The following is a 55,309-nucleotide window of genomic DNA, read 5'->3' as shown; positions in this document are numbered from 1 at the left end:
GGAGAGCCGTCTTGATACCCGCCTCTTTAACCGCACCACCCGCAGCGTGGCGCTTACCGACGCCGGGCAGCGCTATGTGGCGCGCATTGGCCCGGCATTGCAGGAAATTCGCCAGGCCAGCGAGGAGATCCACAGCGATACCGGAGAACCTGCCGGCACGCTGCGCCTGAACGTACCGAGCCATATCGGCACGCTGTTTCTGGATCGGTTGCTGATCGACTTTATGATCCGCTACCCGAAGATGCGGGTGGAGACGGTGAGCGAAGCGCGAATGATCGACATCGTCGCCGAAGGCTATGACGCCGGGATCCGCCTCCAGGAGTCCGTGCCGCAGGACATGATCGCCGTGCCCCTGACGGCCGATATCCGCCAGCTCGTTATCGCCACGCCGGGCTATTTCGCGCAGCACGGGATCCCCCAAACGCCGGACGATCTTCTGCAACATCAGGGGATTGGCATGCGTATGTCCCACGGGGGGATCTACCGGTGGGAGCTGGCACGTCGCGGTGAGACCTGCACTCTGGCGGTGCCGCCGCGCTTTGCGACGTCGGATCTTTTTGCGTCGATCGCGGCGGTAAAAGCCGGGCTTGGCGTCGGCTTTTTACCGGAACTTTATATTCAGGATGAGCTAAAAAGCGGGGAACTGGTGAGCGTTTTAAACGACTGGACGCAGCCGTTTGCCGGGCTGCGCCTTTACTATCCTGGTCATCGCCACGTCCCGCCAGGGTTACGGGCGCTGGTGGCGATGATCCGCGAGCGCGGGGTTATTCCAGGTTAGCTTTATTCAGCCCGTAGGCCACATCCAGCGAGCCTGGTTCCATGCGGGAGGTGATACCCAGACGGTTCCAGGCGTTGATCGCCACGATGGCGAAGTTCAGCTCTGAAATCTCCACGTCTGAGAAATGCTCGGCCACGCTGCGGTACAGCGCGTCGCTCACGCCATGCACGCCAGGCTGCGTTAACGCTTCGGTGAAGGCCAGCGCCGCTTTCTCGCGGGCGCTGAACAATGGAGACTCACGCCACGCGGCCAGATGGTACAGGCGCAGCTCGCGCTCGCCGGCGATTTTGGCCTCTTTCGAGTGCATATCCAGGCAGAAAGTACAGCCGTTAAGCTGCGACACGCGAATGTCGATCAGGTGCTTGAGCGCCGGGTCGATGGAGGTTTTCGCCACTTCCATGCTCAGGGCGGACAGGGCGTTGGCGAGGGCAGGTGTTGCTTTATGGTGGTTTACGCGGGTGCTCATTGTCTTTCCTCATTTTGTGCGGCACAGGTCATGCGGTGAGGTAAATGTATCCGCAATATGACATAGTACAAAAGGTACAAAACCTGCAAAACGAGGTAGGACATGAAACCGGGCTATCACGATATCTATACCCGCTATCGCGACAACATCACGCGCGGCGTACTTAAACCCGGCGATAAGGTCCCCGCGATCCGCGTGCTGGCCGAAGAGATGAAGGTGGCGCGCAAAACCGTCGAAACGGCCTACGCCATTCTCATCGGCGAAGGCTATCTGGTGAGCCAGGGCGCGCGCGGCACGAAAGTGAATCCGGATCTTCTGCTGCCCGCAAAAAATGCGCCTGCCGAACAGACCACCGGCACGCTGCCGGAATCGCTGATTAGCCAGCGCGAGCGCGCCGGTTTTCTGCGCCCCGGCATCCCCTCTCTTGACAGCTTCCCCTATAAAAAATGGCTGCTGCTGTCGGGCCAGGCGACGCGCTCGATGCGTCAGGAGGAGATGCTCAGCCCGCCCGTGCTGGGCTGGTATCCGCTGCGTGAGGCCATTGCCCGCTATCTGAATATCTCACGCGGGCTGGCCTGCACGCCGGAACAGGTGCTGATCACCAGTGGCTACAGCGGCAGCCTGCGCCTGATCCTTGATACTCTCGCCAGCCGCAGCGACAAAGTGGTGTTTGAAGATCCCGGCTATTTTATGGGACAGCAGCTGCTCAAGCGCATATTGCCGCGCCTGCACACCGTGCCGGTCGACCGCGCGGGCATGGATATCGATTATCTGCTGCGTAACCATCGCGATGCGCGCTTTGCCCTCGTTACGCCCTCGCATCAAAGCCCGCTGGCGGTAACTCTCTCTTTGCCGCGCAAACAGCAGCTGCTGGACTGGGCGAGCCAGAACGAAGCCTGGATCATTGAGGACGATTACGACGGCGAATTTCACTACACCCGCAAGGTACTGCCCTCGCTGAAAAGCCTCGACCATCACGACCGGGTGATCTTTATGGGAACCTTCAGCAAAACCATTATGCCCTCCCTGCGCATGGGCTACCTGGTGATGCCCGCCAGCACCGTCGACGCCTTTACCGACTGCGCAGACCTCGTCACCAGCGGCCAGCCCGTGCTGACGCAAAAGATCCTCACCGCGTTTCTGAACGAGGGGCATTTTTTCCGGCATCTCAAGAAAATGCGTACGCTGTACCAGACCCGCCGGGAGTGGATGATTGCCGCCCTGCGTGAGGTGTATGGCGACCGGTTTTTCACCGAGCAAAACGACGGCGGAATGCATATCGTGGCGTTTCTGACGAAGGGAAGCTGCGACCGGGAGATCGCGCGCTGCTGGCAGGAACAGCAGCTGCAGGTCAATGCGCTCTCCGAGTGGTATCGCGGGTCGGGCAAACGTTACGGGCTGGTGATGGGCTATAACAACGTGCGGACGTATCAGGAGGCGCTGGATTTACTGGAAAGGCCGAAACGGCAGACGCTTGCGCTGTTGAGCTGAAATCGCCGGGTGGCGGCTGCGCCTGACCCGGCCTACATGTTCGAGCAGGCCCGGTAAGCGTAGCGCCACCGGGTGAGAGATGCCTCACACGTCATGCCGTGACAGCCCAACGTCTTTGAGCTGCTCGTCACTCATCTGACTCAGAATGCGGCGGGTACGGTTGATGCGATACCAGTTGCAAAGCGTTTTACCGATCCAGATAAACAGGATAAACGGACGTTTCGAACGATTCTCAAAGAATTCCATGATGCTCTCCTCGCTGTGCCAGTGGAGATATCATCGCGGAGATCGCTATTAACAATACAGACTCAAAAACACCTTTTCTTTAACATACAGATCCGTTAGAACGGTATCTGCATGGCGTTTTTTGCGGCAATCTGTACTGGTTTTATTATCTGTATGGTGAACACTGAGGATACAGCATGACCCGTTACCAACATCTCGCCAATCTCCTGGCAGAACGCATTCAACAAGGGCTGTATCGTAGCGGTGAACGTCTGCCCTCGGTACGTGCGCTGAGCCAGGAGCACGGCGTGAGCATCAGTACCATACAGCAGGCCTACCAAATCCTTGAAAACCTCCAGCTCATCACCCCTCAACCGCGCTCCGGCTATTTTGTCTCGCAGCCCAAAGCCCAGCCGCCGGTCCCGGCGATGACGCGCCCGGTGCAGCGCCCGGTTGACGTCACCCAGTGGGATGAGGTGATGATGCTGCTGGATGCCCGCGCCGACAAAGAGATGATCTCCTTTGGCGGCGGTTCGCCGGACATCACCCAGCCGAGCCTGAAACCGCTGTGGCGCGAGATGAGCCGCATTGCGCAGCATAATCCGGGGGAGATGCTGAGCTATGACGTGCTCGACGGGCGACTGGAGCTGCGCGAGCAGATAGCGCGCCTGATGCTGGACGGCGGTTCGGCCGTGGCGGCGAACGAAATTGTGATCACCAACGGCTGCCACGGGGCGCTCTCCATCGCCCTGCTGTCGGTGTGCAAGCCGGGCGATATCGTGGCGGTGGAGTCTCCGTCGTTTCACGGCACCATGCAGATGCTGCGCGGGTTTGATATCAAGGCGATTGAAATTCCGACCGATCCCGAGACGGGCATCAGCGTTGAGGCGTTAGAGCTGGCGCTGGAGCAGTGGCCGATTAAAGCGGTGATCCTCGTGCCGAACTGCAATAACCCACTCGGATTTATTATGCCGGAGGCGCGTAAAAAACAAGTGCTGACGCTGGCTCAGCGGCACGATATCGTCATCGTCGAGGACGACATCTACGGCGAGCTGGCGGCGGAATACCCGCGGCCACGTACCATCCACTCCATGGACATTGATGGGCGTGTGATCTTGTGCAGTTCCTTTACCAAAACCGTCGCGCCCGGGCTGCGCGTCGGCTGGATTGTGCCGGGGCGCTATTACGACCGGGTCATGCACATGAAATATGCCGCGGGCGGTTTTAACGTACCGGGTACCCAGATGGCAGTGGCGGCGTTTATCCGCGAGGGGCATTATCATCGCCACGTGCGGCGTATGCGCCAGATTTACCAGCAAAATATGGAAACCTACACCTGCTGGGTGCGCCAGTATTTTCCGGCGGAGATTTGCGTAACGCGCCCCCAGGGAAGTTTCCTGCTGTGGGTGGAGCTGCCGGAGAAAGTGGACATGGTGTGTGTGAGTAAGCAGCTGTGCAGGCTAAAAATTCAGGCGGCGGCCGGGTCGCTGTTTTCGGCGTCCGGCAAGTATCGCAACTGCCTGCGGATCAACGTGGCGTTGCCTGCGACCGAGAAAAATCGCGATGCGCTGAAGAAAATGGGCGAGGCAATTGTGATCGCCATGGAGGAGTAGTGCGGCCTGATGCCCTCACCCCGCCCCTCTCCCACAGGGAGAGGGAGAAAACCGCTCCCCCCGGCAAAATCAGCGGCTCAGAACCTCCATGAAACGCTGCCCACAATGCTGCGTTCTGCCCCGAAGTAGCAGTAAGAGAGAGAATTACACGCCGCCACGTAGCTCTTGTCTGTCAGGTTATTGACGTTGAGCTGCGCGCTTACGCCCGTGAGCCCGACTTTCGACAGATCATACCCCACCACCATATCCACCAGCGTGTACGACGGCAGCGTATGGGTATTCTGGCGATCGCTGGTGATCCCGTTGACATAGCGCACGCCGGAACCCACGGTCAGGCCATCGAGCGGACCGGTTTTCACGTCGTAGCTTAGCCAGGCGCTGGCCATGTTACGCGGGGCATAGACGGCGCGCTTGCCCTCCTCTTCCGGGCTACTTTTCTTGTAGCGGATATCGGTATAGGTATAGGCCGCCTGCATGCGCAGGCTGTCGGTCAGCTGACCGATCGCCTCCAGCTCAACGCCTTCGGACTCGATTTCACCGATGGAACGGTACGGATCGGTCGGTTCCTCTTTGGTGGCAATGTTCTTCTGGTTAATACGGAACACCGAGGCGCTGAACTGGCTGTTCATCCCCTCCGGCTCATACTTCACCCCCGCTTCCCACTGCTTGCCCTTCATGGGATCAAGAATGTTGCCCTGTTCGTCGGCAAAGCTGGTCGGCGTAAAGGCGGTGGAGTAGCTCACGTACGGCGCGACGCCGTTATCAAACAGATACAGCAGCGCCGCGCGACTGCTGAAGTTGTTCTTATCCAGGTCGCTGCGGGTGTGGTTGAAGTTGTCGACGTTCGACACGCTCACCTGGTCATAACGCCCGCCCAGCGTCAGGCGCCAGCGGTCAACGGACATCTGATCCTGCAGGTAATAGCCGGTCTGGCGCAGCTTGTGCTTTTCCCTGCTGTACTGGGTGATGTAGTCCGGCTTCGCGCCGTAGACCGGGTGGAAGGCGTCAATCGGCGGGAAGCCGCCGTAATATCCGGTCACGTTGTTGGTGCGGTCCTGATAGTCCATGCCGATCAGCACGCGGTGATTCACCGCCCAGGTATCGAAGCTGCCGTCGACCTGGTTATCCAGGGTGATGGCGTTCATCTTCTCGTCGGAGCCGGAATAGCCGCGGTTCAACTCGGTGTCGTTCAGCCAGCCTGCGGCATATACCTGGTTCAGCTCCACGTTGGTGTGCAGGTAGCGCAGCTTCTGGCGCACGGACCAGCCGCTCTCAAACATGTGCTCAACGTTATAGCCGACCATATTTTCCCGACGATCGTACTTGTCGTAATCGTCTTCACCTTCATAGAAGGTATTAGATATTTTCTTACCGCTGTGCGGTACAACGGTGCCGTCATACGGCAGGCCGGAGTGGCTGCCGCCTTCAGGATCCCGGTGCAGGTAGGCCATCAGCTCCAGACGAGTGTTGTCGGTGATGCGCCAGGTCAGGCTCGGCATCAGCGCATAACGCTCTTCCTTCAGGGGATCGAACTGGGAATCGGCGTAGCGGGTCATCCCGCTGAGTCGCACCGCCACGCGATCGTTATCATCAACCGGGCCGGTGACGTCGAACATCGCCCCACGCTGATTGTTGTTCCCGGCGAAGAGCTTGATCTCCCCGCCCGGATCGAACGACGGCTTACGGGAGGTGAGCGCAACGATTCCGCCCGGCGATGAACGGCCATAGAGCACGGAGGCCGGGCCGCGAACGACTTCGATATTGTCCAGGAACCACGGGTCAACCACCAGCGAGCTGTGGGAGTTGGTGTCTCCCATCATCTTCAGGCCATCGAGGTAGACGTTATCCAGGCTGCCGTCCGAGAAGCCACGCAGGACGATGTAGTCGAAGCGGTTTGATGCACCAATCTGGTTGCTGTACACCCCCGGCGTGTAGCTCACGGCCTGACGCACGCTGGTCGCGCCCTGCTCTTCGAACTGCTCGCGGGTGACAATAGAGACCGACTGCGGGGTTTCAATATCCGGCGTTTCAAGCTTGGTGGCCGCAGACTGCATCTGCGACGTGACCACCACGGTATCTGTTTTTTGCGCATCCTGCGCCAGTAACGGAAAAGCGACGCTACCGGTAACCCATCCCACCAGCAGTGCCAGACGCGATTTAGCAAACATAACTCTCTCCAGAGATATTTCTTATTGTTAATAAGAATTATTACCTTTTTGAGAGTGCAAACGGCTATGCGTGCCGCCAGGTTATGTATGCGCGATGCTAAAGCGCACGGAATACGTTCGCGCGATAAGCGAAATTACGTTAGCGGAGTTTACGCACGTCACCCGGTGAAATTCCGTAATGACGGCGAAAGGCAGTGGCGAAGTTGGTGGCATGTTGATACCCGCACATCCACGCCGCCTGTTGCACGCTGTGGCCTTCCAGCAGATAGCGACGCGCCAGCGCAAGGCGGCAGTCGCGCAGGTAGTCGAAGAGCGTGCAGCCGTAGCGCTGACGGAACTTGCTGCGCAGGCTGCTTGGGCTCATGGCGGCAAGGGCTGCCAGCTGCGCCAGCGTATGATCGCGTTCAGGGAACTGTTCCAGCAGACTCCGCACGCGTTCCAGGCGCGCATGCTCAGGCCGGCTCGGGCCAGGCTTCTGGCGGTGGCTCAGGCCATGACCCAGCAACTGATACATCAGCCCTTCCAGTAACAGCTTGCGTGAGAGCGCGCTTCCTCCATGCTGCTGCGCATGTTGAATGCCTGACATAACGTACTCAGGAACATGCCAGACAAAGGTAGGTGCATTCAGGCTGTGCCATTCCACAAGCAGCGACTCAAGCAGGGCGTCACGTCCCGCATCGTGCGGGTACACGCCAAACGAAAGCGTTTTCAACGAGCTGTCGGCTTCGTGACGCGCGCACATCACCTGCTCTTCACTCAGCCTTGAGCTGAATGCCATGCCGGGGCGAACGGTGTAGTCGATGCCATTGATCGTGAGCGTTACGCACCCTTCCAGCACTACCAGCATATAGAGCGGGCTGCTGTGGCGAGAGGTGGTTTCATAGGGCTGTAATACACGCACATCGGAATGGGTGAGAGAAATGCCGGACGAAAGCGTCATCTCTTCCACATTCCCCTGCAACACGGGGCTGCCGCGGTCATGCGCATTATTTAACTGCGGGAAACGATAATCGATGCCGTAGCGCTCGCCGAATAGCTGAAAATCCTCAACAAAAAAAATGCGCTTCGCTGATCTATTTTCACTCTGGAGCATAATTATGTGCCTGCATCGGGGAAAAGACAGGCAAAACAGTACCATTCATTTGCAATGGCAGCAATCACGGGCCGCAGACACTATTACGCTCCGGACGAAGCCGGAGCGAAAATAGATATTTCTCTGCGACAAAGCGTTTTTATGCTTCTTGCCACTCAGCAAAAACCTCTTTATGGTTTTTGGTCAGCACGACTTTATTATCCTCAACCTTGTCGACCCAGCCGAGAGGAATAAAGTGGTGCTTGCCGCCTGATTCAGGGTCGCTTTTCGAGAGCTTGATGCGCTCACCGTCCAGATGGTCAACTACGCCGACGTGCGTTCCGCAGCTGGCTACAACCTGAGTATGATCCTTAATTTCGCTTTTATTAATCATGTTGTTTCTCCTGTTTCGGTTATTTGGCTGTTGCACGGAATTAACTGTAGTCCATAAATTGGGTTTCCAGGCGTTTATTAGCATTTTGAAACAACATTGACAGGCTATAAATTCAGGGCTACTTAAGCGCGCAACTTTTAATAGCGCAGGAATAAGAATTATATGAATTATTCCTGCGCATTTACCTATCTTTTATAATTACTCTTTCGCAACCCATGAGGAGGTATTAATGACGATTGACAATAATCGGGCAGAAATTTCGCTGGCTCTTGGTGAAGCGGTATTAGACATCGTGCAAAAAGGCCATGAAGTTTCACGAGAAAATCTGGCACAGGCTATGAAAATCAAAGCGGAAAGAGAGCGTGACGATGAACGGCTCCTGAACTACTGGAAAGCCTGTAATATGCTGGTCTGACTGACGCGGCGTTTAGCCTGGCTAAACGCCGCTTTGCTTTACTCGTCGAAGAACCAGTAGCCCTGGTTAATCAGGTCGGTCAGCTCTTCTACAAACGCCGGGTTATTCAGCGCCTCGCCAAGCTCGGCCTGACCCAGGTCGGTGTAGCGGCACAGCGCATCTGCCCCTTTCGCATCCACCGTTTCCAGCAACTCGCTGTTGATAAAGAAACGTTCGCCAATGTTCAGCACGCGCAGACCGCTCAGACGGGACAGCGTTTCTCCCCCCTGCAGGGCATCAAGCACCTCTTCCGGCGCGTACGGTGGCTCCGCCGCAGCGATATCCAGCTCGTGACGCGGCGTAGAGACAAAGCTGCCGAACCACTTTGTGAAATCATCGGGTTTGGCGATCATATCGAACATCATCTGACGAATGCGATCGAGTTCGTACTGCTCAACGCGGCCCGGATGCTCACGGCAGGTCAGATCCGGATCGCTGTAGTGCTCGCCGCCAAGATCGTTTTCCAGGGCGTAATCGGCAAAGCTGCTGATCAGATCGCGACCGTTTGGCCCGCGGAAACCGACGGAGTAGTTCAGCGCGGTTTCGTGGGTGAAACCGTCATGCGGGAATCCAGGCGGAATGTAGAGGATATCGCCCGGCGCCAGATCTTCATCAATGATGGGCTCAAACGGATCGACGTGCAGCAGGGCAGGATGCGGGCAGAACTGACGCATCGGCAGCTTGTCCCCCACGCGCCAGCGACGGCTGCCCATCCCCTGAATGATAAACACGTCGTACTGGTCAATGTGCGGACCCACGCCGCCGCCCGGCACAGAGAAGGAGATCATCAGGTCATCAAGACGCCAGTCCGGCAGCACGCGGAACGGACGCACCAACTCGGCCGCAGGCATATGCCAGTGGTTTACCGCCTGCGCCAGCAGGGACCAGCCGGTTTCGCCAAGATCGTCGAAATGCTCAAACGGGCCATTGCTGGCCTGCCATTTACCATTGGCATGGCTCACCAGACGGCTATCCACCTCCGGCTCCATGGCCAGACCGGCCAGCTCGTCCGGCGTAATCGGATCGACAAAATTCGGGAAGGCATTTTTCAGCACAACGGGTTGTTTCTGCCAGTATTTTTCGAGAAATTCCGGCCAGTTCAGGTTCAGTTGATACGCCATGGGTAGCACCATTGAGAGGGTAGACAGGCGCGATTATGGAAGAGAGCGAGACGGGCTGCTTTGTCGTGGGTCAAGCGAGGATAAAATGCCTGGGAATGTAGGTCGGGCAAGGCGAAGCCGCCACCCGACACATACACGGCGTGAGTGCTTAATCGAGCTTCAGCTCGTCGTAATGGGTAATCATTTTGCCCACAATGCCGTAGTCCAACGCTTCTGCCGGAGACATCCAGAAATTGCGGTCGGTATCTTTTTTCACTTTTTCCAGCGGCTGGCCGGTGGCGTCGGCGATCAGCTTGTTCACGCGATCCAGCATGCGGATGATCTCGCGCGCTTCAATCTCGATATCCGTTGCCTGGCCGCGCACGCCGCCCAGCGGCTGGTGGATCATAAAGCGGGTATTCGGCAGCGAGTAGCGGTGCTCTTTTTTCGCCGCCAGGAAGATGGTGATCCCCGCGCTTGCCACCCAACCGGTACCGATGACGTGGACTTCCGGGCGAATGAACTTGATGAAGTCATGGATGGTATCACCCGCTTCGACGTGGCCGCCCTGGCTGTTGATATACAGCTTGATCGGATCGTTGCTCACGCTTTGCAGCAGGATCATCTGGGTGATGACTTTCTGCGCCAGCTCCTGGTTGATCTCACCGGAGATCACAATGGAGCGGGACTCCAGCAGTTTTTGCTGCAGAGCGCCCGCGCCGTTTGACCCTTCCGCTTTTTCCTTGTCGCTTTCTTTCAGTGTGTAGTGCATTGTTGTTTCCTCAGCATGTCGCGCTCAAAACCAGAGTGTAGCCTGTTTTACCTGTTAAAGTCCGCAGACACAAACACGGAGGGAGTTTATGCATATTGCGCATGTCGCACTCTGGACCCGTCATCTCGATGCACAGGTTCAGTTCTGGGAAACGGTTTTTGGCGGGCGCAGCAACGAACGCTATGTCAGTCAAAACCGTCCGGGGTTTGAATCACATTTTATTACGCTCGATAACGGCCCCACGATTGAGCTGATGACGCTGCCGGACCTGCCCGACGCGCCCGCGTACCCGGAGTTTATCGGCTGGGCGCATATTGCTATCGACGTTGGCAGCAAAGCGAACGTCGACAGCATGGCGGCGGTGGCGCGGGCAAGCGGCACCCTGCTCGGTGCGCCGCGCCTGACCGGGGACGGTTTTTACGAAGCGGTGATTGCCGACCCCGACGGCAACCGCATAGAACTTGTCGGGGCATAAACGCGCAGCCTGTTGGCGCTTCGCTTATCAGCCCTGTGAGGTTTGATTTTGCAGGCCGGGTAAGGCGCAGCCGCCTCCCGGCGCTTTCGCAGACGCGTTCCGCTCCGCCAGCAGGCGGCAAATCTCCGCATGCTTCTCCTCGGTAAAGGTGAAGCGCGACATGCAACCCAGCCGGATCAGCGAGCCGATGGCCGGTAGCAGGCAGATGCCGAAGAACAGCCCCGTGAGCACGCCGTCGCTCTGGGTTTGCGCCTGCGGCACATAGCCAATCATCGTCAGGAACACGCCGATTAACCCGCCGCCCACCGCGACGGACATCTTGCCGGTAAAGGTCTGCCCGGAGAAGGTGATCGCCGCGCAACGCTTGTGGGTGTGGTACTCGGCGTACTCGATAGTATCGGCAATCATCGACGAGGTGAGGATGTTGGTCATCATCACGAACAGCGTGCTCAGGCCGAGCAGGATGAACAGCAGCGCCGTGTGCTGATAGCCCGCAAACCACATCACCACGCGTACCGCCACGTCCAGCCAGCAGAGGATCATAAACAGCTTTCGTTTCTGCATCCTGCGCGTCAGCATCGGGGCGACCAGGCACACCACCGCCGCCACTATCCCCATGATGCCAATCGCCATCTGCAGGCTGCCGTCGCCCAGGTTGTAGATAAAGAAGTAGATGTAAATCCCGTTGGCCACGTTATGGAACACGCAGAAAAAGAACGACAGCAGGACGATAAACAGCGGCTTATTCTGGCGCAGGTTGTGGAACGTATCGCGCATCGTCACCTTTTCGGGGCTGGGCGGCACGCGCTCTTTGATCTGCATAAAGCCGTTAAGCATCAGCGGCAGGCCCACCAGCATCATGACCAGCGCCGCCATAAAGTAGCCTTTATCGTTGCTGTACTGGGCGAAGAACGCCGCCAGCTTCGGGAAGAAGATGTTGGCGCAGGCAATCCCGGCGTTGACTCCCAGCATTGCCGCCGTCACCGCACGGGTGCGCTGGCCGGAGTCGTTGGTCATCACCGAGGACATGGACCAGAACGGGATATCGGAGATGGCATATAGCGTCCCCCACAGGATGTACGTCACCCCGGCGTAGAGGATTTTGGTGGTCATATCCGCTTCGATTTTATAGAACGCCAGCAGGGTAACCGCGGTGATCAGCAACGGTGCCAGCAGCAAAAAGTGGCGAAATTTGCCGAACCGGGTGTTAATGGTGTCCATAATGCTGGCAAACAGCGGGTCGTGGACCGCATCCCACGCCCGGGCAATCAGGAAGATGGTGCTCGCCGCCAGCGCCGAGATCCCCAGCACGTCGGTGTAAAAATAGTTAATAAACGAACCCACTAGTCCAAAGCTAAAACACTGACCTAAACCATAACCAAAGTAAGACCATAACTCGCGAGACGGTATTTTCATTGTCATTGCCATCGTCATATGCCTGCCTGTTGCCCGGCGGTGGACCGCCGGGTCGTTATTATTAGCCCTGCACGTTCGGGGCGATTTTACGCAGCTTCTGCATCAGCGCGATTTCCGCGCGCGAGAACGGAATGCCGTTCTCCTCGAACACATCGTGGAACCACAGGCGGCAGTAGTCCGTGGACTCTTTCATCACCACCGGCCACGGCAGCCAGGTCTGGGTTTTTCCGCGCACCAGGCCCCACTGGTACGGCGCGACCTTCGCTATGTACATCAGCGGCAGCTGCTCTTCAATGGTGCCGCCGACGTGGCGCGCCAGCCATTCGGTGCAGAAGATCGGGCGGCCCAGCGCCTGCAGCTGCTGGATAATCGCCGTCATGCGCCCGGTATTGGTATAGGCGTGGTAGCTCACCACGTCCGACAGTTCCAGCGCGGTCTGGTCCAGCGGATGCTGGTAGAACGTCTCACCCTCCTCTTCCGCCGGCAGCCGCCACGCGCAGACGGTGAGCGGCTGGGTCGGGTCTTCTTCACGTACCCACCTGAACGCCAGCTTCATCAACTCGTGCGCGCAGGTTTCCAGCTTCTCGTCGTACAGCACCTCTTCCGTGCCCGTGGCGAAAATGCCGCGGTTGCCCGGCTCGTTATACAGATCCCACAGCAGCACGCGCTTGTCGTCGCGGAAATGGCGAACAACGTCGCGGATATAGCGCTCAATCTGCGGCCAGCAGTCGCGATCGCACACTTTATCGCGCCCCGGGCTCGCCGCCGCCTGGCTGTTATGCTTGCCCGGCACGGGCGGCTTCTGCGGGCCAAGGTACGGTTCATCGCCGGAGAATCCGCAGTCGTCCATCAGGGTCAGCATGGTGCTGAACCCACGGTTATCGGCAATCGTCAGAAAACGGTCGATGCGTGCCATCAGGCCGTCGCGATCGTGCTCCCAGACAATAAATGGCAGATTGATGCGCAGGGTGTTGTACCCCGCGTCGGCCGCCCAGCCCAGTTCGCGGTCGATCGTGTCGGCATCGAAGGTCTCTTGCTGCCAGATATCGGTCCAGTTCACCGCCGTGGAGGGCAGGTAGTTAAACCCGCACAGCCAGCCTTGCTGCTGATACCACGCCTGCGCCTGGTCCTTGCTCCATTGCTCTTTCATTGCGTATCCTCACACTGATAATGTTTAGCTAATAAATATTAGCTGCGGGATAAATGAGCAAATCGCGGTGATGAGAAAAGCGATGCTTCTCACAAAGTTCACGCTTCGTTGAAGAAGAAACGTGATCGGCGGCGCGGAAGCGGACGGTTAAGGTATGATGCGAATTCGCGAGAGGGAGAGGACGAATGAAGCGAAAGACAAAAGTGACGATGAACGACATTGCGCGGGCGGCGGGGGTGTCGCAGGCGACGGTATCGCTGGTGCTTAGCCAGTCGCGCAACATCAAGCTCAGCGACGAAACCCGCCAGCGGGTGATCGGCATTGCCACCGACCTGGGCTACGACCGTCTTCCCGCCGTCCACGCCCCGCGCAACCAGGAAGAGATCGCCCTGCTGGTGAGCTCGCTGCAAAGCTACGATCCCTTTATCGACGCCATTAGCCAGGCGCGAGAAGCCGCGTGGCGCAACGAAGCGCTGCTCACAGTGTACGATTACGGGGATGACATTGAGCTGGCCCTGAACATCATCCGCCAGCTGGAGAAGCGCAACTGCATCGGGATTATCCTCGCGTCCCCCGTCACCACGCTGGTGGACATGACCGCGTTTCAGGACTGCACCCGCATTCCGCTGGTGCTGCTCAACCAGCGCGACCCCGGCTCGCCGCTGCTGCCCTCCTTTGTTCCGGACGACTTCGCCAACGCTTTCCAGGTGACGAAACACCTCATCGCCTGCGGCGCGACGCGCATCGCCCACATCACCGGCGAGAGCTGGATGGAGGCCTCGCGCCAGCGTCTGGCAGGCTACCAGGCCGCATTACAGCAGGCCGGTTTAACATGTGACGAGAGCCTGGTGCGCCAGACCAACTGGCAGTTCAGCGAATCTTTTACCGCTACCGCCTCCCTGCTTGACATGGCCGAACGTCCGGACGCCATCTTCTGCGCCAGCGACTGGCTGGCGATCGGCTGCTATCAGGCGCTGGCGGTGAACGGCGTTCGTCTCCCGCAGGATATGCTGCTGGCGGGTTACGACGACCAGAAGATCTCCGAGCAGCTCACCCCGCCGCTGACCAGTATTCAACTGCCTTACAGCGAACTGGGCCGGCTGGCGGTGGAGTACCTGTGCAATCAGGAAGATGCCGCCACGCACGTAACCCTGGCGGGCCGGCTGAAGGTGCGGGCATCAAGCCTCGTCTGAGGTAAAGACCATGCCCGCATAGGGCTTCTCGCGACACGCCGCCAGCCGCGCGGCGAGGTTGCCCACGTGTAATTCCAGCTTGTGCCCATCCGGGTCGAGAAAATAGAACGACGCCCCCTCGCTTTTGTTCTGCTTCCAGACGGTAACGCCTGCCTGTTCCAGCTTATTTGAGAACGGTTCAAATTCCGCCTCCGCCACGGTAAACGCGTAGTGGGTGTAGTCGCTCTCCTGCGGTGGCACATACTGGCGCGCCTCGTCGTGTGACAGGCAAACCCACAGGTCGCCGCAGGTGAGATAGGCCCCGGTATCCCAGCGGGCGTGCAGCGTCAGCCCAAGCAGTTCGTGCCAGAAGGTGACGCTTTTATGCAGGTCGCTGACCGCGAGGGTCAGGTGGTTGAGTGATTGAAGCACTGAAAACCTTCTTATTGATGGGTAGGCCTTGAGGCAAAGTTAATATCTATCCAACTATAGATATCCCCCCAAAAATGACAGCAGCAAAAAAAGAGGCGTTCTCATATAGTGGTTCGTCTTTACTCCACATTACCAACACAAAATGAAAACAAAATCATCCTTTTGGACCAACAATCTTTTCTTTCTAATTTTAGCCATCCTTCTCTGTATAACAGGGTGCGGCATCGTTCGTTACACCAGTCTGAATACCGCGTGGCTATTTTTGCTGGCTGGACTGTCTATTGGCTTTTTATCGATACTGGAAAGTACCCGCCTCGATCGCAGAATGAAAGGTATATCGCTTATTTTCGTAGGAATATTTTTAAGTATCGGCATTCCTGATTTATTCAATCATAGCTATGCAGACATCATGACCGACGATTTCAGAAACAGCATGGAAATTTTCAAAAATTTGGCAATCCTCGCTTGTGCTGGCGCTGGCGGAGGAATACTGGCCAACCATGCAGAAAATATCCCGGCAGTAGATGTTTTACCCAGGGACAAGGATGAGCACAGCGCCTTAGTGCTTAAGCACATTTTAGGGTTAAAGACTGATGTAACAAAACAACGTAACAGGCTGAATGAAATCCGTTTTTTCCTGGGTTTAATTACGTTTATGTTAGCAGGAGTTTTGGTAGTGCTAATTTTGAAATAGTTATAAAAAACATAAAAGCGGTTCAACCTTCTGCATAACCGTGATAGGTTAGCAAGATGAACACTCTTTCTTCCGTACATACCGTAAACCGCTGGTGGCTGCCTTCTTAAAGGCGGCACGGAGTTGTTTTCCCTGTTTCAGATAGCCGCCGAAAGGCGGCTTTCACTTTTCTAAGACCCCTTTCGGCAACTGCACATTAAGGAGTCTTTATGAACACGCAAACCATCCTCACCGGCGACCGTCCAACCGGCCCGCTGCATCTCGGCCATTTCGTCGGATCGCTGCGCCAGCGCGTGGCGCTCCAGCAGACGCATAACCAGTTTGTACTGATTGCCGACCTGCAGGGCCTGACCGACAACGGCAGCAACCCGCAGAAGATCCGCGATAACATCCCTGAAGTGCTGGCCGACTATCTTGCGGCGGGCATCGACCCGAACCTGACCACGATCTGCCTGCAATCCGCCCTGCCCGCGCTTGCGGAGCTGACGATGCTGTATATGAACATCGTCACCGTCGCCCGCGTGGAGCGAAATCCGACGGTGAAAAATGAGATTGCCCAGAAAGGCTTCGCCCGCTCGCTGCCGGTCGGGTTTATGGCCTACCCCATCAGCCAGGCGGCGGACATCACGGCGTTTAAGGCCGAGTGCGTACCCGTAGGCGACGACCAGCTGCCGATGATTGAGCAGACCAACGAGATTGTGCACAAGATGAACAGCCTGCTGCCCGCCCCGGTGCTGCGCCACTGTAAGGCGTTGCTGAGCGACACCAGCCGTCTGCCCGGCATCGACGGCAGCGCCAAGATGTCGAAATCGCTCGGCAACACGCTGCACCTTTCGGCCAGCGAAGAGACTATCCACCGTGCGGTCAGCGCGATGTACACCGACCCGAACCACCTCAAGGTGAGCGACCCGGGGCAAATTGAAGGGAACGTGGTGTTTACGTACCTCGACGCGTTTCATCCGGACAAGGACAAAGTGGCGGCGATGAAGGCGCACTATCAGGCGGGCGGGCTTGGGGACCGTATGTGTAAGAACGAGCTGGAGGCGTGCCTGCAGGAGCTGATTGCGCCGATGCGGGAGCGGAGGGCGATGTACATGCAAGACAAAGGGGAACTAATGGCGATGCTCAGGCGCGGGACCGAACGGGCGCAGGGAGTGACGCAGGAGACGTTGAGGGAGGTGAAGGTTGGGCTGGGGGTGCCGGTGTTTAGTTAAAGTAGATTTAGCGGTGGAGTGCGTGGGTTTGACACGAAGCCGCTGATTATCTCATTAAAGATATAATTGATACCTCTAACAATTCTTAATTTCTTATTTAGATAATATAAATTGCTTCAATCACATTAATATTAGATTGATAAATCCTTTATTGCGTATTTAAAGGATTTTTATGGCTGATGTAGAAGGTATAGCCCGGAGATTATGCAGCATAATAGTTTCTCCTGATACAGTTACTGGGCTTATAAATGGATGGCTATCTGTACCGTTAGATTATGGGTATCTGGTTTATGGTATCTTTGACACAGATACCAGGATTGCTCGTGAAACTCAACGCATACGAATAGTCACTACCATAAAAAACGATATTTTGAATTACGAAAACATTGTCAACGCAGTCAAAGTTATATTCAAAGCGTTCAACAGATATTTAACTGAAGCGGAACAGGATAAAATATACAGATCTGTAATGACTTCAATTGCGGGTAGAATATCAACAAATATTATTGCATCAACTATTGCGAAGCATGTTATTGAAAGAACATCCTTCACATTTGTTGTTTTTAAAGGGAAAGGTAATCCCATCACGGCACTAAGTACACTTCTTTTGTTTGCGGGAATGGCTGAACGCTCAATCAGAACATCTGACAGACTCAAAGCCGAAACCCCAGAGGTATATCAACTTCTGAGGCCCAGAGACTACGATTTACTTTATTTTTTATTCGCTGATGCCGTCCAACCTTTCGTAGACGCTATCCATGCAGGTTATTCAGAAGGTATGCCTGCATTTAATCAGATCATGAAGAAAGTTAATGAAACATTAATTTTACAGACTACAGCAGGAACGTATGAGTAAGTTTATTATCCCAATTATGAACCTGCTTCTTTGCTCGTATTTAGTCTTAGCCTATATCGTTTGCTGGGTTGAATTCGAAACCTGGCATGATAAAACAATCGCCTTTTGCATCATTACCATAAGCGCTTACATTATTTCATTAGTAATGAATAAATTACTGCCAGGAAAGATATCTTTTTTTGGTGGAATCCTGGATGTGTTATCAGGCCCCTTAATGATTATCGGTGCATTTGCCTGTATAGCTCTTCTTGAACCATGGCCTATGAAACTTATTGGCTTATTCATATGGGTCGTAGTGATGTTTAGTCTACCTTCTTTTGTAAATATAGATGAGGAATAATCATGTCAAATCCAGCATATCTTTGGTTAACTGATGCTAATGGCTCACCAGTCATAGGAGGTTCCATGGTGTACGGTCGGTTAGGCGCTATTGAATTAAAAGCAGTTGCTCATCACCTCAGCATTCCTGTGAGTGGAAATACAGGCCGATTAACAGGTACTCGTGTACATACACCGATTGCGGTTCAGAAAGAGTTTGATAAAACAACACCCGTTCTCTTCAGGGCGCTGTGTGAAAACCAAACAGTAAAATCGGCTACGATAAAAATGTATCAAATAGATGATGCAGGAATCGAAAGAGAATATTTCAACATTATCCTGGAGAATGTAAAAATTACGGGTATTACGCCAAATCTATTCCCGGGTTCTGGAACAGGAACGCATGCAGAGACGATCGAGCTAAGATATGAGGCAATCACCTGGAAACACTGTGACGGGAATATAGTTTACAAAGATGCCTGGAATCACTTGGCGATAGCATGAATCGACTTGAAAAAACGCGGCCCGAGGAAACTTGTTCCTATCGGGCCAGGTCAGTTGGGCATCGCCTGGCTTCGGCCTGGATCACACTTTTCCCACCCGATCATTCCCTTATAAAAAACAGGTGTTATCATTCACTCTGTAAATACCTCTCAACTCAACCCGAGGCTTTGATGCTGGAGAATGTAATCATCCGATAATCAGCTCCCCGACCTTCCAGGCCGGACTGATTATCAATGCGCCGAAATCGAATGCGGACACCGCTGTGTGTTTGCACGTTTTGCACATGATGATTACACAGGTTTTCCAGTATGAATTTATCCCGTCAGGAACAACGTACCTTACACGTTCTCGCCAAAGGTGGACGTATTGCGCACGTTCGCGATACCTCCGGCCGCGTCACCGCTGTTGAATGCTACAGCCGCGAAGGGCTGCTGCTTGCCGACTGTACGCTCGCCGTCTTCAAAAAACTCAAAACTAAAAAGCTGATCAAATCCGTTAACGGTCAGCCCTACCGCATTAACACTACGGGGCTGAACAACGTTCGTGCCCAGCCTGATAATCGTTAAGGAGAGGATGATGGATATCCCACGTATTTTTACCATCAGCGAAAGCGAACATCGCATTCATAACCCGTTCACACCGGAAAAATATGCCACACTGGGCCGCGTATTACGCATGAAGCCAGGCACGCGTATTCTCGATCTCGGCAGTGGTTCGGGGGAGATGTTGTGCACCTGGGCGCGCGATCATGGCATTACTGGCACCGGCATCGACCTGAGCCCTCTCTTCACCAAACAGGCAAAGCGCCGGGCTGACGAACTCGGCGTGAGCGAACGCGTGCGTTTTATTCATCACGACGCGGCCGGATACATCGCAGATGAAAAATGTGATGTTGCGGCCTGCGTGGGTGCGACCTGGATTGCAGGCGGCGTTGCCGGGACGATGGCCCTACTGGCAAAAAGCCTCCGGCCTGGCGGGATGATGCTTATCGGCGAACCTTACTGGCGTCAGGTTCCGGCAACTGAAGATATCGCCCAGGCCTGTGGCGTCTCGTCGGTGGCCGATTTCCTCACACTGCCCGACCTTGTCGACTCTTTCGATGAACAGGGCTATGACCTGGTCGAAATGGTACTGGCAGACCAGGAAGGCTGGGACAGATACGAAGCCGCAAAATGGATGACCATGCGACGCCGGCTGGAGGCAAACCCAGACGATGAATTTGCGCAGGAGGTCCGGGCGGAGCTGACAGCTGCGCCCAAGCGCCACGTCACGTACGTACGGGAATACTTCGGCTGGGGCGTATTTGCGCTGATGGCCCGATAGCCTGAAACAGGCGGTATAGCCTTAAGACTATACCGCCCTTTTCTCTTAAGGTTGTATCACAGGGTATCAGGCGGTGCAGAGTAAATATAAACGCGGATACAGGAAGGTTTATCTGCGTTTAATTACCGGGATATCACCCGTATCATTCAGCGCCCCGGGAAATGTGTTTAACCACTGCGCGACTTTCTGCTTATTTATATTCGTCATACTCATGCCTTCCAGGCATCCCCATAATTCTCTTGTATGTTGTGGCGTAATCACAATACAGTCTTTCATCACTCTGATTTTCACGGGCATGCCGTCGATAAAGCCCGCCCGGGTTAACCAGCCGCCGCCGAGAGGAAGATATTTATTCTCCACGCGTGCATACAGTTCGCAGCAGGCCGCGCTCTCCTCCGGCGTTGCTGCCCGTGGATGCACGGGCGCGCTTTCCGGCCGGTTGCCGTGTAAACGGCGGGCGCTGTTTTTGCGTACCCGCTCACGGTTTTCAATCATGCCGGTGAAAGCGTCTGATTCTGTTTTGCAAACGGTAAACTCTGGCTTAAAATTCGTCGCAGCCATTTTCAACTCCTTACTAGTTGCTAGTGGTTAGCGGTATGGGGGTGTTGCAGCACCTTCATATCGCGAATTCATATTTAAATTCTCTTTATTCTTCCATTGCCGTTCGGCGTAACTTCTGGTGCTCATTATACAGGGCTGAATATAAATACAGCGGTTTGCTGTAAGGGAAATTTGGAATTTGCGAGGAGGGTTCAGGAAAAAGGTTAGCGTGCGGTAAGGTCATGTTTTTGCTGATTGCGGGTTGATTGGTCTGGGTTTTGCGAGCATCATCGCAATTATTTACCTTCTTCCGTAACACGATGGCTTCCAGCAAAACTCTCGAACAGGCAATTGCCGACATCACCATCTGGCGCAAAGGCGAACAACGCGCGCCGCATAAGCCTTTATTGCTTCTGTACGTGCTGGCGAAATATCAGCAGGGACATACGCGACTGTTTGACTACGGTACCGAGGTCCACGAGCAGCTGCTTAACCTGTTAGAACGCTTTGGCCCGCAAAGGAAGGCGCATTACCCGAATATGCCCTTCTGGCGGCTCAAGGGAGATGGTTTTTGGGATCTTAAAAATGCTGAGTTCTGTTCGACCACTGGTAGCAAACAGCCACCTGTAAGAGAGCTCCTGGAGCATAAGGTCGCGGGCGGTTTTGATAAAGAACACTATGCGCTGTTGAGTAAGAACAAAAAGCTGATCGGCTCGCTGGCGCAGCAGATCCTTGAGGCGCACTTCCCGGAAAGCATTCAGGAAGAGATCGCGGATGATATGGGCTTTGATATCCACCAGACCCGTAGAGTTCGCGATCCGCTATTCCGCCAGCAGGTACTGCGTGCGTATAACTATGAATGTGCCATCTGCGGCTTCAACATGCGGCACGATAACACCTCCGTTGCGCTCGAAGCCGCGCACATCAAGTGGAAGCAGTTTGGCGGGCCTTGTGAGATCCCGAACGGACTGGCGCTGTGTGCAATTCATCATAAAGCGTTTGATAAGGGATCGATTGGACTGGATGAAAGTATGCGTGTGCTTGTGTCCGAGGCGGTGAATGGGAGTGGGATCGTTGGGCGGCTGTTCTGGGATTTTGCCGGGAAGCAGATTGCGCTGCCGATGGTGAAAGGGAATTATCCAGGGGACGGTTTTGTGGAGTGGCATAGGAATGAGGTGTTTAGAGGATGAGTGCGAAGGCCGGACTCGCACATAAAGATTAATCCTTTGATTTAAAATCAATAAAAAATAACATTTAGATAATGTACCAACATCGATACCAACACATTAAATCGTTGATTTTGGGACTCGAATCGGGGCAAGCGTTACCTAGAAGATGACGAACTTCAGCGATCCTCTCGGGTATGCCAAAGGTCAACAATATAGATAGTGTCGCGCTGAATTTCATAGTGAACGTCATAATCATCCAACAAGATTTTTCTCACTTCTCGTGGTTCATATCTTATCTGAGAAACACCGATTCTTGGATGTTCCGCGAGCCCTGAGGTTCCTATGAGCAAACGCTCTAATACGTTGTCAGCGTGTTGCCGACTGTATTGACAGGCAAACCTATAAATACGCTCCAGATCATCCTGGGCCTTTTGGGTCCACTGTATTTCCATGGGTTACGATTTTTTCAGTTTGTTAGCGAAGTCAACTACATCCGCATGGCTAACCACTCTTCCCGCATCGACATCAGCAAGCCCTTTCAAAATCTGCTGATGCCGCCGTTCTCTCTCTTCAATCATGGCGGTCAGCGCTTCTTTAATCACCCAGCTTTTGGATCTATCCAGTTCAATAGCCAGGTTTTCAACCGCCGCAGCAAGCTCTGAAGGGATCTGAGCACTGATCGTCTGTTTCGTGAGTTGTCTCATGACCGTCACCTTTTAATAAAAATTAATAACACTTATTAAAATAGCACGTTTGTGTTCACGTAACTACCTGCGGCGAAGACAACATCAGTCCTCTCATCATCTCGAAGCCAGCATTCCCGGATAGTGTTTAGCAATGATGTCATTCATTCGCTCAATCAACTCCAGACGCTTGAAGGCTAGGTGCGCTGTACCTTTTTGATAGTAAGAACTCATCTTCGTAAACGTCCTTAGCCGGGTTATCCCGAATATGCTCCATCAATCGGGTAGAAATATCACCCCGGTTGTCAGGGATGGGTTTGCCATCCAGCAGAAACAGCATTCTCTCCAGGTCCACCAGTTGATCCCGCCGCCAACCCCAGTTCAGACTAAATCCCCATCGATTGTGACTTAGCAGATTATTGATGATGATCTTCTTACCAAAGCTGCAGGGACTATTGGTTTTGTAATCCCACGACAGGCCTTTGAAGATGTTGATGATCCCGCGCTCAAATACATCTATTTTATTCAGGTGCAGTTGTTCAAAGGTACTGAGGATATTCTCCTCGCTGATTGCAGGAAGGTCGCCCTCCTCCAGGTTCTTGTGCCACTGGTCGCGAGCCTGTGCATCCATCAAGGCCATCATGCCGGACTTCAGCATCAAATCGCGCCAGATGCTGCGATCTATATTGCGAGTGACGGCAGGCATAGCTTTATCAGCCTTCTCAGTCAGCCAGCTATCGTAGCGGTGCCCGGATTTCATCGCCCAGTCTTGCGCTGTACCACCGCCAATTTCTGAGGTTAGCCGTGATATGGCATCAAGCTGCTCAATGAGTTGTTCAATCTGTTTAAGTGCGGTATCGCGTCCAGTGACTACACGTTCGATACTGGTCGAAAGGATCAGTTCATTATGTTCCGTCAACACGTCGGGTTCTGTTTGCATCGTTAATCGTCCATAAAAGCAAACACGCCTGCCGGGAGTGGCAGGCGCATTATGCGATGAATAAAAAAGGTGGGAAGTTCAGAGGTCAAAATCAGGAATGAGGCTCGAAGAATTCAGGTATTTATTAATCCGGTAGCTCGCCTGGCTCGGAGAATATCAGTCGCTGTCAGGAATGGTGTCTGCTCCTGCCATGTAAACCCTTTGCGGTCGATGCGTACCAGTTCATAACGTTCCACCAGGAAATTCACCGCATCGGCGAGCGTGATTCCCGCATCGATATGCTCCTCAATGGCCGTATCGTCATGGAATGGCGTGTCGTTTAGTGTGAGGCCGTAATGGTGCTCCAGCAGATACGTTAACAGTTGCTGCCAGACCTGTACGGGCGACAGACGTGACGAAACCGGCACCGTGGCCGGTACAGATGAAATGTGCATGGATAGAATCCTGAGAAAAGAAGAAGAGAGAAGGTGTTACGGGGTTGGATAAATAGAAATGTAAACGTAACCGCAGCTACCACGGGTGTCAGCTATGCAGGTTAAACCCGTAAGATGAATGTTCACCTGATGTTGCTGCTGTGGATTTAACTCACCGAACCGCAGCATTGCTTCCAATTGACCTATAAACAGCGGGAAAGTCTGATCCAGTTTCTGCAGTTGCTCCGGGCTAAAGCTCCCCGTCAAACCAGCCCTGTCAGCCAGGTAATGCAGACGCTTGCCTTCCTGAACTAATCTCGCGCCAAATCGTGGGGTGATATCGCTTTGTAGACCCCATTCATGAGGTGGTGTGATTGACATGAAAACCTCCATTTAAAGCAAACCCTGCTCAGCAAAAGAAACCACTTCATTCCCAACAACCAAATGATCCAGCACTCGCACTTCTACCAGTGCTAACGCTTTCACTATCCGCTGAGTGATGTGTTTGTCCTGCTGACTGATTTCTGTCGTACCTGACGGATGGTTATGCGCCAGAATTACCGCAGCGGCATTGTGTTTCAGAGCCAATTTAACCACTTCGCGGGGATGAACTTCGGTATGGCTGAGTGTGCCGGTAAATAGCGTTTCGCATCCCAGCAGGCAGTGCTGATTGTCGAGATACATCACGATAAAAACTTCACGCTCCTGATGAGCCATCTGTAATTGCAGCCAGGTCTTAGTGAAGCTGGTGGAGGTAAATGGCTCACTCGGTTGACGCTGATATTTCTCCAGCAGGCGTAACGCCCGACGAATGACGCGTTGCTCGTTTGCAGGAAATACCGGGGATAAATTGAATACAGACATATTTGCTCCTTAAAACAAAAAGCCTCGCCGGTTTATTGGCAAGGCCTGAGGGAAGGGATAATAAAAAGGTTCATGAGGCAAGCTGCAGCATATTCTCGGCCATCACCCACAGAGCGCGATTGAGCTTTACATCTCCGTCGATACCTTTGACGGCGCGAGTTTGAGCACGTTTACCTTTCGTCGTTTGTCCTGACAGCCCGCCTTTTATCAAGTTCTCCTGAATGCGTTGGTAAGTGGTCCACAGGTCGTTGCTCTCATCCTGCCAGCGGCGCGGGGATAGGATTTGCGATTCCGTCACCGGCTGATGCTCTTCACCAAAGCGATAGGTTAATGCTGCTTTCGCCATCGCCTGCTGTGCTGGCGGCGGTAACATTAGCGATTGCATGGCATCGCGCTTCTCTTCCACTCGGTCAAATATCCCCAGTACTTCGTAAGCCCCTTCAATGACTTTCTCCACCACATTGCCTTTATGCGGCACCCGCACCTCACCAAAACTCTCACCGCAAATCAGTCCATTCTGGCAGACTGAACGAAATAATCCCGGCAACATCTGATATGAGCTGGAGCCGTCATGGCTATTAAGCAGAATAATTTCCGGTACTTGCTTGCCAGTGATTTGGCCCTCACGACGAAGACGCAGCATGTGTTTGGTGTGTTCACGCTTGCTCTGGTCTCGGACTTTAGTCTGGCACGCAAAGAATGGCTGGAAGCCCTCACGCTGCAGGTTATCAAGCAGCGTTATCGTTGGGATGTAAGTGTATCGGTCGCTGCGGGATTGATGCTTTTCTTCGCTGAATACACTCGGCACATAGTGGGCCAGTTCATCGCGGGTTAACGGGCGGTCGCGGCGTACAAGATTGACAGCACCAAAGCGGCTGGCTAAACGGGTCATAGTTGTTTCCTTATTGGAAAATTAAAAACAAAAAGGCCATGCTTCCCTAAGGAGGCATGGCCTGTAAGATGATGGTAAGGCTGTTAAGAAAGAATGTTAACCAGTGGTATTCCTGCAGCCGCTGAGGTCATCCAGCTCTTTTGCCGTATTCTTAATACCGGGAGTAAAACTTCCTACTTTTTTATCATTAACATAAACATCGAACGTTGCGGCGTGACCAAGGGCATCAATAAACTGAATCCAGGCGTTGTCTCCATTTCGCCAGCCCAGCGATGAAGGTAACGGGAACTGTTGATCATCGGTCACAACCGTTATTGTTGTTTTATCATCGCGTGAGTCCACGCGAGTACCGTCAGGCAGGTCGATGAGTACATTGTGCTGTAGGGTATTCTGCTCATCCGGGGTCATGGTGCAGTTAAGGTTAAAAACGACATTTTCCGGGTTGGTGATTAGATATTCTGTTATGCCCTGACCAAATCCACTGGACCACATATTAGGAACCGCAAAAGAGGTAATAGGAAATAACAACATTGTAAAAATAGATAGTCTTTTCATATTCAAACCTTAATTCATTATAATTTATTTTGAGTCAGGCCATTTATAACGGAAGACTTCTTTTCCATTATACAGTCCGACCATGTCATCAAATTGAGGTCTTTTACTATTAGGTCTAAAGGTTACTTTCATGCCGGGACTGCACAGATCCTTGACTGTCACATTAACTTTAGCATCAGCAGTAATGGTATAACCCGTTGCAATATAATCAGTTAGGCTATTCTTGTCACCAGGATTGATCCATCCCCAAACACCAGCTTCGCAATCTTTCAAAGGGGCAGAACGTATCAAGATAAACCCACCTGACGCATCAATTTCAGTAGCTTTACACATTTTTCTCACCTGCTGATAAGCATTGCACCAAAACCTGTTGCCATCCTTGTTGTTGACTGCGGCAGGTAATACACCTTTATAAAGGCTGGATGCCTCCGCTAAATTTGATGTAATTATTCCAGCAGCGATCCCAGATAAAAATAACAATAACTTTGTTTTTTTCATTTCATTATCCTTTTATTTGGTTAAATATTGTTGGTACTAAAGGAAGATATAACGTCTTCGATACACTGAAAGTGAGGTAGTGCCTGAAGAAAATCGGGACGAGAAAGAATTTCGCGCACCGCCATATCCGGGGCAAAACTGTCCTTATTAAGCGTGACCGCCCGTATATCCGCCAGAGGAAACACGGCGATCCGGGCCTGATGCTCACCGGTCAGATACCACTCACGGTCACGCAAGACCAGACGATAGGGAGCGAGTCCCGTGCAGCGGCAACCATTACCCAATAGCGTCACCCTCCGGTGTTCAGAAACTGCACTCACCAGTCTGGTAAATACGCCGAGGTCTGGTGATGGCAATAGTGAATCCCCGTTCCAAATAAGGCATGGAGACTCACCCGGCCCGCTCAGAAGTGAACTGACCAGATGGTTATCCATATCCGGAAACAATGCTTCAACACCTGACTGGCGGGCGAAAGTCAGCACCGCCAGCTCTCTCTGGCGGCTACCGGACAGCAAACGACACTGACCTTTGCGATACTCAAGATCCAGATACATCAGCCGTTCCCTAAAGTCCCGACGCAGGGTACGAACCGATACGCCAAATTCAGTTGCCAGCGTTCGCATATCTAGCGTTTCGCCCGCTACAAGGCGGCTTATAATTAACGAAAGCCTGACGGCAAGCCGATCATGACGGCGTTCAGCCTGAGTCATGAGACAAGTTCTCCAGTGTGATAATTAGCTGAAAATAAGAAGGTTATTTTAACTAGGGAGCAGGACAGGGAATGGACACAAGAAGACGTATTTTTTAATGTTGCTGAATGCAGCCACGACGGGCTATCAAGAGAAAGCGGACCAAATTTGGTAGCCTATAAAACGTCAGAACGGACAGGATATGTCCCGATAATAACCGCAGGTGAGCCAAGGTTAGAAGAAAATCCAGTCCCAAACGGCACGGGCAACGGATACTACGGCATCGCGGACCGTACGAATGACCGCTTTTAGTGGTGCGGGAATAAATGATGCTGTTTCCGCAGAATCAAAAACCTCTCCCACAGCATCGCCAAAGCCCTCACGTGCCTGCTTTTTTACCGGCTCACTGCATAACCTCCCGTGGAGTTGCGTCATCAGCGGGCTGGTGGCACGGTCCGGCAGGCAACGCATCATGGTTTCAACCATTGATGGCAGGTTCCATTCTGTTCGGGCTGAGACTGCACATACTGGATGATGCGGTGAAAACAGTTGGCGAATGGAGTCCTGCTTGGTCACGATATTAGTCAACTGGTGCGGTGATGGGGCATTGCTGGTGGCGTCCCATTCATGACATGGCTCGATTTTGTCAGCCTGGTTAACGACAATCAGCACCCGTTGCTGGTAGCCAGCCATCACACGCCGGTAGAAACGTTCATCGATGGAGAAAGCACGATCATCGGCTTTAATAACCCACAGAATTAAATCCAGTTCAGGAAGGATACAGCGATACAAAGATTCATATTCTTTATCCCGTTGTTCACTCTCACCGACACCGGGCAGGTCTACCAGTATCAGGCTATGTTCACCTCTTCTCAGGCGAAATCGCAGTACGTCACGGGTGCAGGCGTTGACATCACTGACGGGGGTAACCTCACTCTGGAACAGCGCATTACAGAGCGACGATTTACCTACACCTGTTTTGCCCATGATCCCGATGACCGGTTCGTAGTGAGTGAGTTTTTGAATATGGTCAAGAATATGTTTGCCAATGGCATGGGGGAGTGACGCCAACGGTTTCTCGATGGCCCGCAGACCTTCTATTTTTTTCATAAAACAACCTCAGACAGAAAAACAAAACCCCCGAGCCAGGAAAGTTTCGGGGTGATTCACTGAGATAATATCTGTCTGAAATTATTTGGAATGATGTTCAGATGTATACCCTGTTCCCATCTGGTTTTTTACTACCCGCAGATGCGTAAGCACTCATTGTCGATAAGACATTTGAGCGCCTCATCCAGCGTCATGCTTTTACTTTCAGCAATCTGGCTCAACTTTTTTTGGTATAATTTATTCAATTTCAAAGGTGTTGCTGTATCTTTTATCTTTTTCCTACGGGATTTTTGTTCCCAAGCTTTGCCCAGTTCTTCGAGCAATATCTTTTTATGCTCTAAAGCACTTCCTAATCCTTGATAATTCAATTTTGCAATACTTCTTCTTTTATTTTCTTTCAGATATCCTAGTTGCTCGTTACTCCAACCTGTCCAGTTATCAAAGATGGCGATAATAAAATGGTAGCGTTGCTCACAGGAAATAGGTTTGGTATTAATAGCAAGATATTTTTTATTCATTTGTTCCCAAACCCACTGGCATTGCCCTTCATTATTCTTGTCCAACCATGAAAACGGATTGAGAAATTGGTTACTGACATTAGCCCATTCATACTCGATTTCTTTTATAATCTTGTCGCGTGAATTCATAGATGAATAAAACACTATGAGAATCTCAATGATTTCCTTTAGTACATCAGGGATGACATCAGTATTTTTTATTCTTGAAAAATCCAACCCATTAGCCTGATAGCATTTTAATCGTTCTTGACGCTGCGTATTTCTTTCTTTTTCATTCTCCACCCCGCCTTGCGTATCAGGATCGTACTGTGACATAAGAAACTTTGTTTCAAACGATTTTTCTCCCCCCATATTTTCGGCAGATAATGTTACGCCGGGATCATATCCAGGAGACAGTGGCACTAACTCAGACTTTGTGTTTCGAATGTTCCCATTAGCTAAAGAAGCTGTCTTCGTCAGCAAATGAAAGAGAAAGAAATGCATCGCCCTCGGATTTTTCTTTAGCCACTTCAGACGCCTTGCCTGACTCTGACGTCTTTCCCGCATATCTCGCTCATCGGCCCCCCCCGCTCTCATGACCTCCTCCCCTCATCCAAAACGCTTGTTTTCCATCATTTTCATTCAAGATTAAATGAAGCAATTTAAGATGTAAATCTTACTTTTTTTGAAGGGAAAATAACAATAAAAACACTGTAAATTCGTAGTAAAAGTGTAGTGATTATTTTGATTTCAAGGCAATTATATCAATAAGTTATATCATACAGACTCAATCAATCATACCGAAAATGCATATGATTACTTATAGAATCTATGAAACCACCACCGATGATGCTCTACATAAACTCTTCGTCAGATGTTGCTGTCGTCCCCTCAACTATCAAATCGCTTCGACCCGCCAAAAAACCATCAAGTACAAAAGCAGTTTTTTTCACTCCTACACATAGCGGTCCCTTGAGATTAAATGTCAAAAACCTCGCGTAATGCAGTGCTCAATGGCAGCTTATAGATTGGTATGTAGTAGCGTTCAGGGAACTCGATAGCTGATAGAAAGCGGATCGTTATGAGGTAGCACTTAGCAATTCAATTTGCTTTTAGGCCCGTAGTGGCATAGAGGTCAATGACCTTCAACTTTTTTTACAGATTACCGGGTTGGTATGCCGAAGCACGTGGTCGTTATCAAACATCACGAGTCCGGCTTAACTTTCTTAACCGGAGAATCGAATAATGCACACCCATACTTCTCTTTTAGAAGACCAGTTTGTCAATATGGCATTTATCACCAGTCTGACTGGGTTAACAGATAAGTGGTTCTATAAGCTAATTAAAGATGAAGTTTTCCCAAAACCAATAAAAATGGGTCGTAGCTCTCGCTGGTTAAAAAGCGAAGTTGAAGCCTGGCTTCAGGAACGTATTAACCAGTCCCGCAAATAGGCCTCTCCCCTAACTAAACCCGCAGCATGAAAATAATTATCCAGCTACCCGGAGGCTTTCTGCTGCCTGTAATTTAAGCAAGAAGGAACAAGAACTATGAAAGACTATAAGGCGCGTTACGAAGAGCTCCACAGATATTATCAGACCTGGCTACTGGATTTTACAAAGCTGACCGTTCGCCAAGGTATGTGTCATCAAAATATATATCACTATCATAGCCTGACGGTTGGTTGTCTTAAATTTTCTGGAAAAGAAGCTGTTATTGCTATTGTACCTCACTGGCTACACCGAGTCATTTACGGAAAGGCAGCGGCAGCATCATTATCGATAGATGATGACCTGAACGTAAGCTTACTAACGCAGGAACACCTGTTGGCCCACCATCCCATGCTTGAAGGCGTTCTGCTCTCCGAATGTGTCCGTTTAAAACAGCGTTCATTGGCAAATAAGCTCACCAGTCTGTTTCAGCAGTTTAGAGGGACTGAGCTCCGTCTAAAGCTTGTATGGCTATGCTGGTACGATTTGATGTTGGGCAACTGTCTTGCTGATTGGGTTGAAAGTTTAAAATTCAAAACAAGCGAGGAGGTAAATAGCTGGGTCAACGACCGTCAGGCTGAGAACCACATGCTTACCAGCAAGATGGATGAGTACGTCTGCTTTGCATACCGCACTGTACTCGATCCGCTGATTTGAGCCTCAAGCCTTGTTCTGTAAGGGCTAAGAAATGTTCAGGGAGTTAAAATTAATATCGGTTAATTAATATAATTAATAGGCACTCCCTTTTTATATTCCTCTTAACCCTGTCTACAGATCTGCCCATTAATAATCCATCCCTCAGCTCATTGCCGGGGGAGTATCCTCCTCTACATGGCTGTTCCAAGCAGCAGTCAGGAAATAACCACATGAATATTGAACGATCCTGGACACCAGACTGGTTTCTGGAGTCTGTCTTGAACTGGCATACGGATAATATGATCAACCGGTATGCTTGCCTGCGGGCTATTCGAATAGACCTGTTCTACAAAAATGGAACGCCTAGATATGCACAACCTGGACACCACCAACTGGAACTGGATATCCAATTATTAATGCAAAACATGATGAGTCTGCGGGCCGTAGTGGGTTATTTCTGGGTCATAGAGTGGACTGAGGATCACCGCTACCACGCCCATGCAGTCTTCTGGTTAGATGGTAATCGGACCCAGATAACCTATCCATGGGCTGCGAAAGCGGGCGAGCTATGGAGCAACATTACAGACAGGGAAGGCTGGCATCACCGTTGCGAGTACAAGGAACACTATCGAGCAAATATCAATGTCCCTGTTCACTACAACGATCCTGGAAGTATTACCAACATACGGCAGGTACTCGCCTATATGACAAAAATCCAGCAGAAGGAGGGGTTGCTACTCCACGGCTGTAATGAAGTACCTGAGCGTCCACTGACAGGTCGTCCACGACTTCCCCTGCAACTCAACTGAACAGGTATGTAGGTTTATCTGCTGCAGGATACGCTCTAATGCCCAATGAGGCAGACCAGAAAACGATTGCTGCAGCACAGCAAATAATCAAATTTTACTAATGCACACAGATAGAGGTAACTGGCATAGCCTTTCTGCCATCGTGAAACCACTTATCGGAAAAGTCATAACTGGATCTGATATAGATGCAGTCGTTGTGAACAAATTGCGGTAAAATCTCGTAAACAGCAGTTGCTAAGAATCGAACTCAGGATAAAAAAATGACAAGCTTTCAACAGCGTGCAGAACTACATCGCCAAATCTGGGCTATCGCCAACGATGTCAGAGGCTCGGTAGATGGATGGGACTTTAAGCAGTATGTCCTTGGTGCACTTTTCTACCGCTTTATCAGTGAAAACTTCTCCAGTTACATCGAAGCCGGTGATGAAAGCATCCACTATGCTGCGCTGGATGACAGTATCATTACCGATGACATCAAAGATGATGCCATCAAAACCAAAGGCTATTTCATTTACCCGAGCCAGCTATTCTGCAACGTTGCAGCTCAAGCGAATACCAACGACAGGCTGAATGCTGATTTAAACAGCATTTTTGTCGCCATTGAAAGTTCAGCTTATGGCTATCCATCTGAAGCCGATATCAAAGGCCTGTTTGCTGATTTTGACACCACCAGTAACCGTCTAGGTAACACTGTAAAAGACAAAAATAGCCGTCTGGCTGCCGTTCTGAAAGGTGTTGAAGGTTTAAAACTGGGTAACTTTAATGACCACCAGATTGACTTGTTCGGTGATGCATACGAGTTTCTGATTTCTAACTATGCGGCAAATGCCGGTAAGTCAGGCGGGGAGTTCTTCACACCACAGCATGTTTCTAAGTTGATTGCTCAACTGGCAATGCACGGTCAGACGCACGTCAATAAAATCTACGACCCGGCAGCAGGCTCGGGCTCTCTGCTGCTGCAGGCTAAGAAACATTTTGATAACCACATAATTGAGGAAGGTTTTTTCGGTCAGGAGATTAACCATACGACGTTCAACCTGGCGCGTATGAACATGTTTCTGCACAACATCAACTACGACAAGTTTGATATCAGGTTAGGCAATACCCTGACTGAACCACACTTTGGCGACGAAAAGCCGTTTGATGCGATTGTTTCGAACCCGCCGTATTCAGTGAAATGGATTGGCAGTGACGACCCGACGCTGATTAACGATGAGCGTTTTGCACCGGCAGGTGTGCTGGCTCCAAAATCAAAAGCTGACTTTGCGTTTGTGCTTCATGCGCTGAACTATCTGTCCGCCAAAGGCCGGGCGGCGATTGTCTGCTTCCCGGGTATATTCTATCGTGGCGGCGCAGAGCAAAAAATCCGTCAGTATCTGGTTGATAACAACTATGTTGAGACGGTGATTTCACTCGCACCAAATCTGTTCTTCGGCACCACCATTGCCGTTAATATTCTGGTGCTGTCAAAGCACAAAACCGATACCAGCGTACAGTTTATTGATGCCAGCGGGCTGTTTAAGAAAGAAACCAATAACAATATTCTTACCGATGCCCATATCGCTCAGATTATGGAGGTATTCAGCAGCAAATCAGATGTTGAGCATCTGGCGAAATCAGTGCCCTTCGAAAAAGTGGCCGGGAATGATTACAACCTGTCTGTCAGCAGCTACGTGGAAGCGAAAGACACCCGTGAAATCGTCGATATTGCGGAACTGAATGCTGAGTTGAAAACTACCGTCAGCAAAATCGATCAGTTACGTAAAGATATTGATGCGATTGTGGCAGAGATTGAAGGTTGTGAGGTGCAGGAATGAGTGAGCTGAATTTTTTAGGAAAGCTTCTGGATGGGATTGAAATTAAGTGGTTGCCGATTGGCGATATTGCTGAAATTTATGGTGGATTAACTGGAAAAACCAAGACTGATTTTGAAAGAGGTAATGCCAAGTATATTTCATACAAAACAATTTTTGGCAGCTTAAATATAAACAATATACCAACTGATTATGTCGACGTTCGTGAAGGTGAACGACAGAATAATGTCAGATATGGTGATGTTTTATTTACCGGCTCATCGGAGATAGCTGAAGAGGCAGGCATGTCATCCGCAGTCACATCACAGTTTGATGAGCCTGTGTACCTAAACAGCTTCTCTTTTGGTGTTAGGTTTAACGATGATATTAAAATAAAGCCTGAATTCTCAAAATACCTTTTCAGAACAAGCATGATGCGTACAGAAATTGCAAAAACTGCGAGTGGTGTAACACGCTTTAACATTTCAAAAGCTCGATTCAAAAAAGTTTTAATTCCCGTCCCCTGCCCGGACGATCAGGAAAAGTCCCTCTCTATCCAGTCGGAAATCGTCCGGATTCTGGATACCTTTACCGCTCTTACCGCTGAGCTTACCGCTGAGCTTACCATGCGTAAAAAGCAGTACAACTACTATCGCGACCAGTTTCTGAGTTTTGACGATCGCGAGATTGAGTGGAAGAATTTGGGAGCGGTAGTAGCGATCAATACAGGGCAAAAACCATCTGAAATACTTGATAACCCAACAACGTTCGATTATATCAACGCAGGGACAACAAGGTCTGGATATACAACTGTTAGTAATTGTGATGGTGATACTGTAACTACCCCTTCGCGAGGTCAAGGTGGAATTGGTTTTGTAGGATATCAACAGGGGCCATTTTGGTTAGGTCCGTTGTGCTACAAAATGAGAGCTATAGATAAGAGAATTTTAATTAATAAGTTCCTTTTCTATTTCCTTCAATCTAGAAGCGAGCTTTTATTGAACTTAAAAAAAGAAGGCGGAGTACCTGCTGTAAATAAGTCTGACTTGGCTACGTTAGCAATTCCACTCCCTCCTCTTGACGAGCAAAATCGGATCGTCGCAATACTAGATAAATTTTATATTCTAACCAACTCCATCACTGAAGGCCTTCCCCGCGAAATCGAGTTGCGCCAGAAGCAGTACGAATATTATCGGGACATGCTATTTAGTTTCCCGAAGCCGGAAGTGGCAGAGGCGTGACATGAGCAAGACACTCCTGGAAATAGCCCAACAGCTCAGTACGCTCCGGAAAGCCAAGAAAACTGTCCGTACGGAAGTTGAAGCGACCAGGGCCGTGCCAAAGGTGCAGTTAATCTATGCTTTTAATGGCACGGGGAAGACACGTCTTTCCCGTGATTTCAAGCAACTGCTTGCACCTAAAGTTAATAACGGAGAAGGTGATGACGAAGCTGAACAGTCCGAGTTGTCACGCAAAAAAATCCTTTATTACAATGCCTTCACTGAGGACTTGTTTTATTGGGATAACGATCTGCAAGAAGACGCCGAGCCGAAGCTGAAGGTGCAGCCTAATTCCTATACAAACTGGTTGCTGACATTGCTCAAAGATTTAGGACAGGATGGCAATATCATCCGATATTTCCAGCGCTATGCAAACGATAAGCTAACGCCACACTTCAATCCAGATTTTACCGAGGTCACATTTTCTATGGAACGCGGCAATGATGAGCGTTCCGCCCATATCAAGTTATCCAAAGGTGAAGAGAGCAACTTCATCTGGAGTGTGTTTTACACCCTACTGGATCAAGTCGTCACAATTCTCAATGTCGCCGATTCGGATGCGCGCGAGACCCACGAATTTGATCAACTTGAATATGTATTCATTGATGACCCCGTCAGCTCTCTTGATGATAACCATTTGATTGAACTGGCAGTTAATCTTGCAGGGCTGATCAAATTCAGTGAATCCGATTTGAAGTTCATTATCACGACACATAGCCCAATATTTTATAATATACTTTTCAATGAGTTGAACGGTAAGACTTGCTACATGTTGGAAAGTTTTGAGGATGGCACATTTGCCCTCAAAGAAAAACATGGCGACTCTAACAAGAGTTTTTCCTACCATCTCCACCTAAAGCAAACAATCGAACAGGCAATTGCTGACAACAACGTGGAAAGATATCACTTCACGTTACTGCGCAATCTTTATGAGAAAACGGCCAGCTTTCTGGGCTACCCTAAATGGTCTGAACTCTTGCCTGACGACAAGCAGCTTTATCTGAGCAGAATCATCAATTTCACCAGCCACAGCACGCTATCGAATGAAGCCGTTGCGGAGCCAACGCCAGCGGAGAAAGCGACTGTCAAACTGTTGCTCGATCACTTGAAGAACAACTGTGGCTTCTGGCAGCAGGAACAAAAAAATGGTTGATTGCACCAAGCCAATTGCTGAGTCCAATAATTTTATCATTTTGGACAAATACAACCCGGACTGGAAGATTACCGAGAGCTACCAGAGCGAAGGTGATCTGGAACGTGAGCTGATTCAGGATTTAGTTAACCAGGGCTATGAATACCTGCCAACCCTGAACAACACCAAGGCTATGCTCGCCAATGTCAGGGAACAGTTGCAAAGCCTTAACAATGTGGAGTTCCTGGAGGCTGAATGGCGTCGCTTTGTGGAAACCTGGATGGACAAGCCCAGCGATGGCGTTGTCGAAAAGTCCCGCAAGATCCATGATGATTATGTTCATGATTTCGTCTTCGACGATGGCCGTATTCAGAATATCTATCTGCTGGATAGAAAAAACATCCTTCGTAATAAAGTGCAGGTGATCAAGCAGTTCGAGCAAACCGGCACTCACGCCAATCGCTACGATGTCACCATCCTGGTCAACGGTCTGCCGCTGGTTCAAATCGAGTTAAAAAAACGCGGTGTAGCGATTCGTGAAGCTTTTAACCAGATACACCGTTACAGCAAGGAAAGCTTTAACAGTGACAATTCTCTGTTTAAATACCTGCAGCTGTTTGTCATTTCCAACGGTACCGATACCCGTTATTTTGCCAATACCACTAAACGAGATAAGAACAGTTTCGATTTCACCATGAACTGGGCGAAGTCTGATAACACGCTGATTAAAGACCTGAAGGACTTTACTGCCACTTTTTTCCAGAAGCATACCCTGCTTAAGGTGCTGTTTAACTACAGCGTGTTTGACAGTAGCCAGACGCTGCTAGTGATGCGCCCCTATCAGATTGCTGCCACCGAGCGAATTATATGGAAAATTAACAGTTCCTTTAAAGCAAAGAACTGGTCAAAACCGGAAAGCGGGGGGTTTATCTGGCACACCACCGGGTCAGGTAAAACCCTAACCAGCTTTAAGGCCGCTCGTCTGGCAACCGAACTGGACTTTATTGATAAAGTCTTCTTTGTCGTGGACAGAAAAGACCTCGATTACCAGACAATGAAAGAGTATCAACGCTTCTCGCCGGACAGCGTTAATGGTTCTGACAATACTGCAGGCCTTAAACGAAATCTGGATAAAAATGATAATAAAATAATCGTCACAACGATTCAGAAGCTGAATAACCTGATGAAAGCGGAAGCCGACTTACCCGTCTATCAACAACAGGTCGTCTTCATCTTCGATGAGTGCCACCGCAGCCAGTTCGGTGAAGCACAGAAGAACCTAAAAAAGAAATTCAAACGTTTTTACCAGTTCGGTTTTACCGGTACCCCGATTTTTGCCGGTAAAAATGCTTTGGGCGCAGAAGATACAAAAAGTGTCTTCGGCGTGGAGCTACATTCTTACATCATCACCGATGCCATTCGGGATGAAAAAGTACTGAAATTTAAAGTCGATTACAATGATGTCCGACCGCAGTTTAAAGCATTAGAAACCGAAACTGATGAAAGAAAACTCAATGCAGCTGAAAATAGACAGGCCCTGCTTCATCCAATGCGAATTCGCGAAGTTACGCACTATATCCTGAAAAACTTCCGCCAAAAAACGCACCGAGCGTTTTCCGGTGCAACAGGTTTTAATGCTATGTTTGCCGTCAGCAGTGTAGATGCAGCAAAAGCTTACTACGAAGCCTTCAAAAACATCCAGCAGGCAGCCCTCAAGCAGGATAACCACTACAAACCATTGACGGTTGCCACTATCTTTTCTTATGCCGCCAATGAAGAGCAGGATGCAGTCGGGGATATTAGCGATGAAAGCTTTGATGTTACTGCCATGAACAGCAGTGCTCGGGAGTTTCTGGAATCGGCTATTAGAGATTATAACTCCACTTTTAAAACCAACTTCAGTACCGATGGAAACAGTTTTCAAAACTACTACCGTGACCTTGCGAAACGGGTTAAGGGGCAAGAAGTTGATCTGCTGATAGTAGTCGGCATGTTCTTGACTGGCTTTGATGCCCCAGCGCTCAATACATTATTTGTGGACAAGAACCTGCGCTACCACGGGCTGATGCAGGCATTTTCCCGCACTAACCGGATTTACAATGCAACAAAGACCTTTGGGAACATTGTCACCTTCCGTGACTTAGAACAGGCGACCATCGATGCCATCACTCTGTTCGGAAAAAGCAATACCCGAAGCATGGTGATGGAAAAAAGTTATGCCGAATACATGGACGGCTTTACGGACAGTTTAACCGGCGAGGCGAGACGCGGTTTTATGGATATCGTAACCGAACTGGAGACTCGCTTTCCAAACCCTGCAGGTATCGAATCCGAAAAAGAGAAAAAGGCTTTCGTTAAATTGTTCGGAGAATACCTGCGAGCAGAGAACGTACTGCAAAACTATGATGAATTTACCACGCTGAAAGCCTTGCAAACCGTTGACCTCAGCGATCCAGTCGCTACAGAAGCGTTTAAAGCGGAACATTATCTGGACGATGAGCAATTCGCTGAGCTACAGATAATTCGCTTACCAACTGAGCGTAAAATTCAGGACTATCGTTCAAGTTACAACGATATCCGCGAGTGGCAGCGCCGTGAACGTGAGGCTAATGAAAAAGACAACAGCACGGTTGACTGGGATGATGTGGTCTTTGAGGTAGATTTGCTAAAATCGCAGGAAATTAACCTCGATTATATTATTGGACTAATTTACGACTACCACCAAAAGAATACCGATAAAGCAACAATGAAAGATGAAGTGAAACGGTTAATCCGCGCAAGTGTAGGCAACCGGGCAAAAGAAGGATTGATAGTTAATTTTATCGAACAGACGAATCTCAATGATATGCCGAGCAAAGAGAGCATTATTGAAGCTTTCTATACCTTTGCCCAGCAGGCTCAACAGCTTGAAGCTGAAGCCTTGATCAAGGAGGAAAACTTGAATGATGAGGCTGCCAGACGTTATATCAGAAACTCGCTGAAGCGAGAGTATGCAACGGAAAACGGTACGGCACTGAATGATACACTGCCTAAACTCAGTCCATTAAACCCTCAGTACAAAACAAAAAAACAAACGGTCTTTCAAAAGATAAGTGCCTTTATTGAGAAGTTTAAAGGTGTAGGCGGACAGCTTTAGATTTAGCCGCAAGGGGGACCATGAGGCCCCCCTTACGGAGTTATTTCATCTAACTCACCTAAATACCAAGATTCTTGAACACAAGTGCGTGGAACTAAATTGGGTGTACTTACAGTGGACCTAAACTGATTAGCAAGGTTAAAATGGAAGGTAATCCATTCGATTAGTTAGGTAAACGTGCTATGCCCATTAGCCAAAGAGTAAAACGGATTGTTTGGGTCAGAGATGGTGGCTGCTGCGCAATTTGCAGGGAAAGGCTCCTAGTAGAAGACGAAAATGGACTATCATCTCAGTTTATTGGAGAGGTGGCTCATATTGTTGCAGAGCAGCCAGAAGGCCCAAGAGGAGATTCACCACTGAATCTTAAGCAAAGGAATCATGAATCAAACTTGTTACTTCTTTGTTGTAATCATCACACAGAAATTGACTCTGGGGTAGACAATTTCCCTATAGAGCGTCTTCATAAAATCCAACGAGAGCATTCCCTTTGGTTAGAAGAAAAATTTAAAGTTGAAAATCCCTGGAAGACCAAATTACATAATTTTTACTATCTAAATATTCCAAGGCTGTTAACCCTAGCCGCCCACGCAGGCATTAAAGTTGATCTATCTGAATACAATAAAATTATTGCATTACACGAGTTAGGATGGAATTTAAATTACCTGATGATGGCATTTGAAAATCTCTTTAAAAAGATAGAGGTAAAAGCCATTACTGCTGAAAAACTAGTAAAGCTTGGAAATCAGGCCAGGGGGGCAATTGTTGCCTTCGATCAGCAATTCCGCACAAAGAATATAGAAATGCCAAGTTCTTTAGGCGCATATGCACAGGCTATTCGTGGGGATGCTTCGAAAGATCCGCAAATCTACACCTCTTTTTCAGGGATAAAGGCAACGCTTATTATTGATCCTCGCTGGGTTACTACTACAACTGCTTTTGTCCAATTCCGACCTTCAGGTGGGCGTGGGAATTTTGCTGGATTAGGTATTGTTAATCATATTGATCAGTCTCGTATCAGCATTACACCATTGGTGATTGGATTACCTTCTAACCCCTTTATTGACGCTTTGTATGGCCCAATATAATTCTTAAGTTAGGTCTTATCTTTTTGGTAAGGCCTAATTTTCGTTATATCGGAGTAGATAAAGCATATTCTTAGCCATAGCCCACAGAGCGCAATTGAGCTTTACATCACCATCGTTACCTTTCACTGCACGGGTGTTTGCCTCTGGTTGTTCTGAACACCCCACTACCCAATATAAATCTCAGTTAGTAATATTTTTTTTGCCACATTGTAGATTGTAGTTTATTAGCTACTAATCTCAAAAATAAGCGATGTTTTTTAAAAGAACAGTTTTGGTAAACTACCCCCATTTGTATAAATTTATTCTATTGCATTTGGTGAGCACGCACACGCTCACCTTTATCATATTTACTACCCCATCAATTCGCAGAAAGAACTTTTAAATCTTACTAATTCTAAATACCTCGCTGTTCATCCATTCACATTACGTCTATTTCGCAATCATATTTCTTATTGAAACATTAGAGCAAATTATCTATTCCAGAGCGCTTTGTGTATTTTTCCTGTCTGGTGATAATCTGAAACCAGATCGATAAACTCTTTAAAATCCTTGTTCTCAACCACCAAGCGGTTGACGGATTGCCAATCAATACTTGTTCGCTCTCGTGCAGGAATCAGCGTTTGACTATTACCGGGATCTTGCGGATTAAGAAGGATCACACCAATACCATGCAATGCACACAACATCTGCAGTTCTCTTTCTACACCACGCTGCTTATCTTCATTTATTTCGGTCGCGACAAGATAACCAAAATGGGCCCAGCTTGAATTGCTCACTGCCTGGAAGAAACATTCTCGAACATTGCTACGGTTAAGCTGACGTTTTACCTCAAAAGACCACAGACGGATTAAACGCCCTTCGCTATACCGTACGCAGTTTTGCACAACGCTATCCCAACCTTTATCAAGAGGCTGCAAAGCAACAATATCCGGATAAAGCCAATGGTTTGCCCCAAGACCTTTGTTGTTGCTTGAACGCTTTTCATCGATACGCCGGCAAAGCAATTCTTCTTCTTCAGAAAGGTACTCAATCAAAAGCGGGTAAAGAGCATGCTCAGAAAAAGCTACCGTCTCAGCAGACGGAGTCGGAGCAATATCAAAAGATGACTCTTGTTGCATGCCATTATCGATTTCCTTACCCCAGTAATAAAGTCTGGGCCGAGGTTTGTCACGCGTCATAACCTGAGGACACATCGCTTTTGCCTGAACGGTTCTGCTCCCACCGACTTCAGCAGCTATTTGACTCAAGAAATCTTCATCACTGGCGAATCGAGGATTTTGACGCTTTACAGCAAGCTCTGCGCTATAGTGATCAATGATTTTTTGGGCAAGCTGACGGGCTGTAAATTGCTCATCAGGATTAGCCTGAAGAACATTAATAATCATCTGTGGGCGACTAGTCATGGCTCCTGCCTTTAATGTAACAGTAAGAACGCTTCTATCTGAATTAATGGCTAAATCTCAGATGCTGCTTTTCTGATGAAACAGTGTAAAACTACCTATCACTTGAACCAAGCTTACAATATGAGTTTTTGGCATTGAACAACAGATTTCATTACAAAAACGAACACCGCATCAGAAGCCATGTTAAAGAAAAAAATAAGGTATGTCAGACACATACCTTAAATACATCTAATCATTCCATGCTTAATTTGGCATAATCAAACGGACTCACCGCCTTCTCACGATTCGCATCAAGAAAATCAGCCCACCACTGCAGCATCAATCTGCGCTCATCCAGATGCTCGGCCTTATGAATATAAGCCGCACGCACAGAGTTACGCTCCATATGGCTCATCTGCCGTTCAACCGCATCCCTCGACCACAATCCCGATTCTATCAACGAGCTACATGCCATCGTCCTGAAACCATGCCCACAAACCTCTATCTTAGTGTCATAACCCATAACGCGCAGAGCCTTGTTTACCGTATTTTCACTCATCGGTTTACGATGGTCGTGATCGCCAATGAAAACAAAATCGCGATCGCCACTAAGTTTGTGCACCTGTTTAAGGATTGTTAACGCCTGACGAGATAACGGCACCAAATGAGGTGTACGCATTTTTGAGCCTCGATGGGAGTGTTTCACCCCTTCAATAGCTTCTCGCTCTGCTGGGATCGTCCACATCGAGGTTTCAAAATCGATCTCAGACCAACGAGCAAAACGCAGTTCACTTGAACGAATAAATACAAGGAGGGTTAGCTCAACGGCAAGGCGAGTCAGAGGCCTACCGGTATAGCTGCCAATGCGCTGAAGCAGTTCAGGGGTACGCTTCAACTCTAACGCCGGTCGATGCTGCCGGTTACTTGAAGCAACGGCACCTACCATCTCCTGCGCAGGATTGTAGTCAAGCAAACCGCTCTGTACGGCATAACGCATTATTGCGGTAGTTCTCTGTTGCAGCCGTGACGCGACCTCAAGACGTCCAGACAACTCTACGGCTTTTATCGGGGCTAACAAATCCCGTGTTTTAAGTTCGGCAATATTACGTTTGCCAATGGCTGGAAAGAGATTGTCCTCCAGGCTTTTCAGCACTCGTCGGCTATGTTCTTCCGACCACTTTTTATTCGTGGCGTGCCACTCAATAGCAAGTTGTTCGAAAGTACGAGCGTCTTCCTGCTCAACCTTATCATTTTTCTTTTTGTCTCCCGGATCGATGCCGTTTGCCAACAACTTACGAGCCTCATCACGACGAGCTCTAGCATCTGCAAGAGACACTTCAGGATATACACCCAAAGCCAGCATCTTTTGCTTTCCACCAAAGCGATACTGCAGACGCCAGTATCTTGAACCATTTGGATGGACAAGAAGGTGCATACCACTGCCATCGGTCAGCTTATATTGCTTATCCGTTGGCTTGGCTGTTCTGACCTTGATATCTGTTAACGCCATGCTTATCCCCTCCCTGTTGGTACAAGCATTATCGAACCGGAAATACCATCATCTGTACCAACATCTGTTGGTAGATGTACATTGATGTCGGTTGACCTTGAGAGAGTTAATATAGCGGGAATGATGGCTAAATACTGGATTTCAGGCACAAAAAAAGACGTCCGTTGACGTCTATCGATGTTCCGATGGTGCCGAAGGCCGGACTCGAACCGGCACGTATTTCTACGGTTGATTTTGAATCAACTGCGTCTACCGATTTCGCCACTTCGGCACTGAAGGGGATGCGGAAACGTTGTGGATTATACCTGTCGCGCGCCGCCATGCAAGCGACGTCGCGCTAAACCCACGCTAAGTGCCCAAAAAACCAGCGCCCTTTGTTACTCCAGCTCAGACACCGCGAGGCGAATCACCCCTGCAGCCTTCTGCTCCGGCAGCTTCAGCACCTTCGCCCACATCTCCTGCACCATGTCACAGGAGAGCTTCTCTTTGCCCACCGCCTTCTCCGGCATCTGCAGCAGCTGGATGTCCTCACCGTACTTATCGGCAAGATCTTTCATAATCGGCCGCACGTCAGCGACAGCCGTTTCACGTTCTGCCTGGGTCACGGTGTGGTGATTTTTGCCGTAGGCGGCGCGCATCATGTCGGCGTCGGCCTGCATGCGTCGGGACATCATCTCTTTATCAAGCATGCGCATCGGGTTGATGCCGCCCTTCACCGCCGGATAGAGGAAGCGGAAACAGGCGTCGTCGCTCACCTTCTGGATAGCGGCGGTCTGCTCCATATTGATGGTCATATAGTTCACCACGCTGGCATCCGGCGCGTTTTGCAGACGCCTCATCTGCAGATGCAGGATCTGCGGCTGGATGGTGTCGATAATCTGCTGCTCCGGTTCACCGGCTTTTTGCAGGGCGGCAATCTGATCAAGAATGCGCTGATGCAGCACGGGTTCCTGCTCCTTGATCACCTGCCAGGCGGGCATCTCGTTCAGGGTGGCGTTTAACTGCTGTTCAGCGCTCTGCTGCTGCTTGTCGAAGAACACCCAGAACGCCACAGCGGCAGCCACGACAACAACAACGACGGTACCGATCCACGTTTTTTTCATCTCGCATCCTTATCCTTTAGCTCAGCCGGTTTACACCGGCACGCCGCTGTGGAAGCGAAACTCGTTATCCGGTGTCGTGATAAGTGTGGCTTCAATTTCACCAAAATGCTGTATGCGCGGTGAGATATCGTTATCACTCACCTGTTGGGCAAGTGCCAGATAGTCCTGATAATGCCGCGCTTCGGAGCGCAGCAGCGAGAGATAGAACTTCTGCAGATCGTCGTCGAGGAACGGGGCCAGCGCGGCAAAGCGTTCGCAGGAGCGGGCTTCAATGTAGGCCCCGCAGATAAGCTTGTCGATCAGCGTCAGCGGTTCGTGGGTGCGTACTTCTTTCAGCATCCCTTTGGCGTAGCGGCTGGCGGTGATTTTGACGTACGGAATGTTGCGGGCCAGCATCGCCTCGCGCACCTGCCAGAAATGGTGCAGCTCCTCTTTGATCAGCAGCACCATGCTGTCGATGAGCGCCTGTCCCCACGGGTCGTCGGTTTTGGGCATTACGCTTTTGCCAATCTGCTTGTGCAGGGCGATGAAATCGGGTTCCGGGCCGTCGCGGAAGGTGAACAGTTCGTAGGGTTTGAGCCAGTCGAGCAGCGCGTCGGCCCCGCTTTCGTCGGCGACGTATTTGCGCACCAGCAACAGCGCGGTCTGGGCGGCCTTCAGCTCGCACACCATGTGATCGGTGAGGAGCAGCGGCAGGTTTGCCGGGTCGCGGGCTTTATCAATCCATGCTTGCGGGGTCGGGCACTGGAGGAAGTTGAGTACGGGGGCGAGTATCTGCGGGTAATCCATGGTTCTGCCTTGAAAAAAGCGGTGGCACGCGCCACCGCCTGAAACGCTTAGTGACGTACGCCGTCGTCGTCTTCGTCGATGTAATCTTCGTCGTCGCCTTCTTCGCCCTCTTCACCGTTCGGATCTTCGAAGTAGGTTCCCCAGCCGTCGTACTCCACCTCAAACTTCTCGGCCAGGTTCATCAGCTGTTCAACCTGGGCGTCGATCAGCTCTGCCTTCAGCGCGCCTTCGCTCAGGATATCGCAGCAGATGACGGTGTCGCCCTCTTCCACTTCCAGCTCTTCCGGCTCGGTCACTTCGTAACCAAGTTTGAAGGCTTCTACCGCCATTTTTTCCAGCGCGTCGAAATCGTCAGCAGAGAAATGGTGCTCAATGGTGTACAGCGCGTCCGGATCGCTACCGTCTTCCAGCAGTTCTTCAATAATCAGGCGCGTCTCTTCGCGTTGCTCTTCCAGGTGTTCCGGGTTTGCCATGGCTCAATCCTCTTTAAAGTGCGGCAGATACTTCTATTTTCACACACGGACGTGTTTGCCTCCACCTTTGTAAGAAAGATTTGTGAAACAGGGTTGCAAATGAATAATTACACATATAAAGTGAATTTTAATTCAATAAGTGGCGTTTGCCATGCGAGGATAAAATGTCCGATTTGTACAAAAAACACTTTCTGAAATTGCTCGATTTTACCCCTGCACAGTTCACTTCTCTGCTGACCCTTGCCGCACAGCTCAAAGCCGATAAAAAAAAGGGCAAGGAAGTACAAAAACTTACCGGTAAAAACATCGCGCTCATCTTCGAAAAAGACTCGACCCGTACACGTTGCTCTTTCGAAGTTGCCGCATTTGACCAGGGCGCGCGCGTTACGTATTTAGGGCCGAGCGGTAGCCAGATTGGGCATAAAGAGTCAATTAAGGATACCGCGCGCGTGCTTGGGCGGATGTACGACGGCATTCAGTACCGCGGTCACGGCCAGGATGTGGTCGAAACGCTGGCGCAATATGCAGGCGTGCCGGTGTGGAACGGGCTGACCAACGAGTTCCACCCAACGCAGCTGCTGGCTGACCTGCTCACCATGCAGGAGCACCTGCCGGGCAAGGCATTTAACGAGATGACGCTGGTCTATGCGGGCGATGCGCGCAACAACATGGGCAACTCGATGCTGGAAGCGGCAGCGTTGACCGGGCTGGATCTGCGTCTGGTGGCCCCTAAAGCCTGCTGGCCGGAAGCGAGCCTGGTGGCGGAGTGCAGCGCGCTGGCAGAGAAGCACGGCGGGAAGATCACCCTGACGGAAGATGTGGCGGCAGGCGTAAAGGGCGCGGACTTTATCTATACCGACGTGTGGGTGTCGATGGGCGAGCCGAAAGAGAAGTGGGCGGAGCGGATTGCGCTGCTGCGCGGCTATCAGGTGAATGCGCAGATGATGGCACTGACCGGCAACCCGGACGTGAAGTTCCTGCACTGTCTGCCCGCGTTCCATGACGACCAGACCACGCTCGGCAAGCAGATGGCGAAAGAGTTCGATCTGCACGGCGGGATGGAGGTGACGGACGAGGTGTTTGAGTCACCGGCGAGCATCGTGTTTGACCAGGCGGAAAACCGGATGCATACGATTAAGGCGGTGATGGTGGCGACGCTTGGGGAGTAGTTTAGTCCTCTGCGGCCTGGTGCCCTCACCCTTACCCTCTCCCACAGGGAGAGGGTACTTTTACACCCTCTCCCTGTGGGTGAGGGGTCTTACCCCACCAGCATCTTCACAACAACCTTACGCACCTGCGCAGGCGCACCCACCGCACACAGCGGCTTGTGCACTTCGCCGGGCCAGAACACCACAAAATCCCCTTCGCTGAGCACCACGGTTTTCTCCTGCTCACCCTCGGGCAGGAAGGCGATGTCTTTATCCGCCAGCCAGTCGGTGTCCGGCGTACCGTGCGGCAATGTGCTAAAGGTCATCCCCTCCTGGCCTTTGAGGACGATCTGAATATCCAGATAGCGCGCGTGATACTCGGCGCGGCGTTCGGCGTACGGCTGGGTCATGTCCTCTGAAACAAGGTAAAACAGACTGTTGCCGTCAATATCGTGCTTGCCGGTCGGGGTTGCGTCGGTGACGTGTGCCTTAACGTGTTCGATAGCCTGACGCAGCTCTTCGGCCAGCCAGGGTTGTAGATGGTGGATGTTGCCAATAATCATGTTCAAACCCTCAATATAAAACAGTGTTTCATTTTAATCTTTTATACGAGAATTCAGACTGCCATACCACCCCTTTTTATACGAATTTTGCGCGAACGCATGTTTATCGGGAATTGTGTTAAATATTTGTATGTCGTCCACAGGCAATTATGCAGAGGTTATGCATAACCCCTGCTCGGCGCGATCGCACAGCAAACTTAACCAACTGAATTTAAATGATTAATAACAAAACTCCGTGTCGCCTCACACTTTACTCTTTTGGTTATGTGCTGAAAAATTCAATAATTATTTATGGATTTTCCTTAAGTCAAAAATAGATAATTGTGAATAATGCATAGCCATTCTCACCCCTGATTAAAATCCTTTTAAATCAGCATGATATCTAATTATTTCAAAAGATTGCCATCTACAAATTAATAACAACCTCGAATAAAGCCAATAGATCATGCTTAGCTATTCATCCGCAAATAATAGCCAATTAATCATTATCTGATTCGAATCATGCAATTGAAAACAAACCTCGTAATATCGCTTTTCGCGTGAGCAATATCACATTAACGATTATTCAACCGCCTAGTATGAATCTCGAAATCAATTGAGCTTAGCCGCCATGGAGTTAATTACACCGCATGGCGCATGCCCTTTTTATTCTGAAAAAACGGTTTAAGGAATAATTATGGAAAAGCATTACGTCGGTTCTGAAATTGGTCAATTGCGTAGCGTTATGCTGCACCGCCCAAATTTAAGCCTGAAACGGTTAACGCCGTCGAACTGCCAGGAGCTGTTATTCGACGATGTTCTGTCGGTCGAGCGGGCGGGTGAGGAGCATGACATCTTCGCAAACACGCTGCGTGAGCAGGGTGTGGAAGTCCTGCTGTTGACCGACCTTCTTACTCAAACGCTTGATATTGCAGAAGCAAAAGCGTGGCTGCTGGAGACGCAAATCTCCGATTATCGCCTTGGGCCCACCTTTGCCACCGACGTGCGCGGCTGGCTGGCAGATATGCCGCACCGCGAGCTGGCACGTCGTTTAAGCGGCGGATTAACCTACGGCGAAATTCCTGCCGCGATTAAAAATATGGTTGTCGATACCCATACGGCAAATGATTTTATTATGAAGCCGCTGCCCAACCATTTATTTACCCGCGACACCTCCTGCTGGATTTATAACGGCGTGTCAATTAACCCAATGGCTAAACCGGCACGTCAGCGTGAAACCAATAACCTGCGGGCAATATATCGCTGGCACCCGGCGTTTGCCGACGGCGATTTTATTAAATACTTCGGCGACGAAAATATTAATTACGACCACGCCACCTTAGAAGGCGGTGATGTGCTGGTGATTGGCCGCGGGGCGGTATTAATCGGATTGTCTGAACGCACCACGCCGCAGGGGGTCGAGTTCCTCGCGAACAGTTTATTCCAGCATCGCCAGGCCGAGCGGGTGATCGCCGTTGAACTGCCGAAACACCGCTCCTGCATGCACCTCGACACCGTCATGACCCACATCGACGTGGACACGTTCTCCGTCTACCCGGAAGTGGTGCGCAAAGATGCCCAGTGCTGGACGCTCACCCCGGACGGACGCGGCGGCCTGCTGCGCACCCAGGAAACCGACCTGCTGCACGCCATCGAAAAAGCCCTCGGCATTAACCAGGTGCGCCTGATCACCACCGGCGGCGATGCCTTTGAAGCCGAACGCGAGCAGTGGAACGACGCCAACAACGTCCTGACCATCCGCCCGGGCGTGGTGATCGGCTACGAGCGCAACATCTGGACTAACGAGAAGTACGACAAAGCCGGGATAACCGTACTGCCTATCCCGGGCGACGAACTGGGACGCGGACGCGGCGGCGCACGCTGCATGAGCTGCCCGCTGGAACGTGACGGGATTTAAAGGAGCCACTATGGAACGTAAACCCACTCTGGTTGTGGCCCTCGGCGGCAACGCGCTGCTCAAGCGCGGCGAGCCGCTGGAAGCGGAGATCCAGCGCCAGAACATCGAACTCGCGGCCCGCACCATCGCCGGACTGACGGCGCAGTGGCGCGTGGTGCTGGTGCACGGTAACGGGCCGCAGGTCGGGCTGCTGGCGCTGCAAAACAGCGCCTACGACAAAGTTACCCCCTACCCGCTCGACATCCTCGGTGCGGAAAGCCAGGGGATGATCGGCTACATGCTCCAGCAGGCGCTGAAAAACAACCTGCCCCAGCGCGAGGTGAGCGTGCTGCTTACCCAGGTGGAGGTGGACCCCGCCGACCCGGCGTTTACCAACCCGACCAAGTACATCGGCCCGATCTACACCGACGCGCAGGCGAAGGCGCTGGCGGCAGAAAAAGGCTGGATATTCAAGGCCGACGGCAGCGCATTCCGCCGCGTGGTGCCTTCCCCGCAGCCGAAACGCATCGTTGAGAGCGATGCCATCACGGCGCTGATCCAGCGCGACCATCTGGTGATCTGCAACGGCGGCGGCGGTGTACCGGTCGTGGAAAACGCCAACGGCTACCGCGGCATTGAGGCGGTGATCGACAAAGACCTTTCCGCCGCGCTGCTGGCGCGCCAGATAGAGGCCGATGCCCTGCTGATCCTGACCGATGCTGACGCGGTTTACCTCGACTGGGGCAAACCAACCCAACGTCCGCTGGCACAGGTCACGCCGGCGTTACTGAACGATATGCAGTTCGACGCCGGATCGATGGGGCCGAAAGTGGCCGCCTGCCGCGAGTTCGTTGAAGCCTGCGGCGGCATCGCCGGGATCGGCGCCCTGGCCGACGGGGCAGAGATTCTGGCGGGCGAGAAAGGCACGTTGATTCGTAACTGAGACGTTTTCCCCCTCACCCTAACCCTCTCCCTCAGGGAGAGGGAATATAACCGCCGGGGTGAGGGCAACAGACAGCTAAATTTCAAAAAGGATTTACCCATGACCATCAACCTGAAAAACCGCAACTTTCTGAAACTGCTGGACTTCACCCCCGCCGAGATCCAGTACCTGATCGACCTTGCCATCGAGCTTAAGGCCGCCAAAAAAGCCGGACGCGAAAAGCAGACGTTAGTCGGTAAAAACATCGCCCTAATCTTTGAAAAAACCTCCACCCGCACCCGCTGCGCGTTTGAAGTGGGCGCATTTGACCAGGGCGCGCAGGTGACTTACCTCGGCCCAAGCGGATCGCAGATTGGCCATAAAGAGTCGATGAAAGACACCGCCCGCGTGCTGGGACGCATGTATGACGGCATCGAATATCGCGGCTTCGGCCAGGCGATTGTGGAAGAGCTGGGCGAGTACGCGGGCGTGCCGGTGTGGAACGGCCTGACCGATGAGTTCCACCCGACGCAGATCCTCGCCGACCTGATGACCATGCTGGAACACGCTCCGGGCAAAACCCTGCCGGAACTGAGCTTTGCCTACCTGGGCGACGCGCGCAACAACATGGGCAACTCGCTGATGGTCGGCGCGGCCAAAATGGGGATGGATATTCGCCTGGTCGCACCGAAATCCTTCTGGCCAGAGGCCGGGCTGGTTGAGCAGTGCCGGGCCATCGCCAAAGAGACCGGGGCGCGCATCACGCTGACCGACGACGTGGAAGAAGGCGTGCAGGGCACCGATTTCCTCTACACCGACGTGTGGGTGTCGATGGGCGAGCCGAAAGAGGCCTGGGCCGAGCGCGTCAGCCTGATGACGCCGTACCAAATCAACGCCAACGTGATGAAGGCCACCGGCAACCCGAACGTGAAGTTCATGCACTGCCTGCCGGCGTTCCACAACGAGCACACCAAAGTGGGCCGCGAAATCGAGATGGCCTACGGCCTGAAGGGGCTGGAAGTGACGGAAGAGGTCTTTGAGTCCCCGAACTCCATCGTCTTCGACGAAGCAGAGAACCGCATGCACACCATTAAAGCGGTCATGGTGGCGACACTCGGCGACTAATCACCGCCCGGCGCACCGCGGGTGCGCCGGGTTGAGGAGAACATCATGGGCAAGTTCAAATTTCCCTCCGCTTACACCATTCTCTTTTTCCTGATTGCCGTGGTTGCCGTGCTGACGTGGATTGTACCGGCCGGGCAGTACCACATGGCGATGAACGAGGCGCTCGGTAAAGAGGTACCGGTGGCCGGCACCTACGCGCACGTCGCAGCGCATCCGCAGGGACTGGTCTCCGTGCTGATGGCACCGATCGCCGGGCTGTACGATCCGGAATCCGGCCAGGCCGGGGCGATCGACGTCGCGCTGTTTATCCTGATCATCGGCGGTTTTCTCGGGATCGTCACCAAAACCGGGGCGATCGACGCCGGGATCGAGCGCGTCACCACCCGCCTTCGCGGACGCGAAGAGTGGATGATCCCGATCCTGATGGCGCTGTTTGCCGCAGGCGGCACGATTTATGGCATGGCTGAAGAGTCGCTGCCATTTTACACCCTGCTGGTGCCGGTGATGCTGGCCGCCCGTTTCGATCCGGTGGTTGCGGCCTCCACCGTCCTGCTCGGCGCGGGGATCGGTACGCTCGGCTCCACCATTAACCCGTTCGCCACGGTGATCGCCGCCAACGCGGCGGGGATCCCCTTCACCAACGGTATCGCCTTACGCGTGGCGCTGCTGGTGATTGGCTGGCTCATCTGCGTGGCGTGGGTAATGCGTTACGCCCGCAAAGTGCGCAAGGATCCGTCGCTCTCCATCGTTGCGGACAAGCAGGAGGAGAACCTCGCCCACTTCCTCGGCAACAAGGGCGAGCAGTCGCTGGAATTTACCCCGGTGCGTAAACTTATCCTGCTGATCTTCGCGCTCGCCTTCGCGGTGATGATCTACGGCGTGGCGGTGCTCGGCTGGTGGATGGCGGAAATCTCGGCGGTGTTCCTTGCCAGCGCGATTATCGTGGGCCTGATCGCCCGCATGAGTGAGGAGGAGCTGACCTCCACGTTTATCAACGGCGCACGAGATTTGCTGGGCGTCGCGCTGATTATCGGCATCGCGCGCGGTATCGTAGTCATCATGGATAAGGGCATGATTACCCACACCATTTTGCACAGTGCGGAAGGTCTGGTCACCGGCTTATCAACGGTGGCGTTCATCAACGTGATGTACTGGCTGGAGGTGGTTTTGTCGTTTCTTGTGCCTTCTTCGTCCGGCCTGGCCGTACTGACGATGCCGATCATGGCGCCGCTCGCCGATTTCGCTAACGTCAACCGCGACCTGGTGGTCACGGCTTACCAGTCGGCATCCGGCATCGTTAACCTGGTCACTCCTACCTCTGCCGTCGTGATGGGCGGGCTGGCTATCGCCCGCGTGCCTTACGTGCGTTATCTCAAATGGGTGGCGCCGCTGCTGGCGATCCTGACGGTGGTGATTATGGTGGCGTTAAGCCTGGGTGCATTGTTGTAATTTGCCGGATGGCGCTGCGTCTGTCCGGCCTACGGATCGGTGCAGCGCCACCGGTTATTTCGGGAACTGATAGGGTAAATATGATGGATTACGAAGAGTACTCACCCAAAGAGCAACTACAGCTGACGGTGTGCCAGCGTCTGATCGCCGAAAAGAGCTATCTCTCCCAGGAGGAGATCCGCCGCGACCTGCAGGAACATGGTTTTGAGACCATCAGCCAGTCCACCGTTTCGCGCCTGCTGAAGTTGCTCGGAGTCATAAAAATTCGAAATGCCAAAGGGCTAAAGATTTATTCGTTGAATCCACAGCTGCGCCCTGCCCCCGACGCCGCGCGCACCGTTTCCGAAATGGTGGTCAGCGTGGAGCACAATAGCGAATTTATCCTTATCCATACCGTCGCCGGATATGGCCGCGCGGTGGCGCGTATTCTGGATTATCACCAGTTACCGGAAATTTTAGGCGTGGTTGCCGGAAGCAGTATCGTCTGGGTGGCACCGCGTGTCGTGAAGCGCACCGCACTGGTGCATAAGCAAATTAATTATTTACTCAGAACGCATTAATATTCACAAAGAACCGTTTGCATTGAGTAAAGCGTGCATTAAATCGCTTGATCCGCATAACGGGGTGCGTATAATGCCCGACAATTTGCCGGGAGGAAGCATGGTCAAGCGTGTACGACATATCGTCTTACCGCGTCTGAAATCAGACGCTGGCCTGCCGTTTTTCTTCCCGTTGCGTACCCTATTCCCAGAGCCCCTCATTTGAGGGGCTTTTTTTTGCCCGGCGTCAGGAGATAAACATGAATCCGCTTTATCAAAAACACATCATTTCCATAAACGACCTCAGCCGCGAAGAGCTGGAACTGGTTCTGGAAACCGCGGCAAAACTGAAAGCGAATCCGCAACCGGAGCTGCTGAAGCACAAGGTGATCGCGAGCTGCTTCTTTGAAGCCTCGACCCGCACGCGCCTCTCCTTTGAAACCTCCATGCACCGCCTGGGCGCGAGCGTGGTGGGCTTCTCGGACAGCAGCAACACGTCGCTGGGTAAAAAAGGCGAGACCCTGGCGGATACCATTTCGGTTATCAGTACTTACGTTGATGCGATTGTCATGCGCCATCCGCAGGAAGGGGCCGCCCGTCTGGCGACCGAATTTTCCGGCGGCATTCCGGTGCTGAACGCCGGCGACGGTGCGAACCAGCATCCCACGCAGACCCTGCTGGATCTGTTCACCATTCAGGAAACCCAGGGCACGCTGGAAAACCTGAACATCGCCATGGTCGGCGACCTGAAATATGGCCGCACCGTTCACTCCCTGACCCAGGCGCTGGCGAAATTTAACGGCAACCGCTTCTTCTTTATCGCCCCGGACGCGCTGGCGATGCCGCAGTACATTCTCGACATGCTCGATGAAAAAGGCATCGCGTGGAGCCTGCACGCCAGCATCGAAGAGGTGGTGGGCAACGTCGATATTCTGTATATGACCCGGGTGCAAAAAGAGCGCCTGGATCCGTCTGAATATGCCAACGTGAAGGCACAGTTTGTCCTGCGCGCCAGCGACCTCGAGGGGGCGCGCGACAACATGAAGGTATTGCACCCGCTGCCACGCATCGATGAAATCAACACCGACGTGGATAAAACCCCGCATGCCTGGTACTTCCAGCAGGCCGGGAACGGCATCTTCGCTCGCCAGGCGTTACTGGCACTGGTTCTGAATCGCGATTTGGCTCTGTAAGGGGAAACGACAATGACACACGATAACAAACTCCAGGTTGAAGCCATCAAACGTGGCACCGTGATTGACCACATCCCTGCGCAGGTCGGCTTTAAGCTGTTGACCCTGTTCAAACTGACCGAAACCGACCAGCGCATCACCATCGGCCTGAACCTGCCGTCGGGCGAAATGGGCCGCAAAGACCTGATCAAAATCGAGAACACCTTCCTGACCGACGAGCAGGTCAACCAGCTTTCCCTGTACGCGCCGGACGCCACGGTGAACCGCATCGACAACTATGACGTGGTGGGCAAATCCCGCCCGAGCCTGCCGGATCGTATTGAGAGCGTGCTGGTCTGCCCGAACAGCAACTGCATCAGCCATGCTGAGCCAGTTTCATCCAGTTTTGCAGTGAAAAAGCGCGCGAACGACATCGCACTCAAATGCAAATACTGTGAAAAAGAGTTTTCTCATTATGTGGTGCTGGCCAACTAATTGAGGTTGGTAATGAAAACCCGGCTGTTATAATGGCCGGGAACATTCTTAACGCTGTAATTCTGGAGAAAACATGAGCAAAGTACTCGCGACGGAAAATGCACCAGCCGCTATTGGCCCATACGTTCAGGGCGTTGATCTGGGCAGCATGATCATCACCTCCGGTCAGATCCCGGTGAACCCAAAAACCGGTGAAGTGGCGGAAGACGTAGCCGCACAGGCGCGTCAGTCACTGGAAAACGTGCAGGCGATTGTGGAATCAGCGGGCCTGAAAGTGGGCGATATCGTGAAAACGACCGTTTTCGTTAAAGACCTGAACGACTTCGCGACCGTGAACGCGACCTACGAAGCGTTCTTCACCGAGCATAACGCGACCTTCCCGGCGCGCTCCTGCGTGGAAGTGGCGCGTCTGCCAAAAGACGTGAAAATTGAAATTGAAGCGATCGCCGTACGTCGATAATATATTT

Annotated in this window: 60 protein-coding genes, 1 tRNA gene and 2 pseudogenes (1 of these 63 running past the window's edge); 33 read left to right on the top strand and 30 right to left on the bottom strand. The window is 51.6% G+C overall.

Annotated elements, in window-relative coordinates; all coding sequences use genetic code 11:
- Positions 1-778: the 3' portion of a LysR family transcriptional regulator gene (locus QLG21_RS06955; RefSeq protein ID WP_282484131.1), read on the top strand. It extends 125 nt beyond the left edge of the window; the window shows 778 of its 903 coding nt (coding positions 126-903); its start codon lies off the left edge, out of view; its stop codon occupies positions 776-778.
- Here the strand turns inward: QLG21_RS06955 and QLG21_RS06950 are convergent.
- The gene (locus tag QLG21_RS06950) at positions 765-1,244 is read right to left on the bottom strand and encodes a carboxymuconolactone decarboxylase family protein (RefSeq protein WP_006174154.1); all 480 of its coding nucleotides are present in this window, start codon (positions 1,242-1,244) and stop codon (positions 765-767) included. The genes QLG21_RS06955 and QLG21_RS06950 overlap by 14 nt on opposite strands.
- 102 nt (positions 1,245-1,346) lie before the next feature.
- On the opposite strand from QLG21_RS06950, the gene QLG21_RS06945 reads away from it, so the two are divergent.
- Positions 1,347-2,735, top strand: coding sequence for a PLP-dependent aminotransferase family protein (locus QLG21_RS06945; protein ID WP_282484130.1), 1,389 nt, complete (start codon positions 1,347-1,349; stop codon positions 2,733-2,735).
- An 84-nt stretch (positions 2,736-2,819) separates the two neighbouring features.
- Here QLG21_RS06945 and QLG21_RS06940 read toward each other — a convergent pair whose 3' ends face one another.
- On the bottom strand, positions 2,820-2,981 hold the full coding sequence (locus tag QLG21_RS06940) for a DUF1127 domain-containing protein (RefSeq protein WP_058609595.1): 162 nt from the start codon (positions 2,979-2,981) through the stop codon (positions 2,820-2,822).
- Positions 2,982-3,157: 176 nt separating this feature from the next.
- Between QLG21_RS06940 and QLG21_RS06935 the strand changes: the two genes are divergently transcribed.
- The gene (locus tag QLG21_RS06935) at positions 3,158-4,573 is read left to right on the top strand and encodes a PLP-dependent aminotransferase family protein (protein WP_282484129.1); all 1,416 of its coding nucleotides are present in this window, start codon (positions 3,158-3,160) and stop codon (positions 4,571-4,573) included.
- 77 nt (positions 4,574-4,650) lie between these two features.
- Here QLG21_RS06935 and foxA read toward each other — a convergent pair whose 3' ends face one another.
- The 3 genes from foxA to QLG21_RS06920 all read right to left on the bottom strand — a co-directional run bounded on the left by foxA (position 4,651) and on the right by QLG21_RS06920 (position 8,207).
- Positions 4,651-6,759, bottom strand: coding sequence for a ferrioxamine B receptor FoxA (gene foxA, locus QLG21_RS06930; protein ID WP_282484149.1), 2,109 nt, complete (start codon positions 6,757-6,759; stop codon positions 4,651-4,653).
- A gap of 121 nt (positions 6,760-6,880) precedes the next feature.
- On the bottom strand, positions 6,881-7,834 hold the full coding sequence (locus tag QLG21_RS06925) for a helix-turn-helix domain-containing protein (protein ID WP_088208790.1): 954 nt from the start codon (positions 7,832-7,834) through the stop codon (positions 6,881-6,883).
- A 139-nt stretch (positions 7,835-7,973) separates the two neighbouring features.
- Positions 7,974-8,207: a DUF2171 domain-containing protein gene (locus QLG21_RS06920; protein ID WP_006174163.1), complete on the bottom strand. Its 234-nt coding sequence runs from the start codon at positions 8,205-8,207 to the stop codon at positions 7,974-7,976.
- Between the two features lie 229 nt (positions 8,208-8,436).
- Here QLG21_RS06920 and QLG21_RS06915 point away from each other — a divergent pair, with 229 nt between their 5' ends.
- On the top strand, positions 8,437-8,622 hold the full coding sequence (locus QLG21_RS06915; RefSeq protein WP_006174165.1) for a hypothetical protein: 186 nt from the start codon (positions 8,437-8,439) through the stop codon (positions 8,620-8,622).
- Between the two features lie 38 nt (positions 8,623-8,660).
- Here the strand turns inward: QLG21_RS06915 and QLG21_RS06910 are convergent, their stop codons facing one another.
- Together QLG21_RS06910 and QLG21_RS06905 are read right to left on the bottom strand one after the other, a co-directional pair.
- Positions 8,661-9,782, bottom strand: coding sequence for a cupin domain-containing protein (locus QLG21_RS06910; RefSeq protein WP_282484128.1), 1,122 nt, complete (start codon positions 9,780-9,782; stop codon positions 8,661-8,663).
- Positions 9,783-9,930: 148 nt separating this feature from the next.
- Positions 9,931-10,536, bottom strand: a pseudogene (locus QLG21_RS06905) (ATP-dependent Clp protease proteolytic subunit); the annotation flags it as partial.
- Positions 10,537-10,621: 85 nt separating this feature from the next.
- On the opposite strand from QLG21_RS06905, the gene QLG21_RS06900 reads away from it, so the two are divergent.
- Positions 10,622-11,008 (top strand): VOC family protein, encoded by a 387-nt coding sequence (locus QLG21_RS06900; protein ID WP_088208789.1) that lies wholly within the window; start codon positions 10,622-10,624, stop codon positions 11,006-11,008.
- Between the two features lie 27 nt (positions 11,009-11,035).
- On the opposite strand, the gene QLG21_RS06895 is transcribed toward QLG21_RS06900, so the two are convergent.
- A complete protein-coding gene (locus QLG21_RS06895; protein WP_282484127.1) occupies positions 11,036-12,436 on the bottom strand; it encodes an MFS transporter in 1,401 nt (466 codons plus the stop codon).
- Between the two features lie 49 nt (positions 12,437-12,485).
- Positions 12,486-13,574: a cellulase family glycosylhydrolase gene (locus QLG21_RS06890; RefSeq protein WP_282484126.1), complete on the bottom strand. Its 1,089-nt coding sequence runs from the start codon at positions 13,572-13,574 to the stop codon at positions 12,486-12,488.
- Between the two features lie 185 nt (positions 13,575-13,759).
- Here QLG21_RS06890 and QLG21_RS06885 point away from each other — a divergent pair, with 185 nt between their 5' ends.
- Positions 13,760-14,767 (top strand): LacI family DNA-binding transcriptional regulator, encoded by a 1,008-nt coding sequence (locus tag QLG21_RS06885; RefSeq protein WP_282484125.1) that lies wholly within the window; start codon positions 13,760-13,762, stop codon positions 14,765-14,767.
- Here QLG21_RS06885 and fosA read toward each other — a convergent pair.
- Positions 14,753-15,178, bottom strand: coding sequence for a FosA/FosA2 family fosfomycin resistance glutathione transferase (gene fosA / locus QLG21_RS06880; RefSeq protein ID WP_282484124.1), 426 nt, complete (start codon positions 15,176-15,178; stop codon positions 14,753-14,755). The genes QLG21_RS06885 and fosA overlap by 15 nt on opposite strands.
- A gap of 142 nt (positions 15,179-15,320) precedes the next feature.
- On the opposite strand from fosA, the gene QLG21_RS06875 reads away from it, so the two are divergent.
- The 7 genes from QLG21_RS06875 (at position 15,321) to QLG21_RS06845 (ending at position 20,087) form a co-directional block, all read left to right on the top strand.
- Positions 15,321-15,872, top strand: a complete 552-nt coding sequence (locus QLG21_RS06875; RefSeq protein WP_127463533.1) for a hypothetical protein — start codon at positions 15,321-15,323, stop codon at positions 15,870-15,872.
- 209 nt (positions 15,873-16,081) lie between these two features.
- A complete protein-coding gene (trpS, locus tag QLG21_RS06870; protein ID WP_282484123.1) occupies positions 16,082-17,086 on the top strand; it encodes a tryptophan--tRNA ligase in 1,005 nt (334 codons plus the stop codon).
- A gap of 172 nt (positions 17,087-17,258) precedes the next feature.
- Positions 17,259-17,942 carry a hypothetical protein gene (locus QLG21_RS06865; protein WP_282484122.1) on the top strand — a complete coding sequence of 228 codons (684 nt, stop codon included), beginning with the start codon at positions 17,259-17,261 and terminating at the stop codon, positions 17,940-17,942.
- Positions 17,935-18,282 carry a hypothetical protein gene (locus QLG21_RS06860; protein WP_282484121.1) on the top strand — a complete coding sequence of 116 codons (348 nt, stop codon included), beginning with the start codon at positions 17,935-17,937 and terminating at the stop codon, positions 18,280-18,282. Before QLG21_RS06865 ends, QLG21_RS06860 begins: the two co-directional genes overlap by 8 nt.
- Positions 18,283-18,284: 2 nt before the next feature.
- Positions 18,285-18,764, top strand: a complete 480-nt coding sequence (gene tssD / locus QLG21_RS06855; protein ID WP_282484120.1) for a type VI secretion system tube protein TssD — start codon at positions 18,285-18,287, stop codon at positions 18,762-18,764.
- Between the two features lie 308 nt (positions 18,765-19,072).
- A complete protein-coding gene (locus QLG21_RS06850) occupies positions 19,073-19,330 on the top strand; it encodes a YjhX family toxin (RefSeq protein ID WP_006174186.1) in 258 nt (85 codons plus the stop codon).
- 10 nt (positions 19,331-19,340) lie between these two features.
- A complete protein-coding gene (locus QLG21_RS06845; protein WP_282484148.1) occupies positions 19,341-20,087 on the top strand; it encodes a class I SAM-dependent methyltransferase in 747 nt (248 codons plus the stop codon).
- A gap of 108 nt (positions 20,088-20,195) precedes the next feature.
- Here QLG21_RS06845 and QLG21_RS06840 read toward each other — a convergent pair whose 3' ends face one another.
- Positions 20,196-20,648 carry a SymE family type I addiction module toxin gene (locus QLG21_RS06840; RefSeq protein ID WP_282484147.1) on the bottom strand — a complete coding sequence of 151 codons (453 nt, stop codon included), beginning with the start codon at positions 20,646-20,648 and terminating at the stop codon, positions 20,196-20,198.
- Positions 20,649-20,947: 299 nt separating this feature from the next.
- Between QLG21_RS06840 and QLG21_RS06835 the strand changes: the two genes are divergently transcribed.
- Positions 20,948-21,817, top strand: coding sequence for a phosphorothioated DNA-binding restriction endonuclease (locus QLG21_RS06835; protein ID WP_282484119.1), 870 nt, complete (start codon positions 20,948-20,950; stop codon positions 21,815-21,817).
- 155 nt (positions 21,818-21,972) lie between these two features.
- On the opposite strand, the gene QLG21_RS06830 is transcribed toward QLG21_RS06835, so the two are convergent.
- From QLG21_RS06830 to QLG21_RS06775, 12 genes and pseudogenes are all read right to left on the bottom strand, one after another.
- Positions 21,973-22,248 (bottom strand): type II toxin-antitoxin system RelE/ParE family toxin, encoded by a 276-nt coding sequence (locus QLG21_RS06830; protein ID WP_282484118.1) that lies wholly within the window; start codon positions 22,246-22,248, stop codon positions 21,973-21,975.
- 3 nt (positions 22,249-22,251) lie between these two features.
- The gene (locus QLG21_RS06825; RefSeq protein ID WP_282484117.1) at positions 22,252-22,500 is read right to left on the bottom strand and encodes a ribbon-helix-helix domain-containing protein; all 249 of its coding nucleotides are present in this window, start codon (positions 22,498-22,500) and stop codon (positions 22,252-22,254) included.
- Positions 22,501-22,596: 96 nt separating this feature from the next.
- Positions 22,597-23,419, bottom strand: a pseudogene (locus QLG21_RS06820) (DUF4942 domain-containing protein).
- A gap of 113 nt (positions 23,420-23,532) precedes the next feature.
- Entirely contained in the window at positions 23,533-23,853 is a 321-nt protein-coding gene (locus QLG21_RS06815) for a TA system toxin CbtA family protein (RefSeq protein ID WP_034917128.1), read from the bottom strand.
- A 36-nt stretch (positions 23,854-23,889) separates the two neighbouring features.
- Positions 23,890-24,213: a type IV toxin-antitoxin system YeeU family antitoxin gene (locus QLG21_RS06810; protein WP_282484116.1), complete on the bottom strand. Its 324-nt coding sequence runs from the start codon at positions 24,211-24,213 to the stop codon at positions 23,890-23,892.
- A 12-nt stretch (positions 24,214-24,225) separates the two neighbouring features.
- Positions 24,226-24,696, bottom strand: a complete 471-nt coding sequence (gene radC, locus QLG21_RS06805) for a DNA repair protein RadC (protein WP_029989648.1) — start codon at positions 24,694-24,696, stop codon at positions 24,226-24,228.
- A gap of 70 nt (positions 24,697-24,766) precedes the next feature.
- The gene (locus QLG21_RS06800; protein WP_282484115.1) at positions 24,767-25,588 is read right to left on the bottom strand and encodes a DUF932 domain-containing protein; all 822 of its coding nucleotides are present in this window, start codon (positions 25,586-25,588) and stop codon (positions 24,767-24,769) included.
- 96 nt (positions 25,589-25,684) lie between these two features.
- The gene (locus QLG21_RS06795; protein ID WP_282484114.1) at positions 25,685-26,143 is read right to left on the bottom strand and encodes a hypothetical protein; all 459 of its coding nucleotides are present in this window, start codon (positions 26,141-26,143) and stop codon (positions 25,685-25,687) included.
- A gap of 24 nt (positions 26,144-26,167) precedes the next feature.
- Positions 26,168-26,641 (bottom strand): hypothetical protein, encoded by a 474-nt coding sequence (locus tag QLG21_RS06790; RefSeq protein WP_282484113.1) that lies wholly within the window; start codon positions 26,639-26,641, stop codon positions 26,168-26,170.
- Between the two features lie 20 nt (positions 26,642-26,661).
- Positions 26,662-27,351, bottom strand: a complete 690-nt coding sequence (locus QLG21_RS06785; protein ID WP_052282385.1) for a WYL domain-containing protein — start codon at positions 27,349-27,351, stop codon at positions 26,662-26,664.
- Between the two features lie 213 nt (positions 27,352-27,564).
- Complete coding sequence (locus QLG21_RS06780; RefSeq protein ID WP_197752324.1) at positions 27,565-28,440, bottom strand: GTPase family protein; 876 nt, start codon at positions 28,438-28,440, stop codon at positions 27,565-27,567.
- A 131-nt stretch (positions 28,441-28,571) separates the two neighbouring features.
- A complete protein-coding gene (locus tag QLG21_RS06775; RefSeq protein ID WP_282484112.1) occupies positions 28,572-29,504 on the bottom strand; it encodes a hypothetical protein in 933 nt (310 codons plus the stop codon).
- 678 nt (positions 29,505-30,182) lie between these two features.
- Between QLG21_RS06775 and QLG21_RS06770 the strand changes: the two genes are divergently transcribed.
- From QLG21_RS06770 to QLG21_RS06735, 8 genes are all read left to right on the top strand, one after another.
- A complete protein-coding gene (locus QLG21_RS06770; protein ID WP_282484111.1) occupies positions 30,183-30,389 on the top strand; it encodes an AlpA family transcriptional regulator in 207 nt (68 codons plus the stop codon).
- Between the two features lie 96 nt (positions 30,390-30,485).
- Positions 30,486-31,082 (top strand): hypothetical protein, encoded by a 597-nt coding sequence (locus QLG21_RS06765; RefSeq protein WP_197752323.1) that lies wholly within the window; start codon positions 30,486-30,488, stop codon positions 31,080-31,082.
- Positions 31,083-31,291: 209 nt separating this feature from the next.
- Positions 31,292-31,870 carry a hypothetical protein gene (locus tag QLG21_RS06760; RefSeq protein WP_282484110.1) on the top strand — a complete coding sequence of 193 codons (579 nt, stop codon included), beginning with the start codon at positions 31,292-31,294 and terminating at the stop codon, positions 31,868-31,870.
- A gap of 260 nt (positions 31,871-32,130) precedes the next feature.
- Entirely contained in the window at positions 32,131-33,687 is a 1,557-nt protein-coding gene (locus QLG21_RS06755) for a type I restriction-modification system subunit M (RefSeq protein ID WP_282484109.1), read from the top strand.
- Complete coding sequence (locus QLG21_RS06750; protein WP_282484108.1) at positions 33,684-34,904, top strand: restriction endonuclease subunit S; 1,221 nt, start codon at positions 33,684-33,686, stop codon at positions 34,902-34,904. Before QLG21_RS06755 ends, QLG21_RS06750 begins: the two co-directional genes overlap by 4 nt.
- A gap of 1 nt (position 34,905) precedes the next feature.
- The gene (locus tag QLG21_RS06745) at positions 34,906-36,096 is read left to right on the top strand and encodes an anticodon nuclease (RefSeq protein WP_282484107.1); all 1,191 of its coding nucleotides are present in this window, start codon (positions 34,906-34,908) and stop codon (positions 36,094-36,096) included.
- Positions 36,089-39,211 (top strand): type I restriction endonuclease subunit R, encoded by a 3,123-nt coding sequence (locus QLG21_RS06740; protein ID WP_282484106.1) that lies wholly within the window; start codon positions 36,089-36,091, stop codon positions 39,209-39,211. Before QLG21_RS06745 ends, QLG21_RS06740 begins: the two co-directional genes overlap by 8 nt.
- 182 nt (positions 39,212-39,393) lie before the next feature.
- Positions 39,394-40,296: an HNH endonuclease signature motif containing protein gene (locus QLG21_RS06735; RefSeq protein WP_282484105.1), complete on the top strand. Its 903-nt coding sequence runs from the start codon at positions 39,394-39,396 to the stop codon at positions 40,294-40,296.
- Between the two features lie 470 nt (positions 40,297-40,766).
- Here QLG21_RS06735 and QLG21_RS06730 read toward each other — a convergent pair whose 3' ends face one another.
- The 6 genes from QLG21_RS06730 to rraB form a co-directional block, all read right to left on the bottom strand.
- The gene (locus QLG21_RS06730) at positions 40,767-41,699 is read right to left on the bottom strand and encodes an HrgA protein (protein WP_282484104.1); all 933 of its coding nucleotides are present in this window, start codon (positions 41,697-41,699) and stop codon (positions 40,767-40,769) included.
- A gap of 232 nt (positions 41,700-41,931) precedes the next feature.
- Positions 41,932-43,188, bottom strand: coding sequence for an integrase arm-type DNA-binding domain-containing protein (locus tag QLG21_RS06725; RefSeq protein ID WP_282484103.1), 1,257 nt, complete (start codon positions 43,186-43,188; stop codon positions 41,932-41,934).
- Positions 43,189-43,374: 186 nt separating this feature from the next.
- Positions 43,375-43,459: transfer RNA gene (locus QLG21_RS06720), tRNA-Leu, on the bottom strand.
- Between the two features lie 106 nt (positions 43,460-43,565).
- On the bottom strand, positions 43,566-44,291 hold the full coding sequence (locus tag QLG21_RS06715; RefSeq protein ID WP_137849696.1) for a topoisomerase II: 726 nt from the start codon (positions 44,289-44,291) through the stop codon (positions 43,566-43,568).
- Between the two features lie 30 nt (positions 44,292-44,321).
- Positions 44,322-45,080, bottom strand: coding sequence for a tRNA isopentenyl-2-thiomethyl-A-37 hydroxylase MiaE (miaE, locus tag QLG21_RS06710; protein ID WP_282484102.1), 759 nt, complete (start codon positions 45,078-45,080; stop codon positions 44,322-44,324).
- Positions 45,081-45,127: 47 nt separating this feature from the next.
- On the bottom strand, positions 45,128-45,553 hold the full coding sequence (rraB, locus tag QLG21_RS06705; protein WP_137272908.1) for a ribonuclease E inhibitor RraB: 426 nt from the start codon (positions 45,551-45,553) through the stop codon (positions 45,128-45,130).
- Between the two features lie 99 nt (positions 45,554-45,652).
- On the opposite strand from rraB, the gene QLG21_RS06700 reads away from it, so the two are divergent.
- Together QLG21_RS06700 and argF (QLG21_RS06695) are read left to right on the top strand one after the other, a co-directional pair.
- Positions 45,653-45,748, top strand: a complete 96-nt coding sequence (locus QLG21_RS06700; RefSeq protein WP_213826104.1) for a hypothetical protein — start codon at positions 45,653-45,655, stop codon at positions 45,746-45,748.
- Entirely contained in the window at positions 45,718-46,722 is a 1,005-nt protein-coding gene (argF, locus tag QLG21_RS06695) for an ornithine carbamoyltransferase (RefSeq protein WP_102891509.1), read from the top strand. The genes QLG21_RS06700 and argF (QLG21_RS06695) overlap by 31 nt, the downstream gene beginning before the upstream one ends.
- A gap of 89 nt (positions 46,723-46,811) precedes the next feature.
- Here argF (QLG21_RS06695) and QLG21_RS06690 read toward each other — a convergent pair whose 3' ends face one another.
- Positions 46,812-47,264, bottom strand: coding sequence for a YhcH/YjgK/YiaL family protein (locus QLG21_RS06690; RefSeq protein WP_101738331.1), 453 nt, complete (start codon positions 47,262-47,264; stop codon positions 46,812-46,814).
- Positions 47,265-47,940: 676 nt separating this feature from the next.
- On the opposite strand from QLG21_RS06690, the gene arcA reads away from it, so the two are divergent.
- From arcA to ridA, 9 genes are all read left to right on the top strand, one after another.
- Positions 47,941-49,161, top strand: coding sequence for an arginine deiminase (arcA, locus tag QLG21_RS06685; protein WP_006174237.1), 1,221 nt, complete (start codon positions 47,941-47,943; stop codon positions 49,159-49,161).
- A 10-nt stretch (positions 49,162-49,171) separates the two neighbouring features.
- A complete protein-coding gene (arcC, locus tag QLG21_RS06680) occupies positions 49,172-50,083 on the top strand; it encodes a carbamate kinase (RefSeq protein ID WP_006174238.1) in 912 nt (303 codons plus the stop codon).
- Positions 50,084-50,182: 99 nt separating this feature from the next.
- Positions 50,183-51,187 (top strand): ornithine carbamoyltransferase, encoded by a 1,005-nt coding sequence (argF, locus tag QLG21_RS06675; RefSeq protein WP_006179093.1) that lies wholly within the window; start codon positions 50,183-50,185, stop codon positions 51,185-51,187.
- Between the two features lie 45 nt (positions 51,188-51,232).
- Positions 51,233-52,636, top strand: a complete 1,404-nt coding sequence (locus QLG21_RS06670) for a YfcC family protein (protein ID WP_058609569.1) — start codon at positions 51,233-51,235, stop codon at positions 52,634-52,636.
- Between the two features lie 80 nt (positions 52,637-52,716).
- Entirely contained in the window at positions 52,717-53,196 is a 480-nt protein-coding gene (locus QLG21_RS06665) for an arginine repressor (protein ID WP_042322591.1), read from the top strand.
- Between the two features lie 100 nt (positions 53,197-53,296).
- Positions 53,297-53,401 carry a pyrBI operon leader peptide gene (locus QLG21_RS06660; RefSeq protein WP_006179090.1) on the top strand — a complete coding sequence of 35 codons (105 nt, stop codon included), beginning with the start codon at positions 53,297-53,299 and terminating at the stop codon, positions 53,399-53,401.
- 34 nt (positions 53,402-53,435) lie between these two features.
- On the top strand, positions 53,436-54,368 hold the full coding sequence (gene pyrB / locus QLG21_RS06655; RefSeq protein ID WP_006179089.1) for an aspartate carbamoyltransferase: 933 nt from the start codon (positions 53,436-53,438) through the stop codon (positions 54,366-54,368).
- 12 nt (positions 54,369-54,380) lie between these two features.
- The gene (gene pyrI / locus QLG21_RS06650) at positions 54,381-54,842 is read left to right on the top strand and encodes an aspartate carbamoyltransferase regulatory subunit (RefSeq protein ID WP_282484101.1); all 462 of its coding nucleotides are present in this window, start codon (positions 54,381-54,383) and stop codon (positions 54,840-54,842) included.
- Positions 54,843-54,915: 73 nt separating this feature from the next.
- Positions 54,916-55,302 (top strand): 2-iminobutanoate/2-iminopropanoate deaminase, encoded by a 387-nt coding sequence (gene ridA, locus QLG21_RS06645; protein WP_006179088.1) that lies wholly within the window; start codon positions 54,916-54,918, stop codon positions 55,300-55,302.
- The last annotated feature ends 7 nt before the right edge of the window (positions 55,303-55,309 follow it).

The organism is Enterobacter sp. V87_3, assembly GCF_029967835.1.
Lineage (GTDB): Bacteria > Pseudomonadota > Gammaproteobacteria > Enterobacterales > Enterobacteriaceae > Enterobacter > Enterobacter cancerogenus.
The sequence above is the reverse complement of the archived record's forward strand: the minus strand, read 5'-3'. Positions and strand labels throughout refer to the sequence as shown.

Bases quoted from the DNA above. Each gene is read 5' to 3' on its own strand.
- QLG21_RS06950 (WP_006174154.1), bottom strand. From the start codon at position 1,244: ATGAGCACCCGCGTAAACCACCATAAAGCAACACCTGCCCTCGCCAAC.
- QLG21_RS06785 (WP_052282385.1), bottom strand. From the start codon at position 27,351: ATGACTCAGGCTGAACGCCGTCATGATCGGCTTGCCGTCAGGCTTTCG.
- tssD (WP_282484120.1), top strand. From the start codon at position 18,285: ATGTCAAATCCAGCATATCTTTGGTTAACTGATGCTAATGGCTCACCA.
- QLG21_RS06760 (WP_282484110.1), top strand. From the start codon at position 31,292: ATGAATATTGAACGATCCTGGACACCAGACTGGTTTCTGGAGTCTGTC.
- QLG21_RS06765 (WP_197752323.1), top strand. From the start codon at position 30,486: ATGAAAGACTATAAGGCGCGTTACGAAGAGCTCCACAGATATTATCAG.
- QLG21_RS06740 (WP_282484106.1), top strand. From the start codon at position 36,089: ATGGTTGATTGCACCAAGCCAATTGCTGAGTCCAATAATTTTATCATT.
- QLG21_RS06860 (WP_282484121.1), top strand. From the start codon at position 17,935: ATGAGTAAGTTTATTATCCCAATTATGAACCTGCTTCTTTGCTCGTAT.
- QLG21_RS06790 (WP_282484113.1), bottom strand. From the start codon at position 26,641: ATGAAAAAAACAAAGTTATTGTTATTTTTATCTGGGATCGCTGCTGGA.
- QLG21_RS06885 (WP_282484125.1), top strand. From the start codon at position 13,760: ATGAAGCGAAAGACAAAAGTGACGATGAACGACATTGCGCGGGCGGCG.
- QLG21_RS06920 (WP_006174163.1), bottom strand. From the start codon at position 8,207: ATGATTAATAAAAGCGAAATTAAGGATCATACTCAGGTTGTAGCCAGC.
- QLG21_RS06780 (WP_197752324.1), bottom strand. From the start codon at position 28,440: ATGAAAAAAATAGAAGGTCTGCGGGCCATCGAGAAACCGTTGGCGTCA.
- QLG21_RS06910 (WP_282484128.1), bottom strand. From the start codon at position 9,782: ATGGCGTATCAACTGAACCTGAACTGGCCGGAATTTCTCGAAAAATAC.
- QLG21_RS06815 (WP_034917128.1), bottom strand. From the start codon at position 23,853: ATGCACATTTCATCTGTACCGGCCACGGTGCCGGTTTCGTCACGTCTG.
- QLG21_RS06915 (WP_006174165.1), top strand. From the start codon at position 8,437: ATGACGATTGACAATAATCGGGCAGAAATTTCGCTGGCTCTTGGTGAA.
- argF (WP_006179093.1), top strand. From the start codon at position 50,183: ATGACCATCAACCTGAAAAACCGCAACTTTCTGAAACTGCTGGACTTC.
- QLG21_RS06745 (WP_282484107.1), top strand. From the start codon at position 34,906: ATGAGCAAGACACTCCTGGAAATAGCCCAACAGCTCAGTACGCTCCGG.
- argF (WP_102891509.1), top strand. From the start codon at position 45,718: ATGTCCGATTTGTACAAAAAACACTTTCTGAAATTGCTCGATTTTACC.
- pyrB (WP_006179089.1), top strand. From the start codon at position 53,436: ATGAATCCGCTTTATCAAAAACACATCATTTCCATAAACGACCTCAGC.
- QLG21_RS06850 (WP_006174186.1), top strand. From the start codon at position 19,073: ATGAATTTATCCCGTCAGGAACAACGTACCTTACACGTTCTCGCCAAA.
- QLG21_RS06890 (WP_282484126.1), bottom strand. From the start codon at position 13,574: ATGAAAGAGCAATGGAGCAAGGACCAGGCGCAGGCGTGGTATCAGCAG.
- radC (WP_029989648.1), bottom strand. From the start codon at position 24,696: ATGTCTGTATTCAATTTATCCCCGGTATTTCCTGCAAACGAGCAACGC.
- trpS (WP_282484123.1), top strand. From the start codon at position 16,082: ATGAACACGCAAACCATCCTCACCGGCGACCGTCCAACCGGCCCGCTG.
- QLG21_RS06940 (WP_058609595.1), bottom strand. From the start codon at position 2,981: ATGGAATTCTTTGAGAATCGTTCGAAACGTCCGTTTATCCTGTTTATC.
- QLG21_RS06830 (WP_282484118.1), bottom strand. From the start codon at position 22,248: ATGGAAATACAGTGGACCCAAAAGGCCCAGGATGATCTGGAGCGTATT.
- QLG21_RS06800 (WP_282484115.1), bottom strand. From the start codon at position 25,588: ATGACCCGTTTAGCCAGCCGCTTTGGTGCTGTCAATCTTGTACGCCGC.
- QLG21_RS06840 (WP_282484147.1), bottom strand. From the start codon at position 20,648: ATGGCTGCGACGAATTTTAAGCCAGAGTTTACCGTTTGCAAAACAGAA.
- QLG21_RS06810 (WP_282484116.1), bottom strand. From the start codon at position 24,213: ATGTCAATCACACCACCTCATGAATGGGGTCTACAAAGCGATATCACC.
- QLG21_RS06660 (WP_006179090.1), top strand. From the start codon at position 53,297: ATGGTCAAGCGTGTACGACATATCGTCTTACCGCGTCTGAAATCAGAC.
- QLG21_RS06845 (WP_282484148.1), top strand. From the start codon at position 19,341: ATGGATATCCCACGTATTTTTACCATCAGCGAAAGCGAACATCGCATT.
- QLG21_RS06700 (WP_213826104.1), top strand. From the start codon at position 45,653: ATGAATAATTACACATATAAAGTGAATTTTAATTCAATAAGTGGCGTT.
- QLG21_RS06750 (WP_282484108.1), top strand. From the start codon at position 33,684: ATGAGTGAGCTGAATTTTTTAGGAAAGCTTCTGGATGGGATTGAAATT.
- QLG21_RS06795 (WP_282484114.1), bottom strand. From the start codon at position 26,143: ATGAAAAGACTATCTATTTTTACAATGTTGTTATTTCCTATTACCTCT.
- arcA (WP_006174237.1), top strand. From the start codon at position 47,941: ATGGAAAAGCATTACGTCGGTTCTGAAATTGGTCAATTGCGTAGCGTT.
- rraB (WP_137272908.1), bottom strand. From the start codon at position 45,553: ATGGCAAACCCGGAACACCTGGAAGAGCAACGCGAAGAGACGCGCCTG.
- QLG21_RS06945 (WP_282484130.1), top strand. From the start codon at position 1,347: ATGAAACCGGGCTATCACGATATCTATACCCGCTATCGCGACAACATC.
- pyrI (WP_282484101.1), top strand. From the start codon at position 54,381: ATGACACACGATAACAAACTCCAGGTTGAAGCCATCAAACGTGGCACC.
- QLG21_RS06925 (WP_088208790.1), bottom strand. From the start codon at position 7,834: ATGCTCCAGAGTGAAAATAGATCAGCGAAGCGCATTTTTTTTGTTGAG.
- QLG21_RS06900 (WP_088208789.1), top strand. From the start codon at position 10,622: ATGCATATTGCGCATGTCGCACTCTGGACCCGTCATCTCGATGCACAG.
- miaE (WP_282484102.1), bottom strand. From the start codon at position 45,080: ATGGATTACCCGCAGATACTCGCCCCCGTACTCAACTTCCTCCAGTGC.
- QLG21_RS06715 (WP_137849696.1), bottom strand. From the start codon at position 44,291: ATGAAAAAAACGTGGATCGGTACCGTCGTTGTTGTTGTCGTGGCTGCC.
- QLG21_RS06665 (WP_042322591.1), top strand. From the start codon at position 52,717: ATGATGGATTACGAAGAGTACTCACCCAAAGAGCAACTACAGCTGACG.
- QLG21_RS06725 (WP_282484103.1), bottom strand. From the start codon at position 43,188: ATGGCGTTAACAGATATCAAGGTCAGAACAGCCAAGCCAACGGATAAG.
- QLG21_RS06770 (WP_282484111.1), top strand. From the start codon at position 30,183: ATGCACACCCATACTTCTCTTTTAGAAGACCAGTTTGTCAATATGGCA.
- arcC (WP_006174238.1), top strand. From the start codon at position 49,172: ATGGAACGTAAACCCACTCTGGTTGTGGCCCTCGGCGGCAACGCGCTG.
- QLG21_RS06935 (WP_282484129.1), top strand. From the start codon at position 3,158: ATGACCCGTTACCAACATCTCGCCAATCTCCTGGCAGAACGCATTCAA.
- QLG21_RS06735 (WP_282484105.1), top strand. From the start codon at position 39,394: ATGCCCATTAGCCAAAGAGTAAAACGGATTGTTTGGGTCAGAGATGGT.
- QLG21_RS06775 (WP_282484112.1), bottom strand. From the start codon at position 29,504: ATGCGGGAAAGACGTCAGAGTCAGGCAAGGCGTCTGAAGTGGCTAAAG.
- QLG21_RS06835 (WP_282484119.1), top strand. From the start codon at position 20,948: ATGGCTTCCAGCAAAACTCTCGAACAGGCAATTGCCGACATCACCATC.
- QLG21_RS06825 (WP_282484117.1), bottom strand. From the start codon at position 22,500: ATGAGACAACTCACGAAACAGACGATCAGTGCTCAGATCCCTTCAGAG.
- ridA (WP_006179088.1), top strand. From the start codon at position 54,916: ATGAGCAAAGTACTCGCGACGGAAAATGCACCAGCCGCTATTGGCCCA.
- QLG21_RS06865 (WP_282484122.1), top strand. From the start codon at position 17,259: ATGGCTGATGTAGAAGGTATAGCCCGGAGATTATGCAGCATAATAGTT.
- QLG21_RS06875 (WP_127463533.1), top strand. From the start codon at position 15,321: ATGAAAACAAAATCATCCTTTTGGACCAACAATCTTTTCTTTCTAATT.
- QLG21_RS06755 (WP_282484109.1), top strand. From the start codon at position 32,131: ATGACAAGCTTTCAACAGCGTGCAGAACTACATCGCCAAATCTGGGCT.
- QLG21_RS06895 (WP_282484127.1), bottom strand. From the start codon at position 12,436: ATGGCAATGACAATGAAAATACCGTCTCGCGAGTTATGGTCTTACTTT.
- QLG21_RS06690 (WP_101738331.1), bottom strand. From the start codon at position 47,264: ATGATTATTGGCAACATCCACCATCTACAACCCTGGCTGGCCGAAGAG.
- QLG21_RS06730 (WP_282484104.1), bottom strand. From the start codon at position 41,699: ATGACTAGTCGCCCACAGATGATTATTAATGTTCTTCAGGCTAATCCT.
- QLG21_RS06670 (WP_058609569.1), top strand. From the start codon at position 51,233: ATGGGCAAGTTCAAATTTCCCTCCGCTTACACCATTCTCTTTTTCCTG.